The organism is Streptomyces sp. NBC_01089, assembly GCF_045162975.1.
In the GTDB taxonomy this organism is placed as follows: Bacteria; Actinomycetota; Actinomycetes; order Streptomycetales; family Streptomycetaceae; genus Streptomyces.
Genome location: NZ_CP108660.1, coordinates 4,771,150 through 4,826,531, shown reverse-complemented (window position 1 = coordinate 4,826,531; position 55,382 = coordinate 4,771,150). Strand labels below are relative to the sequence as shown.

General features: G+C 71.0%; 56 protein-coding genes and 3 pseudogenes (2 of these 59 only partly in view). 31 read left to right on the top strand and 28 right to left on the bottom strand.

The window, feature by feature from the left end:
- The 5 genes from OG510_RS21715 to OG510_RS21695 all read right to left on the bottom strand — a co-directional run.
- On the bottom strand, positions 1 to 301 hold the beginning of the coding sequence (locus OG510_RS21715) for a Glu/Leu/Phe/Val dehydrogenase dimerization domain-containing protein (RefSeq protein ID WP_406138895.1). 950 nt of this gene lie to the left of the window's left edge; only the first 301 of its 1,251 coding nucleotides appear in the window; it begins with the start codon at positions 299 to 301; its stop codon lies beyond the left edge, outside the window.
- Positions 302 to 405: 104 nt separating this feature from the next.
- A complete protein-coding gene (locus OG510_RS21710) occupies positions 406 to 654 on the bottom strand; it encodes a hypothetical protein (RefSeq protein ID WP_406138894.1) in 249 nt (82 codons plus the stop codon).
- Entirely contained in the window at positions 638 to 889 is a 252-nt protein-coding gene (locus tag OG510_RS21705; protein ID WP_406138892.1) for a DUF6400 family protein, read from the bottom strand. Before OG510_RS21705 ends, OG510_RS21710 begins: the two co-directional genes overlap by 17 nt.
- Positions 890 to 1,246: 357 nt before the next feature.
- Positions 1,247 to 2,200, bottom strand: coding sequence for an EamA family transporter (locus OG510_RS21700; protein WP_406138890.1), 954 nt, complete (start codon positions 2,198 to 2,200; stop codon positions 1,247 to 1,249).
- A gap of 37 nt (positions 2,201 to 2,237) precedes the next feature.
- Positions 2,238 to 5,267, bottom strand: a complete 3,030-nt coding sequence (locus OG510_RS21695) for an FAD-binding and (Fe-S)-binding domain-containing protein (protein ID WP_406138889.1) — start codon at positions 5,265 to 5,267, stop codon at positions 2,238 to 2,240.
- Between the two features lie 204 nt (positions 5,268 to 5,471).
- Between OG510_RS21695 and OG510_RS21690 the strand changes: the two genes are divergently transcribed.
- The 7 genes from OG510_RS21690 to serC all read left to right on the top strand — a co-directional run bounded on the left by OG510_RS21690 (position 5,472) and on the right by serC (position 12,196).
- Positions 5,472 to 7,082: a sensor histidine kinase gene (locus tag OG510_RS21690; RefSeq protein ID WP_406138888.1), complete on the top strand. Its 1,611-nt coding sequence runs from the start codon at positions 5,472 to 5,474 to the stop codon at positions 7,080 to 7,082.
- Entirely contained in the window at positions 7,079 to 7,480 is a 402-nt protein-coding gene (locus tag OG510_RS21685) for a roadblock/LC7 domain-containing protein (RefSeq protein ID WP_406138887.1), read from the top strand. Before OG510_RS21690 ends, OG510_RS21685 begins: the two co-directional genes overlap by 4 nt.
- Positions 7,477 to 7,851: a DUF742 domain-containing protein gene (locus tag OG510_RS21680; RefSeq protein ID WP_343235164.1), complete on the top strand. Its 375-nt coding sequence runs from the start codon at positions 7,477 to 7,479 to the stop codon at positions 7,849 to 7,851. The genes OG510_RS21685 and OG510_RS21680 overlap by 4 nt, the downstream gene beginning before the upstream one ends.
- Complete coding sequence (locus OG510_RS21675) at positions 7,832 to 8,443, top strand: ATP/GTP-binding protein (RefSeq protein WP_164265306.1); 612 nt, start codon at positions 7,832 to 7,834, stop codon at positions 8,441 to 8,443. The genes OG510_RS21680 and OG510_RS21675 overlap by 20 nt, the downstream gene beginning before the upstream one ends.
- Entirely contained in the window at positions 8,440 to 9,654 is a 1,215-nt protein-coding gene (locus tag OG510_RS21670; protein WP_406138885.1) for a cytochrome P450, read from the top strand. Before OG510_RS21675 ends, OG510_RS21670 begins: the two co-directional genes overlap by 4 nt.
- 46 nt (positions 9,655 to 9,700) lie before the next feature.
- A complete protein-coding gene (locus OG510_RS21665) occupies positions 9,701 to 10,942 on the top strand; it encodes a cytochrome P450 (RefSeq protein WP_406138883.1) in 1,242 nt (413 codons plus the stop codon).
- A gap of 135 nt (positions 10,943 to 11,077) precedes the next feature.
- On the top strand, positions 11,078 to 12,196 hold the full coding sequence (gene serC / locus OG510_RS21660) for a phosphoserine transaminase (RefSeq protein WP_164265309.1): 1,119 nt from the start codon (positions 11,078 to 11,080) through the stop codon (positions 12,194 to 12,196).
- 152 nt (positions 12,197 to 12,348) lie between these two features.
- On the opposite strand, the gene OG510_RS21655 is transcribed toward serC, so the two are convergent.
- Complete coding sequence (locus tag OG510_RS21655) at positions 12,349 to 12,759, bottom strand: type II toxin-antitoxin system VapC family toxin (protein ID WP_406138882.1); 411 nt, start codon at positions 12,757 to 12,759, stop codon at positions 12,349 to 12,351.
- Positions 12,756 to 13,022, bottom strand: a complete 267-nt coding sequence (locus tag OG510_RS21650; RefSeq protein ID WP_406138881.1) for a hypothetical protein — start codon at positions 13,020 to 13,022, stop codon at positions 12,756 to 12,758. The genes OG510_RS21655 and OG510_RS21650 overlap by 4 nt, the downstream gene beginning before the upstream one ends.
- 182 nt (positions 13,023 to 13,204) lie before the next feature.
- On the opposite strand from OG510_RS21650, the gene OG510_RS21645 reads away from it, so the two are divergent.
- A complete protein-coding gene (locus OG510_RS21645; protein WP_406138879.1) occupies positions 13,205 to 14,188 on the top strand; it encodes a pentapeptide repeat-containing protein in 984 nt (327 codons plus the stop codon).
- Positions 14,189 to 14,310: 122 nt separating this feature from the next.
- Positions 14,311 to 14,931 (top strand): Uma2 family endonuclease, encoded by a 621-nt coding sequence (locus OG510_RS21640; RefSeq protein ID WP_406138877.1) that lies wholly within the window; start codon positions 14,311 to 14,313, stop codon positions 14,929 to 14,931.
- Positions 14,932 to 14,985: 54 nt separating this feature from the next.
- On the opposite strand, the gene OG510_RS21635 is transcribed toward OG510_RS21640, so the two are convergent.
- Complete coding sequence (locus tag OG510_RS21635; protein WP_406138875.1) at positions 14,986 to 15,978, bottom strand: WD40 repeat domain-containing protein; 993 nt, start codon at positions 15,976 to 15,978, stop codon at positions 14,986 to 14,988.
- Positions 15,979 to 16,022: 44 nt separating this feature from the next.
- Here OG510_RS21635 and OG510_RS21630 point away from each other — a divergent pair, with 44 nt between their 5' ends.
- The 3 genes from OG510_RS21630 to OG510_RS21620 all read left to right on the top strand — a co-directional run bounded on the left by OG510_RS21630 (position 16,023) and on the right by OG510_RS21620 (position 18,514).
- Entirely contained in the window at positions 16,023 to 16,844 is an 822-nt protein-coding gene (locus tag OG510_RS21630) for a GDSL-type esterase/lipase family protein (protein WP_406138873.1), read from the top strand.
- Between the two features lie 123 nt (positions 16,845 to 16,967).
- Complete coding sequence (locus OG510_RS21625; RefSeq protein WP_406138872.1) at positions 16,968 to 18,029, top strand: ADP-ribosyltransferase; 1,062 nt, start codon at positions 16,968 to 16,970, stop codon at positions 18,027 to 18,029.
- An 86-nt stretch (positions 18,030 to 18,115) separates the two neighbouring features.
- Positions 18,116 to 18,514, top strand: coding sequence for a hypothetical protein (locus OG510_RS21620; protein WP_406138870.1), 399 nt, complete (start codon positions 18,116 to 18,118; stop codon positions 18,512 to 18,514).
- A 107-nt stretch (positions 18,515 to 18,621) separates the two neighbouring features.
- On the opposite strand, the gene OG510_RS21615 is transcribed toward OG510_RS21620, so the two are convergent.
- The 3 genes from OG510_RS21615 to OG510_RS21605 form a co-directional block, all read right to left on the bottom strand.
- On the bottom strand, positions 18,622 to 19,650 hold the full coding sequence (locus OG510_RS21615; protein WP_406138869.1) for a 2-dehydropantoate 2-reductase: 1,029 nt from the start codon (positions 19,648 to 19,650) through the stop codon (positions 18,622 to 18,624).
- 146 nt (positions 19,651 to 19,796) lie between these two features.
- Positions 19,797 to 20,309 carry a DinB family protein gene (locus OG510_RS21610; protein WP_406138868.1) on the bottom strand — a complete coding sequence of 171 codons (513 nt, stop codon included), beginning with the start codon at positions 20,307 to 20,309 and terminating at the stop codon, positions 19,797 to 19,799.
- 36 nt (positions 20,310 to 20,345) lie between these two features.
- On the bottom strand, positions 20,346 to 21,311 hold the full coding sequence (locus OG510_RS21605; RefSeq protein ID WP_406142475.1) for an aldo/keto reductase: 966 nt from the start codon (positions 21,309 to 21,311) through the stop codon (positions 20,346 to 20,348).
- A 792-nt stretch (positions 21,312 to 22,103) separates the two neighbouring features.
- On the opposite strand from OG510_RS21605, the gene OG510_RS21600 reads away from it, so the two are divergent.
- Entirely contained in the window at positions 22,104 to 22,778 is a 675-nt protein-coding gene (locus tag OG510_RS21600; RefSeq protein WP_406138866.1) for a hypothetical protein, read from the top strand.
- Between the two features lie 15 nt (positions 22,779 to 22,793).
- On the opposite strand, the gene OG510_RS21595 is transcribed toward OG510_RS21600, so the two are convergent.
- Positions 22,794 to 23,324, bottom strand: coding sequence for an NUDIX domain-containing protein (locus OG510_RS21595; RefSeq protein WP_406138865.1), 531 nt, complete (start codon positions 23,322 to 23,324; stop codon positions 22,794 to 22,796).
- Between the two features lie 89 nt (positions 23,325 to 23,413).
- On the opposite strand from OG510_RS21595, the pseudogene OG510_RS21590 reads away from it, so the two are divergent.
- Positions 23,414 to 23,557, top strand: a pseudogene (locus tag OG510_RS21590) (LLM class F420-dependent oxidoreductase); the annotation flags it as partial.
- 27 nt (positions 23,558 to 23,584) lie between these two features.
- Here OG510_RS21590 and OG510_RS21585 read toward each other — a convergent pair.
- Both OG510_RS21585 and OG510_RS21580 read right to left on the bottom strand, forming a co-directional pair.
- Positions 23,585 to 24,061 carry a nuclear transport factor 2 family protein gene (locus tag OG510_RS21585; protein WP_406138863.1) on the bottom strand — a complete coding sequence of 159 codons (477 nt, stop codon included), beginning with the start codon at positions 24,059 to 24,061 and terminating at the stop codon, positions 23,585 to 23,587.
- Between the two features lie 68 nt (positions 24,062 to 24,129).
- Positions 24,130 to 24,969: an alpha/beta fold hydrolase gene (locus OG510_RS21580; RefSeq protein WP_406138861.1), complete on the bottom strand. Its 840-nt coding sequence runs from the start codon at positions 24,967 to 24,969 to the stop codon at positions 24,130 to 24,132.
- Between the two features lie 291 nt (positions 24,970 to 25,260).
- Here OG510_RS21580 and OG510_RS21575 point away from each other — a divergent pair, with 291 nt between their 5' ends.
- Complete coding sequence (locus tag OG510_RS21575) at positions 25,261 to 25,542, top strand: hypothetical protein (protein ID WP_406138859.1); 282 nt, start codon at positions 25,261 to 25,263, stop codon at positions 25,540 to 25,542.
- A 183-nt stretch (positions 25,543 to 25,725) separates the two neighbouring features.
- Complete coding sequence (locus tag OG510_RS21570; protein ID WP_406138857.1) at positions 25,726 to 26,721, top strand: aldo/keto reductase; 996 nt, start codon at positions 25,726 to 25,728, stop codon at positions 26,719 to 26,721.
- Positions 26,722 to 26,853: 132 nt separating this feature from the next.
- On the opposite strand, the gene thpR is transcribed toward OG510_RS21570, so the two are convergent.
- On the bottom strand, positions 26,854 to 27,399 hold the full coding sequence (gene thpR, locus OG510_RS21565) for an RNA 2',3'-cyclic phosphodiesterase (RefSeq protein WP_406138855.1): 546 nt from the start codon (positions 27,397 to 27,399) through the stop codon (positions 26,854 to 26,856).
- Positions 27,400 to 27,564: 165 nt separating this feature from the next.
- On the opposite strand from thpR, the gene OG510_RS21560 reads away from it, so the two are divergent.
- Together OG510_RS21560 and OG510_RS21555 are read left to right on the top strand one after the other, a co-directional pair.
- Positions 27,565 to 28,134 (top strand): Uma2 family endonuclease, encoded by a 570-nt coding sequence (locus tag OG510_RS21560; protein WP_406138853.1) that lies wholly within the window; start codon positions 27,565 to 27,567, stop codon positions 28,132 to 28,134.
- 18 nt (positions 28,135 to 28,152) lie between these two features.
- Positions 28,153 to 28,706, top strand: a pseudogene (locus tag OG510_RS21555) (Uma2 family endonuclease).
- Positions 28,707 to 28,871: 165 nt separating this feature from the next.
- Here the strand turns inward: OG510_RS21555 and OG510_RS21550 are convergent.
- Both OG510_RS21550 and OG510_RS21545 read right to left on the bottom strand, forming a co-directional pair.
- Positions 28,872 to 30,200, bottom strand: coding sequence for an MFS transporter (locus OG510_RS21550; protein ID WP_406138851.1), 1,329 nt, complete (start codon positions 30,198 to 30,200; stop codon positions 28,872 to 28,874).
- Between the two features lie 54 nt (positions 30,201 to 30,254).
- Positions 30,255 to 30,692: a MarR family winged helix-turn-helix transcriptional regulator gene (locus tag OG510_RS21545; protein ID WP_164266716.1), complete on the bottom strand. Its 438-nt coding sequence runs from the start codon at positions 30,690 to 30,692 to the stop codon at positions 30,255 to 30,257.
- 134 nt (positions 30,693 to 30,826) lie between these two features.
- On the opposite strand from OG510_RS21545, the gene OG510_RS21540 reads away from it, so the two are divergent.
- Complete coding sequence (locus OG510_RS21540; RefSeq protein WP_164266715.1) at positions 30,827 to 31,009, top strand: ribbon-helix-helix protein, CopG family; 183 nt, start codon at positions 30,827 to 30,829, stop codon at positions 31,007 to 31,009.
- Between the two features lie 28 nt (positions 31,010 to 31,037).
- Here OG510_RS21540 and OG510_RS21535 read toward each other — a convergent pair whose 3' ends face one another.
- Complete coding sequence (locus OG510_RS21535) at positions 31,038 to 32,489, bottom strand: NCS2 family permease (RefSeq protein ID WP_164266714.1); 1,452 nt, start codon at positions 32,487 to 32,489, stop codon at positions 31,038 to 31,040.
- Between the two features lie 184 nt (positions 32,490 to 32,673).
- Between OG510_RS21535 and OG510_RS21530 the strand changes: the two genes are divergently transcribed.
- Entirely contained in the window at positions 32,674 to 32,994 is a 321-nt protein-coding gene (locus tag OG510_RS21530; RefSeq protein ID WP_406138848.1) for a DUF2530 domain-containing protein, read from the top strand.
- Positions 32,995 to 33,127: 133 nt separating this feature from the next.
- Positions 33,128 to 35,677, top strand: coding sequence for a cation-translocating P-type ATPase (locus OG510_RS21525; protein WP_406138846.1), 2,550 nt, complete (start codon positions 33,128 to 33,130; stop codon positions 35,675 to 35,677).
- 63 nt (positions 35,678 to 35,740) lie between these two features.
- On the opposite strand, the pseudogene OG510_RS21520 reads toward OG510_RS21525, so the two are convergent.
- From OG510_RS21520 to OG510_RS21510, 3 genes and pseudogenes are all read right to left on the bottom strand, one after another.
- A pseudogene (locus OG510_RS21520) lies at positions 35,741 to 36,604 on the bottom strand (DUF5707 domain-containing protein).
- Positions 36,605 to 36,716: 112 nt separating this feature from the next.
- Positions 36,717 to 39,956, bottom strand: coding sequence for a sacsin N-terminal ATP-binding-like domain-containing protein (locus OG510_RS21515; protein WP_406138844.1), 3,240 nt, complete (start codon positions 39,954 to 39,956; stop codon positions 36,717 to 36,719).
- 170 nt (positions 39,957 to 40,126) lie between these two features.
- Complete coding sequence (locus tag OG510_RS21510) at positions 40,127 to 41,035, bottom strand: NmrA family NAD(P)-binding protein (protein WP_406138842.1); 909 nt, start codon at positions 41,033 to 41,035, stop codon at positions 40,127 to 40,129.
- Between the two features lie 103 nt (positions 41,036 to 41,138).
- Here OG510_RS21510 and OG510_RS21505 point away from each other — a divergent pair, with 103 nt between their 5' ends.
- A complete protein-coding gene (locus tag OG510_RS21505) occupies positions 41,139 to 41,699 on the top strand; it encodes a TetR/AcrR family transcriptional regulator (RefSeq protein ID WP_406138840.1) in 561 nt (186 codons plus the stop codon).
- 136 nt (positions 41,700 to 41,835) lie between these two features.
- On the opposite strand, the gene OG510_RS21500 is transcribed toward OG510_RS21505, so the two are convergent.
- Positions 41,836 to 42,786: an aldo/keto reductase gene (locus OG510_RS21500; protein WP_406138838.1), complete on the bottom strand. Its 951-nt coding sequence runs from the start codon at positions 42,784 to 42,786 to the stop codon at positions 41,836 to 41,838.
- Positions 42,787 to 42,936: 150 nt separating this feature from the next.
- On the opposite strand from OG510_RS21500, the gene OG510_RS21495 reads away from it, so the two are divergent.
- Positions 42,937 to 45,084 carry a hypothetical protein gene (locus OG510_RS21495; RefSeq protein ID WP_406138836.1) on the top strand — a complete coding sequence of 716 codons (2,148 nt, stop codon included), beginning with the start codon at positions 42,937 to 42,939 and terminating at the stop codon, positions 45,082 to 45,084.
- A gap of 74 nt (positions 45,085 to 45,158) precedes the next feature.
- Here OG510_RS21495 and OG510_RS21490 read toward each other — a convergent pair whose 3' ends face one another.
- Complete coding sequence (locus tag OG510_RS21490) at positions 45,159 to 46,013, bottom strand: enoyl-CoA hydratase/isomerase family protein (RefSeq protein ID WP_406138834.1); 855 nt, start codon at positions 46,011 to 46,013, stop codon at positions 45,159 to 45,161.
- 95 nt (positions 46,014 to 46,108) lie between these two features.
- Here OG510_RS21490 and OG510_RS21485 point away from each other — a divergent pair, with 95 nt between their 5' ends.
- A complete protein-coding gene (locus OG510_RS21485) occupies positions 46,109 to 46,468 on the top strand; it encodes a winged helix-turn-helix transcriptional regulator (protein WP_406138832.1) in 360 nt (119 codons plus the stop codon).
- A gap of 21 nt (positions 46,469 to 46,489) precedes the next feature.
- Here the strand turns inward: OG510_RS21485 and OG510_RS21480 are convergent, their stop codons facing one another.
- The 3 genes from OG510_RS21480 to OG510_RS21470 form a co-directional block, all read right to left on the bottom strand.
- Positions 46,490 to 47,179, bottom strand: a complete 690-nt coding sequence (locus OG510_RS21480) for a class I SAM-dependent methyltransferase (RefSeq protein ID WP_406138830.1) — start codon at positions 47,177 to 47,179, stop codon at positions 46,490 to 46,492.
- Positions 47,180 to 47,259: 80 nt separating this feature from the next.
- The gene (locus tag OG510_RS21475) at positions 47,260 to 47,472 is read right to left on the bottom strand and encodes a DUF397 domain-containing protein (RefSeq protein WP_406138828.1); all 213 of its coding nucleotides are present in this window, start codon (positions 47,470 to 47,472) and stop codon (positions 47,260 to 47,262) included.
- The gene (locus tag OG510_RS21470) at positions 47,469 to 48,296 is read right to left on the bottom strand and encodes a helix-turn-helix domain-containing protein (RefSeq protein ID WP_406138826.1); all 828 of its coding nucleotides are present in this window, start codon (positions 48,294 to 48,296) and stop codon (positions 47,469 to 47,471) included. The genes OG510_RS21475 and OG510_RS21470 overlap by 4 nt, the downstream gene beginning before the upstream one ends.
- Before the next feature lie 106 nt (positions 48,297 to 48,402).
- Between OG510_RS21470 and OG510_RS21465 the strand changes: the two genes are divergently transcribed.
- The 3 genes from OG510_RS21465 to OG510_RS21455 are packed head-to-tail and all read left to right on the top strand — an operon-like array spanning position 48,403 to position 49,111.
- The gene (locus OG510_RS21465) at positions 48,403 to 48,666 is read left to right on the top strand and encodes a hypothetical protein (protein ID WP_406138824.1); all 264 of its coding nucleotides are present in this window, start codon (positions 48,403 to 48,405) and stop codon (positions 48,664 to 48,666) included.
- The gene (locus OG510_RS21460) at positions 48,660 to 48,815 is read left to right on the top strand and encodes a hypothetical protein (RefSeq protein ID WP_406138822.1); all 156 of its coding nucleotides are present in this window, start codon (positions 48,660 to 48,662) and stop codon (positions 48,813 to 48,815) included. Before OG510_RS21465 ends, OG510_RS21460 begins: the two co-directional genes overlap by 7 nt.
- Entirely contained in the window at positions 48,812 to 49,111 is a 300-nt protein-coding gene (locus tag OG510_RS21455; RefSeq protein WP_406138820.1) for a hypothetical protein, read from the top strand. Before OG510_RS21460 ends, OG510_RS21455 begins: the two co-directional genes overlap by 4 nt.
- A 189-nt stretch (positions 49,112 to 49,300) precedes the next feature.
- Here OG510_RS21455 and OG510_RS21450 read toward each other — a convergent pair whose 3' ends face one another.
- Entirely contained in the window at positions 49,301 to 50,212 is a 912-nt protein-coding gene (locus tag OG510_RS21450) for a DUF3027 domain-containing protein (protein ID WP_406138818.1), read from the bottom strand.
- 440 nt (positions 50,213 to 50,652) lie between these two features.
- On the opposite strand from OG510_RS21450, the gene OG510_RS21445 reads away from it, so the two are divergent.
- Genes OG510_RS21445 through OG510_RS21430 form a run of 4 tightly spaced genes read left to right on the top strand, consistent with a single transcriptional unit; the run spans position 50,653 to position 54,051 of the window.
- Positions 50,653 to 52,002: an MFS transporter gene (locus OG510_RS21445; protein ID WP_406138816.1), complete on the top strand. Its 1,350-nt coding sequence runs from the start codon at positions 50,653 to 50,655 to the stop codon at positions 52,000 to 52,002.
- Between the two features lie 27 nt (positions 52,003 to 52,029).
- On the top strand, positions 52,030 to 52,512 hold the full coding sequence (locus OG510_RS21440) for a DUF2771 domain-containing protein (protein WP_406138814.1): 483 nt from the start codon (positions 52,030 to 52,032) through the stop codon (positions 52,510 to 52,512).
- Between the two features lie 4 nt (positions 52,513 to 52,516).
- Entirely contained in the window at positions 52,517 to 53,176 is a 660-nt protein-coding gene (locus OG510_RS21435) for a futalosine hydrolase (RefSeq protein ID WP_406138812.1), read from the top strand.
- The gene (locus tag OG510_RS21430; RefSeq protein WP_406138810.1) at positions 53,173 to 54,051 is read left to right on the top strand and encodes a 1,4-dihydroxy-6-naphthoate synthase; all 879 of its coding nucleotides are present in this window, start codon (positions 53,173 to 53,175) and stop codon (positions 54,049 to 54,051) included. The genes OG510_RS21435 and OG510_RS21430 overlap by 4 nt, the downstream gene beginning before the upstream one ends.
- A 137-nt stretch (positions 54,052 to 54,188) precedes the next feature.
- On the opposite strand, the gene OG510_RS21425 is transcribed toward OG510_RS21430, so the two are convergent.
- Positions 54,189 to 55,382 carry the 3' portion of an MFS transporter gene (locus tag OG510_RS21425; protein WP_406142474.1) on the bottom strand. It continues 225 nt past the right edge of the window, so the window shows 1,194 of its 1,419 coding nt (coding positions 226-1,419); its start codon lies beyond the right edge, outside the window; its stop codon occupies positions 54,189 to 54,191.

The following is a 55,382-nucleotide window of genomic DNA, read 5'->3' as shown; positions in this document are numbered from 1 at the left end:
CGATACCGCCCTTGGCCCCGCCCAACGGGATGTAACGGGCTGTCGGGTCACCGTCGTTGTAGTGCAGGGCCTCTTTCATGGTCATGCCCCGGGCCAGCCCGGCGACCTCGTCCAGGGTGCAGCCCTCCCGCATACGCAGACCGCCGCTGGCCACACCGCGCACCAGCCGGTCGACCACCAAGTGCCCGTTGCGGCCGGTGACATGGTCGGTCCAGGTCAGCGAGATCAACGGGGCGGCGGGGACAGTCGTGGGGGCAGCGGCGGGGGCAGTGGGAGTGGCGGGTGGGACCAGCTCGGACATGGCGCCTCCAGAGACGACAGCAGAAGCGATTTACTGAACCGTCAGTCAGTATCTGGAGGAGGAAGCGCCGCTGTCAACGACAGCGCTGCTGAACCATCGGTCAGTCAATGCCGGCGGTCGCCGCCGCGGCGGCGGCCGGTGACTCCGGGCCGGGTGTTCCAGGACCACATGTGCGTGCACCGCGGGCACTGCAGATGGACGACCGGGCCCTCGTTGGAGATCAGATAGCGCCAGTGCTCGAAGCAGTTGCGGCGGGAGGCGCAGGTCGCGCAGTGCCGGGCGTCGTCGCAGACGGGGCAGGCCACCCAGGCGCGGCGGCCGGAGTCGGCCTGCGGATCAATGGGCAGCCGCACGGCCCGGCCCCTCCCCCGGCAGAACACCTGCCGCCACCAGCATGTCGTAGGTGCGCTGCTGCTCCGCGTCGAGGCCCGAGTAGAGGAGGGCGTACGCCTCGTCCTCACCCCGGAGGACGGCCGCCGGGTCCCAGCCGGACCCGAGCGCGGCCACGACCTCGGCCCGCCGACGGACCTCGTCGGAGGTCAGGTCGAAGGCGAAGGGGGTCAGGTCGGTGATGTTGTCCGGTTCCATGGCGGTACTTCCGATGTATCTGATGTATCCGATGCGCTGACAGATTCCCACCATCTGTACCAGGCACCCACGGCGGCAGGGAAGGGTGACCTAAGTCGCCCCGGGGCGCCCCCGCGGCGGCGCGCAACCAGGACCACCGGCGGGGCGCGACCGGATCCCCCGACGGGGGCGGCCCGTTGCCACCGCGGGGCCCCGCCGGGCCCGCCCGTGCGCGCCCCGGCACCCTCAGGGATCTGTGACGTACTTCATGGCCGGACGGGACGCGGGACAGCCCGCCGGACCAGCGAAAGCCCGGGGCGCGCGGGCCGCGCAGAAGGGCGCGGCATCCAGCCTCTTACGGACCGGCCGGCCCCCGCGTCACTTCCCGGTGACCTGCGTCCGTACCGCCCCCATGCTCGCCACGATCACCAGCGCGATGGCCAGCGCGTCCACCCCGGACAGCGCCTGGTGCAGGACGAGGAAGCCGGCCGTCGCGGCGATGGCAGGCTCCAGGCTCATCAGCACCGCGAAGGTCGAGGCGGGCAGCCGGCGCAGGGCGAGCAGCTCCAGGGTGTACGGCAGTACGGACGACATCAGCGCCACCGCGGCGCCCAGGCCCAGGGTGCTCGGGACGAGCAGCTTGGAACCCGCGTCCGCGATACCGAGCGGCAGCATCAGCAGGGCGCCCACCGTCATCGCCAGTGCCAGCCCGTCCGCACGCGGGAAACGGGCGCCGGTGCGGGCGCTGAAGATGATGTACGCGGCCCACATCCCGCCCGCCGCGAGCGCGAACGCCACACCGACCAGGTTCAGACCGCCGAAGCCGCCACCGCTCAGCAGCACCACTCCGCAGAGGGCGAGTCCGGCCCACAGCAGGTTCACCAGCCTGCGTGAGGCGATCACGGAGAGGGCGAGCGGCCCGAGCACCTCCAGGGTCACGGCCGCGCCCAGCGGGATGCGGTCGGCCGCCTGGTAGAAGAACCCGTTCATCCCGGCCATCGCGACCCCGAAGACCAGGACCGTGCCCCAGTCCGTCCGCGACAGCCCGCGCACCCGGGGACGGCACACGACGAGCAGCACGACCGCGGCGACGGCGAGCCGCAGCGAGACCACCCCGAGCGCCCCGGCCCTCGGCATCAGCCAGACGGCCACGGCCGCCCCGAACTGCACCGAGATCCCCCCGGACAGCACAAGCCCGAGCGGCCCGAGCCGCCCCCGCAGCCCGGCGGCCCCGGAACCACCGGGGGCGGCCGGGACATCAGTGGTCACGGCGGAGGGTTCGGTCAGCGCGGTGTCGAGGGCCTTGGCGTCGGCGGGGGCGATCGGATCCATGACGTCCACAGTAAGTGCCCTGAGCGGGATCTCCCTCTTACGGTTTCCGGCTGCTTCCGTCCCCTTCCCTGGAGCGGTCCAGCCCCTCCGCCAGTACCTCCGCCAGATGGCGGGCCGGGCGGCCGCCCAGGTCCGTCAGTTGTTCCAGCTGGGTGCGGCAGGAGAAGCCGTCCGCCAGGATCTCCGTCCCCGGGTGTGCCGCCCGCACCGCGGGCAGCAGCTGTTCGTCGGCGCAGGCGACCGACACCTCGTAGTGGCCGCGTTCGAAGCCGAAGTTGCCCGCGAGGCCGCAGCAGCCTCCGCTCAGTTCGCCCGTCAGGCCCGCCTTCGCGCGCAGCCGGCGTTCGGCCGCGTCGCCGAGGACCGCGTGCTGGTGGCAGTGGGTCTGGCCCGCCACCTCGCGGTCGAGCACCGGGGGACGCCACTGCGGGGCCTGTTCCTCCAGGGCCTGTGCGAAGGTCCGTACCGACCGTGCCAGCCGGTGCGCGCGCGGGTCGTCGCCGAGCAGCTCCGGCAGGTCGGTCCTGAGCGCGGCCGCGCAGCTCGGTTCCAGTACGACGACGGGCAGCTCCGCGTCGAGCAGCGGCTCCACCCGGTCGAGGGTGCGGCGCATCACCGTGCGGGCCAGGTCCAGCTGGCCGGTCGTCACATAGGTCAGCCCGCAGCACACCCCGTCCGGCGGCAGCGCGATGCCGAGCCCCGCCGACTCCAGGACCCGCACCGCCGCCCTGCCCACCTGCGGGGAGAGATGGTCGGTGAAGGTGTCGGGCCACAGGACGACCCGGGCGGGCGGCTGCACCCGGGTGCCGAACCAGCGCCGGAACGTCTGCGGCGCCAGCGCCGGAATCGTCCGCTCCGGAGCGATCCCGCCGAGGCGTTTGGCGAGCGACGCCAGCGGGCCCACCCCGGCAAGCGCGTTCACCGCGCGGGCGTACGGCGCGGCCGCGCGCAGCCAGCGCGGCAGCCGGCCCATCGCGTAGTGCGCGGCGGGCCTGCGGCGGCCCGCGTAGTGGTGGTGCAGGAACTCCGCCTTGTACGTGGCCATGTCGACGCCGACCGGGCAGTCGCTGCGGCAGCCCTTGCAGGAGAGGCAGAGGTCGAGGGCGTCGCGCACCTCATCCGAGCGCCAGCCGTCCGTGACGACCTCACCCGCGAGCATCTCGTGCAGCAGCCGGGCGCGCCCGCGCGTGGAGTGCTGCTCATCGCCGGTGGCGCGGAACGACGGGCACATGACACCGGCCCCGGACACCGTCTCCGTACGGCACTTGGCGACGCCCACACAGCGGCGTACGGCGGCCGAGAAGTCACCCTTGTCGTGCGGGTAGCCGAACTCCACGTCCACCGGCTCGCGGGGCAGCACCGCGAAGCGGAGGTTCTCGTCCAGCCGGTGCGGCCGGGCGAGCACCCCGGGGTTCAGGCCGCCCGCCGGGTCCCAGACGTCCTTGAACCGGCCGAAGAGGGCGACCAGTTCGTCCCCGTACATCTTCGGCAGCAGCTCGGCGCGGGCCTGCCCGTCGCCGTGTTCGCCGGACAGGGAGCCGCCGTGCGCGACGACCAGCGCGGCCATCTCGTCGGAGAAGGCACGGAAGCGGGCGACGCCGCCCGGGGTGAGCAGGTCGAAGTCGATCCGTACGTGGATGCAGCCGTCCCCGAAGTGGCCGTACGGCGTGCCGCGCAGCCCGTGCGCGGCGAGCAGCGCGCGGAACTCCCGCAGATACGCGCCGAGCCGTGCGGGCGGCACCGCGCAGTCCTCCCAGCCGGGCCATGCCTCCGCGCCGTCCATGGTGCGGGTCGCGGTGCCGCTCGCGTCCTCGCGGATGCGCCACAGGGTGCGCTGGGCCGCAGGGTCGTCGATGACGAGGGCGTCCAGCGCGTCGGCCGCCCGCACGATCGCCTCGGCCCCGGCGCGGGCCGACGCCCGGTCGGCGCCGCCCGTCTCGACGAAGAGCCAGGCGCCGCCACGCGGCAGCCCGGCGGGCTCGCGCACCAGGTCGGCCGCCATGCCCTCGACGGTCAGCGGGTGGTGCGGGAGCAGCCCGGCCGCCGCGTCGGCCGCGTCGCCCTCGTGGGCGTAGCCGAGGACGGCGAGCGCCCGCGCGCGGGGCGCGTCCACCAGCCGTACGGTCGCCTCGGTCAGCACGCCGAGCGTGCCCTCGCTGCCGCAGAAGGCGCGGGCCAGGTCGGTGCCGTTCTCGGGGAGCAGGGCGTCGATCGCGTAACCGGAGATGCGGCGCGGCAGACCGGCCGGGTAGCCGGTGCGCAGCAGCGCCAGATGGGTGTCGACCAGCTCGCGCAGGCCGGGCGGTGCGCCTTCCCAGCCCTGGCCGATGCGGTGGGTGCCGCCCTGATAGGCGGCGGTGGTCAGCCGGACGACGTTGTCGGCCGTGGTGCCCCAGGCGACCGAGTGCGAGCCGCAGGAGTTGTTGCCGATCATCCCGCCGAGCGTGCAGCGGCCGTGCGTGGACGGGTCGGGGCCGAAGGTCAGGCCGTGCGCGCCGGCCGCCGCCCGCAGGTCGTCGAGTACCACCCCGGGCTGGACCACTGCGGTCCCGGCCCCGGCGTCCAGCGAGACGATCGCGCGCATGTGCCGGGTGAAGTCGAGGACGACGCCGGTGCCGGTGGCCTGGCCCGCGATGGACGTACCGCCGCCGCGCGGCACCACGGGCACCCCGTGGGCGCGGCACGCGTCGAGCGCTGCCGCCACGTCGTCGGCGTCGCGCGGGGCGACGACACCGAGCGGGACGCGGCGGTAGTTGGATGCGTCCATGGTCATCAGCGAGCGGGCGGTGACCCCGAATTCGACGTCTCCGCGCACCGACCGGCGCAGCGCGTGCTCCAGGTCGCCGCCGGCCCTGTCGCCCTTCCCGCTGCCGGCCTCATCGCGGAGCCTGCGGCCGGCCTTGGGGTCGGCCTTGGGGTCGGTCTTTCGGTCGGCCTTACTGCCGGTCTTTCGGTCGGCCCTGTGCTCGGCCCTGCGCTCGGCCTTGCTGCCGGTCGGACGGCCCCTCAGGCCGTCGCTCCGACCGCCCTGCTGACCGTGTGTCTGCCCGTCCTGGTGCTCGCCCATGGTTCCAGCATGCCCCTGTGCACAATGTGTTCCAGAGTCAACAATTTCCACACCGGCAACTTCCCAAACCGATCACCAACCCTCCTATAGTTGACAGGTGTTACGCAGGAATACTCGTATGCCTTTAGTCCACGCATGACCGCCATGACCGCTTTACTCCACTCTCACCCCTTCTGACCTATCCGTCCATGAGGACTCCGCCAGATGACAGAGCGCCCCCCGCTCCGCCCGACCGCGCTGGCTCTGCTGATCTCCGTGATCGCTTCGGGCCTGCTGTGCGTATGGGCGGTGGCCGCAGCCCCCGCCTCCATACGCACCCCACTCGCCTGGTGCTCGGCCGGGGCAGCCCTGCTGTTCAGTGCCGCTGTCGCCACCGCCGTCCACGCGGTGACCCACGCCACCAGAACGTCGCGGACCCTCCGTGCCCGGATCGATCAACTGAGCGGGGAGAACTCCCAGTTCGGTGCGCGGGCCGCCCGTCTCACCGCCGAGTACGAGACCAGGACCGCCCAGCTCACCGCCGCCCACGAGGCGAAGACCGCCGAGCTGACCGCGCAGCGTGAGGCCACCGCCGCCGGGCTCACCGCCGAGTACAACGCGAAGTCGGCCGAGCTGGCCGCCCGGATCAGCCGCGCCGAGTCCGAGCGCTCCGCCGCCCTGTCGGCGGCCGCCAACGCCGCCGGCCGGATGCAGGCCCTGGCCACCGGCATGCTCGCCGACCTGCGCGAGATGGAGCACCGGCACACCGACGAGGACGTACTCGGCGACCTGCTGCACCTCGACCACCGCACCGCCCAGGCGGGCCGGCTGGCCGACTCCATCGCCGTCCTGGCAGGCGCCCGCTCCGGCCGCCGCTGGGCGAAGCCGATCGTCATGGAGTCGATCCTGCGCGGCGCGATGGGCCGGATCGCCGGATACCAGCGGGTACGCCTCCACTCGACCAGCGAGATCGCCATCGCCGGACACGCGGCCGAGGGCATCATGCACGCGCTCGCCGAACTCCTGGACAACGCGGCGAACTTCTCGCCGCCCACCGCCGAAGTCCATGTGTACGTCGAAGAGGTCCCGGCCGGGGTGATCGTCACCATCGAGGACAGCGGTCTGGTGATGGGCGACGTCCAGCTGCGCCGCGCCGAACGGGCCGTCACATCGGAGACCACCCAGCAGACCGACCTCGCCGGTCTGTCCGGGACCAGGCTCGGCCTCGCGGTCGTCGGGCGGCTGGCCCGCAAGCACGGGCTGACCGTGTCCTTCCGCCCGTCGGCGCGCGGCGGCACCGGTGTCCTGGTGCTCCTGCCGCACGAGCTGATCACCCGCACCCCCCGGCCGACCGCCCCGGCACCGACGGCGGTACCGGCCGCGTCGGCCGCGCCCACGCAGCACACCCGGACGGCCGCGGCCCCGCTGCCCGCCGAGGCCCCGCAGCCCACCGGAGCCCCCCAGCCCGCACCGGCCCCGCTGCCCACCCGCTCCCCGGCGCCCACGCCCGCGCCCGCCGCGCAGACCAATTCCGCAGCGCAGCAGCCCACCTCCGCAGAACAGAACAGCGCCGCACAACAGACCACCCCCGCACAACAGAACAGCACCGACCCCGAGCCCGAACCGGCTCACTCCACCGCCGAGTTGGGTGAGAGCGGGCTGCCCAAGCGGCGGCGCGGCCAGACCATGGCGGCCGCGCATCCGGACGGCACCCGGATCCCCGGCTCGTCCAAGCCCGTCGACTCCACCTCCTCCACGACATCCGCCGCCAGGTTCAGCACGTTCCGCCAGGCCGTACGTGGCGATTCCCCGAACCCGGAAGGCAGCAGCTCATGAGCACGACCACCACCGACGAGAAGCTCAACTGGCTCCTGGAGAGCCTCCTGGAGCGCACCCCGGGCACCCGGCACGCCCTGGTTCTCTCCCGTGACGGCCTGAAGCTCTGCCGTACGTCGGCGCTCTCCGTCGACCAGGCCGACCAGCTGGCCGCCATCTCGGCCGGTATCCAGTCGCTCTCGCACGGTGCGTCCATCGAGTTCGGCGACGGCACCGGCGGCGTACGGACCGCGATGGCCGAGTTCTACGGCGGCGTGCTGTTCATCGTCGAGGCGGGCGACGGCGCCCACCTCTCCGTCGTCGCCGACGAGACCGCCGATGTCGGCCTCATCGGGCACAACATGAGCGAGCTGGTCGAGCAGCTGGGCGAACACCTCAGCGCCGAGCCGCGCGCGTGACCGCCCCCGTGCCCAGGCCGAGGCCCGGCCGTGACGACGACCCGGACCGCCTCTACACCGTCACCGGCGGGCGCAGCCGGTCCGACGCCACCGCCTTCGACCTGGTGACCCTGGTCGTCGGCGAGTGCGACCCGACGCCCGGTATGCAGTCCGAGCACGCCACGATCCTGCGGATGTGCGGCCGCCCCACGGCCGTCGTGGAGATCGCGGCCGCGCTGAAGCTGCCCGTGTCCATCACCCGGATCCTGCTCTGCGACCTGCTCGACACAGGCCGGATCAGCGCCCGCCACCCGCGCACCGCACGCGGCGCCGACAGCCTTCCCGACCCTCATATCCTGGAGCAGGTGCTCGTTGGACTCCGCAGCCTCTAACCAGAACGCCCTGGCCGGCACCGCCGACAACGGTCTCAAGATCGTCATCGTCGGCGGGTTCGGCGCAGGGAAGACCACCATGGTCCGGTCGGTCAGCGAGATACGTCCGCTGAACACCGAGGAGACGATGACGCAGGCGGGAGCGGCCGTCGACAACCTCGACGGGGTGCACGCCAAGACCGCCACCACCGTCGCCTTCGACTTCGGCCGCATCAGCATCGACGAGCGGACGATCCTCTACCTCTTCGGCGCGCCCGGCCAGGAGCGCTTCTGGTTCCTCTGGGACCGGCTGTTCTCCGGCACGCTCGGCGCGGTCGTCCTGGTCGACACCCGCAGACTCGCCGACTCCTGGTACGCCATCGACCGCCTGGAGCACCACGGCACCCCGTTCATCGTCGCCTGCAACGACTTCGGCGGCCCGGTCCACTCCCTGGAGCAGCTCAGGGAGGCGCTGGACCTCTCCCCCGAGATCCCGCTGATCGACTGCGACGCCCGGGACCGTACGTCGAGCAAGTACGTACTGATCACCCTCCTCCAGCACCTGCACGCCCTGTCCTCAGCGACGTCCGCACGGGAGCCAAGCACCACATGACCACCGACACCCCGCCCACCCCGCTGAGCGGTCCGCGTTTCCAGACGGAACCCACCCAGCTCTACCGGGAGATGCGGCGCGCGCACGGCCCGGTGGCGCCGGTGCTGCTCGACGGCGACATACCGGCCTGGCTGGTGCTCGACTACCGCGAACTGCACCAGGTCACCGCCGACCCGGTGCTCTTCAGCCGGGACTCCGACCTGTGGAACCAGTGGGACAACATCCCCGAGGACTGGCCGCTGCTGCCGATGATCGGCCACAAGCAGCCGTCGATCCTCTACACCGTGGGCGAACGGCACCGCGAGCGCGCCGCGATGATCGGCGACGCGCTGGAGTCGGTGGACCCCTTCGAACTGCGGCGCGTCTCCGAGCAGTACGCCGACGAGCTGATCAACTCCTTCTGCGGCAAGGGCGATACGGAGATCATCGGCCAGTACGCGATGCTGCTGCCGGTCCGGGTGCTCGCCCGGCTGTACGGGTTCCCGGACGACGAGGGCCCGGCCCTGGTCAAGGCGTTGAACGACATGATCGACGGCCGTGAACTCGCCCTGGCGGGACAGCAGCACCTCGCGCAGTCGATGGCCGGTCTGCTCGCCGCCCGGCAGGCGTCGCCCGCCGAGGACGTCGCTTCGCACATGCTGGGCAACAAGGCGGGCTTCACCGTCGAGGAGATCGCCCAGGACCTGATGGTCATGATGGCCGCGGGCCACCAGCCCACCGCCGACTGGATCGGCAACTCGCTGCGGCTGATGCTGACCGACGACCGGTTCGCCGCCTCGCTCTCGGGCGGCCGGCACAGCGTCGCCGAGGCGATGAACGAGGTCCTCTGGGAGGACACCCCCACCCAGAACGTCGCCGGCCGGTGGGCCGCGCGCGACACCCACCTGGGCGGGCGGCACATCCGGAGCGGCGACATGCTGCTGCTCGGCCTCGCCGCCGCCAACTCCGACCCGCAGGTACGCACCGACGGTTCGGCGCTGACCGGCGGCAACAACGCCTTCTTCTCCTTCGGCCACGGCGAGCACCGCTGCCCGTTCCCGGCCCAGGAGATCGCGGAGGTCATCGCGCGTACGGGGATCGAGGTCATCCTCGACCGCCTCCCCGACGTCGACCTCGCGGCCCCGGGGGAGAGCCTCACCCGGCGCCCCTCCCCCTGGCTGCGCGGCCTGTCCACCCTTCCCGTCACCTTCACTCCGGTCCCCGCGCTGTGACCCGAAGATCCTCGGAGCACGGCCGTTCCCGCCACAGGAGGCACAGATGAGCTGCCCGGTCGACCACGGAAGCCACGCCGAGAGCATCGCCCTGGACCCCTTCGTCCAGGATCTGGACGGCGAGAGCGCCGCCCTGCGCGCGGCGGGCCCGCTGGCCCGTGTGGTCCTGCCGGGCGGGGTGGCCTGCTACGCGGTGACCCGGCACGCGGAGGCCAGGCAACTGCTCACCGACTCCCGGCTGGTGAAGGACATCAACGTCTGGGGCGCCTGGCAGCGCGGTGAGATCCCGCTGGACTGGCCGCTGATCGGACTGGCCAACCCGGGCCGCTCGATGCTCACGGCCGACGGCGCCGAGCACCGCAGGCTCCGTACGCTCGTCGCACAGGCGCTGACCGTGCGCCGGGTGGAACGGCTGCGCGCCGGTATCGAGAAGCTCACCGGCGGGATGCTGGACCGGCTGGCGGAGGTGCCGGCCGGGGAGACGGTCGACCTGAAGGCGGAGTTCGCGTACCCGCTGCCGATGAACGTGGTCAGCGAGCTGATGGGCGTCGACCCCGTCGACCATCCCCGGCTGAAGACCCTCTTCGAGAAGTTCTTCTCGACGCAGACACCGCCGGACGAGGTCCCGCAGATGATGGCGGACCTCGGCGCGCTCTTCTCGAAGATCGTCGAGTCGAAGCGGGCCCAGCCGGGCGACGATCTGACGAGCGCGCTGATCGCGGCGTCCGAGGACGGCGACCACCTCACCACCGAGGAGATCACCAACACCCTCCAGCTGATGATCGCCGCAGGCCACGAGACGACGATCAGCCTGATCGTGAACGCGGTCGTCGCCCTCCAGACCCACCCCGAGCAGCGCCGGATGGTGCTCGCGGGCGAGGTCCCGTGGGAGAACGTCGTCGAGGAGACGCTGCGCTGGTCGACGCCGACCTCGCACGTCCTGATCCGCTTCGCGTCCGAGGACATCGAGGTGGGCGGCACGGTCCTGCCGAAGGGCGAGGGCCTGATCGTCTCGTTCGGCGCGATCGGCCGCGACGAGGAGACGCACGGCCCGACGGCCGGCGACTTCGACATCACCCGCACCCCGAACCGCCACATCTCCTTCGGCCACGGCCCGCACGTCTGCCCCGGCGCCGCGCTCTCCCGCCTGGAGGCGGGCGTCGCACTGCCCGCGCTCTTCGGCCGCTTCCCCGAACTGCATCTGGCGGTCCCCGCGACGGAACTGCGCAACAAGCCGGTGGTCACCCAGAACGACCTCTTCGACCTGCCGGTGAAACTCGGCGGCTGAACCGCACCTGCCGCCCCCGGGCGCGGGGGAGCCACGAGGGCGGGGCGGGGCACCGCCGTCACCCGCCCCGTGGCGTCCGTCTCAGCGGCCGGACCCTCTGTCCGCAAACGCCCGGAACCGGCTACGCTCCGGCTCGTGGCTGAGATCCGGATTCCCGCTGACATCAAGCCCGCCGACGGCCGTTTCGGCGCGGGCCCCTCCAAGGTGCGTACGGAGGCGCTGGACGCCCTCGCCGCGACCGGTACTTCCCTGATGGGCACCTCCCATCGCCAGGCCCCGGTGAAGAACCTGGTCGGCGCCGTGCGCGCAGGCGTACGCGACCTCTTCCAGCTCCCCGACGGGTACGAGGTGATCCTCGGCAACGGCGGATCCACCGCCTTCTGGGACATCGCGACCCACGGACTCATCGAGTCCAAGTCGCAGCACCTCAACTTCGGTGAGTTCTCGTCCAAGTTCGCGAAGGCGTCGAAGCTGGCCCCGTGGCTGGCCGAGCCGACCGTGATCGCCTCCGACCCGGGCACCCACCCGGACCCGAAGGCCGAAGCGGGCGTGGACGTGTACGCGCTGACGCACAACGAGACCTCGACGGGCGTCGCGGCCCCGATCAAGCGCGTCACCGGCGCCGACGAGGGCTCCCTCGTCCTGGTGGACGCCACATCGGGCGCGGGCGGCCTGCCGGTCGACATCGCCGAGACCGACGTCTACTACTTCGCCCCGCAGAAGTCGTTCGCCTCCGACGGCGGCCTGTGGATCGGTGTCTTCTCACCGGCCGCACTGGAGCGCGCGGCGCGCATCCACGCCTCGGACCGGCACATCCCCGAGTTCTTCAGCCTGCCGACGGCGATCGACAACTCGCTCAAGAACCAGACGTACAACACCCCGGCCCTCGCCACGCTGTTCCTCCTGAACGAGCAGCTGACCTGGATGAACACCCAGGGCGGCCTGGACTGGACGGTCGGCCGCACAGCGGCGTCCGCGCGCACCCTGTACGGCTGGGCCGAGCAGTCCAAGTACGCGACCCCGTTCGTCACCGACGCCGCCAAGCGCTCGCAGGTCATCGGCACCATCGACTTCGCGGACGAGATCGACACGACGGCCGTCGCGAAGGCGCTGCGCGCCAACGGCATCGTGGACACCGAGCCGTACCGCAAGCTGGGCCGCAACCAGCTGCGGGTGGCGATGTACCCGGCGATCGACCCGAAGGACGTCGAGGCACTGACGGCCTGCATCGACTACCTGATCGAGCAGCTGTAAGGCTCTCGCACCACGGCGTACACGAGAGGGCCCCGGCAGCCACTGAGCAGGCTGCCGGGGCCCTTCGCCGTACGGGGCACGGCCGTCGTCAGTGGTCAGCAGTGGTCAGCCGCCCTCGGGGTGCGCATCCGGCGAGACCGTGGCAGGGCCCACTACGGAAGCAGCGTGAGAGCGGGGATGTGCCCGGGCTTGATGACGCTGAAGTGTCGGCTGTCGAGCGTGGCTACGTGGTCGACGCCGAAGCGTTCGGCCACAGCGACCACCGAGGCATCGACCCCGCCGAGCGGAAAATCGGCGTACTGAAGGACCAGCTCGCCCATGCGGATCAGATCAGCAGGTGTGAGGTGGACCAGTTCGAACGTGCCCCTGGCGACCTCGGCCAGGAAGGCCGCCTCGGCCTTGGGCCAGCGCTCCAGCAGCCAGCACACCTCGGTGAGGACGGGGCTGGGCAGCAGTCGACGGCCGCTGAGCGAAAGGAGGAGCGACGCACACTCGGCGTGCCGCCGATCGTTGGCGTTCAGCGCTGCTGCCAGAGGTCCCGTGTCCAGGACCGTGGCCCTCACGCCTGGTCGCCGAAGCGCTCGCGCATCCGCTCGCGGATGTGGTCGTCATGCCGGTCGGCCATGTCTGTGGGCCCGTCGACACTGCCGATCAGGGCGGCCAGCCCTTCGGGGGCCGCCTCTGCCGGGTGCGTGATGGGCAGCGACTCGGCGACCTGCGCCAGCTCGGCGTCCTGAGTGACGAGCAGACGCAGGCGGCGCACCTGGGGCGGGGTGAGCCGGTCCACCAAGTGATGCATGTCCTCGTAGTCGTACGCAGCGGTCACCTGAGCAAGTGTAGGGCGACGTACGGCAAACCGTCACAGGTCGGCCGGATACGTATGCCCGCCTCCCCAAGACGCCGGTCCCGCGACCCGGCCCGATCTACGGATCCCGCCCCGGACCGCATAAAGTATGCCGGCCGGCCGGCGCCCGACCCCACCCATCCCTTCCTGGAGGCCCCCTCCCCATGTCCGAGGCGAAGGGCCCGCGCCCGCTTCCGCGTCTGCAGGGCGACTGCGCGAACTGCTTCGGGCTGTGCTGTGTCGCCCTCCCCTTCACCGCTTCCGCCGACTTCGCGGTCAGCAAGAGCGCGGGGCAGCCCTGCGGCAACCTCCGGCCGGACTTCCGGTGCGGCATTCACACCCGGCTGCGCGACAAGGGGTTCCAGGGCTGCACGGTGTACGACTGCTTCGGCGCCGGGCAGCAGGTCTCGCAGGTCACCTTCGGCGGACGGGACTGGCGGCCGGCACCGGAGACCGCGCAGCGGATGTTCGCCGTGTTTCCGGTTGTGCGCCAGCTGCACGAACTCCTCCAGTACCTGTCCGAGGCCCTGACCCTCACCCCGGCCGCGCCGGTCCACCCCGGTCTCCGCCGACTCCTCGGAGCGACCGAGGCACTCACCCGGCTCGGCCCGGACGAACTGGCCGCGCTGGACGTCGAGGCCCACCGCCAGAAGGTCAATGAGCTACTGCTCCGCGCCGGCGACCTGGTCCGCGCGACGGCGTACGACCAGCCCGGCGCACCGCGCCCCACACCGGACGGCCGGACCGCGAACGGCCGCACCGAGGACGGCCAGGCCGAGGACCGCCGCACACCGGACGGCCGCGCGAGGAACGGCCGACCGAAGCGGGACCGGCAGCAGCAGAACCGACAGCAGCGAGGACGGTCGAAGAAGGACCACCGGGGCGCGGACCTCATGGGCGCCCGCCTCCGCGGCGCGGATCTGCGCGGTGCCACCCTGCGCGGCGCCTGTCTGATAGCAGCCGACCTGACGGGCGCCGATCTCCGCCTGGCCGACCTGATAGGCGCCGACCTGCGCGACGCCGACCTCACCGGCGCGGACCTCACCGGCTGCTTCTTCCTCACCCAGCCCCAGCTGAACGCGGCGAAGGGCGACGCGACGACCACGCTCCCCCCGTCGCTGGTCAGGCCGGTTCACTGGGGCGCGTAGGAGGGAGTGACCGGCAACCCGTGCGCCCTTCCCACTCGTCCGGGCGGCCGTTTCACGAACCCGCTCTGCAGCCCCGACCGGCCTACCATGATGTTCTCGACACCAGCCACCAGGAGGCCCTCATGTCTGCCGCAGCAGTCGAGCACCCCTGTGACGGCGAGCCGCCGACCCTGCTCGAAGAGGCCGACACCCTCATGGAGCAGCTGCCCGGCTACCGCGTTGAGATCATCGGAGGCATCCTCACCGTGACCCCGCCCCCGGACGCCCCGCATGCACGCGCTCTGACCAAGATCATGCGCCCGTTCATCGCTGCCGACCTGGACGACGGGCAGACCGAAGTGCTCCAGGGCGTGGGGGTATGGCTGCCGACCGGCGCGGAAGACTTCGTCATCCCCGACCTCGCAGTGGTGGACGCTGACATCGACGCCCACGTCATCGCGCACAACTGCTACGACCCGGTCGCCTTCCGCCTGGTCCTGGAAGTCACATCGACCAACTACAACCAGGATCTGCGGGCCAAGGTGTCCGTGTACGCCGAAGCCGACATCCCTGTCTACGTGATCGTGAACCGCAAGCACCAGCGCGTCCACGTCCTCACCGAGCCGGTCGGCAGTGACTACGCGAGCCATCAGATCTTCGCCGCGGGGCAGCAGGCCCCGCTGCCCGCCTCGATCGGCGGTGACGTCACCCTCGATGTCGCGGCGGTCCTCCAGGCCGGTTCGAAGGTGCGCGCCCAGGACTGAGGACCGGCCCGGCCCGCCGCCCCACCCGTGGCGCCCGCCTCACTGCGGTGCATCTCACCTCCGCCGTCCGCCGAACAGCCGCTTCGCCCCCATGAACAGCAGGAACAGCACGGCGAAGACCCCGATCCCCCACGCCGTCGGAGAGCCGCCGGAGCCGTCGGCTCCCGTGTCCGATGAGCTTTCGCTCCCGGACGACGACGTACCGCCGCCGTCCGATCCCTTCGGCTTCTCCACGGGGAAGCGCAGCACCCGGCTCTGTGCACCCTCGGAGCCCATCATCAGCGCCGATCCGTCCGGTGTGTACGTCACCGACTCGGCCTGCCCCTGGAACGGCACGCCCAGCTGGTGCTCGGTGCCGAGTCCGCCGCCCGGCTTCCAGTCGTACGACTCCGCCCCCAGATAGCCCCGCAGTGTGAGCTGCTTGCCGTCCGGCGAGAACGCGCCGTCGGTCACCCACGGCACCTTGTCGATACGCCGGAAGACGTTGGTCTTCGACGCCGACAGCTTCTCGGGCCCCACGTACAGACCGCCCTTGGTCTGGTTCTTCGACGCGATGTAGACGCGGCCCGTCTTCGGGTGCACCATCAGCGCCTCCGCGTTGCGCGGCCCGTCGGCGTACTTGACGGTGAACTGCGTGGCCCTGACCGTCTCTTCCTTCTTCAGCTGCTTCGGCTCGGGGAAGCGGTAGATCCAGACGTGGTCCCAGCTCCCGTCCAGGTTGTCGCCGATGTCACCGACGTAGATGTCGCCGTCCGGCCCGATCGAGATCGCCTCGACATCGCGCGGCGCCCCGACCCCGCGCATCGTGACCCGGGCCACGGTCTGCCCGGTCTTCGAGTCCACGGCGTAGACGTACGGGCCGTCGCTGCTGTCGTTGTGGGTCCAGTAGATCCCGGGGTGGAGCCGGCTGGCCGCCAGCCCGCTGGACTCCGTGATCCGTGGATCCTTGATGGTGAAACCGCCGTCGTCCGCGGCCGCCGGCACAGCCGGGACAAGGGCGAACAGGACGGTGGCCGCAGCCCCGGCGACGTACTGAAGCGAACGCATGCCCCCAAGATTGCCACCCCCGTCCCATCGGCGATGATGACAGGATGCGTCTGAGGATGATGTTCGTCGGTGACTCGATGACCATAGGCCGCGCCGGCGACTACACCTGGCGCTACCGCATGTGGCAGCACCTGGGCGACAGCTGCGAGATCGTCGGCCCCCGCACCACGCTGTACGAGCCGGACGCGGAGCCGGGCACGGAGCCAAGTCCCGCGCCGGGTACGGCGTCGAGCGCCCAGCCGCACACCGCCGAGCCGCACGCCGCCCAGCCGCACATCGCCGAGCAGCACACCGCCCGGCCGGGCACGGCGTACGCGGACCCCGCCTTCCCCGCCGAGGCCCGCCGCCATCTGTCCGGCTGGGGCGAAGGCTGGCAGCACATGGCCCCGGTCATCCGCGAGACCGTCGCCGCGCACCGGCCCGACCTGCTGCTCGTCTCCCTCGGACTGATAGACCTCGGCTTCTACACGGACGCCGGACAGACCGCCCGCAACGCCCGCCGCTTCCTGGCCGAGGCGCGCGAGGCGAACCCGCACATCCGGGCGGTGATCCTCCCGGTCATCCCGAACATCCGCGCCGAGACGGACGCGCCGTTCGCCGAGGAGGTCGCCCACTTCAACGTGCTGCTGGCGAAGACCCTCGCCGACCTGGACGAACCGCGCTCACCGCTGCTGCTGGCCTCGCCGCCCCCGTCGTACGACATCCACACCGACACGTACGACGGGACGCACCCGAACCAGAGCGGCGAACGGAAACTGGCGCGCGCCTTTGCGGAAGCACTGCAGCAGGGCTGGGGCATCGGCGGTCCTTACGCGCCGGAGGGAAACCCACCAGCCGTACGGGGCACAGCCGTCGCGGCCCTGTGACTTGCCCTCGGGCTTGGCCCAACGGACCTGGACAGCGGTGATGACCGAGGGTTCTCATGGGAGCGCCGTATCCGGTCTCGGGCGCCTCCCTGGGACCCGCCGAACTTTCCCGAGGACCGCACAATGCGCGAACGCAAGGAGCGGACGTCCAGCACCGCTCACCCCCGCACATCCGCCGTCACCGCACAGCGAGCCAGGGTGACCGCATCGGCCGAACACCTGGCATCGGCCAAGCCCTTCGCCTCGTCGAAGCCGATGACGGCCGACGCCATGCGGACCCTCCAGCGCACCGCGGGCAACGCGGTGGCCTCCCGCCAACTGGCCGTGCAGCGGGCCCCCGGAGTGGGGGACGCCTGGGACGACTCCAAGGTGTTCAAGGACCCCAAGGACGCCATCAAGTACGGCAGAAAAGTCTGGGGCGGCGCCCTGGACCAGATGAGCGGTCGCGAAGAGGAAGCGCTCAGGGACTACACCAACGAGCCCAAGAAGGACTTCCAGCTCGGCTATCCCACGTACCGGGAGACCAACAAGTACCTCCGGGGGCAGTTCGTCGAGAACGCCGGCAAGCACGGTATCGACGACGTGAAGGCTCATGTCAGGAGGCTCGGCCGGGCCCTTGAGACGCAGCCGATTCCTCACAACGTCATCGCGACGCGCGGTTGCAACTTCCTCCCGGACGGTATGGCGAAGTCGCCCTGGCGGATGGAGGGGCGCAAGTACACCGAACTCGGGTTCCTCTCCACGTCGCTGGGCCCGAGGCCCGTAGCCCCCTACGACCAGGAACCGTTCATCTTCCGGTACCGGATCCCCGAGGGCACGCCCGCCATGTGGATGGAGTTCATCTCGCACTTCGGCGCCGGCGAGATGGAACTGCTCCTCAAGAACGACTCCAGGTACCGGGTCGACAAGGTCACGCCCTACCAGAACAAGTACGGCGAGGAACAGTGGTACATCGACGCCACCATCCTGGTCCGCCCGGAGAACGTCGCCGCGGCGAAGGCCAAGACGGCGGCGAAGGAAGCGGCCAAGAAGGGCGGCGGCGGGGGCGGCAAGTACGCCTCGCACGGCGGCTCGCAGTACCCGGCGGGCTCGTCGCACGGCAAGGGATCGCTGTACGCAAGTGACCAGGCCCAGAAGCACTCCAGCAAGCAGTCGAGCAAGTACGCGAAGTACGACGCGTACTGACCCATACTGGGCGCATCAGGACGTGGGCGCGTACGACAGTGACGCGTTGAAGACGCACGAACAGGGACGGACGGCAAGCAACCACCATGAGTGACGGGCAACGACGCAATCCGAGGTTCGAGGAGCCGCTCTCCTTCACCCCCGTGCCGGGCGGCCCGGAAGACTACGCGAACACGGCCGACGGCCCGGTGCGGTACGTGGAGGTCGTCGACGGCAAGGGTCTCCTCGGCTACCTCTGGTTCCAGGACGCGGCGGACGCCGCCGACTTCATCCCCTGCAAGAGCCGGGGTGTCGAGTCGCGGAGCGCGGCCGTGCAGTGGGGCCGGCGGTTGCGCGTCCACAAGGAGAGCGGCCTCACCCCGGCCCAGGCGATCGCCGGCCTGGCCGCCGAGGCACCCGCCGAGACCGCAGGCCGGGTCGCCCCGGGCGAGCCGGCCGAATCCGCGAGCGAGTCCGCGCTGCGGGAGCTGGCCGCAACCAAGTAACCGGGCCGGTGGCGTGGGCCGGGCGGCGGCGTGGGCCGACCGCCCGGCCCACGACCGTCTGCTACACGACCATCTGCTGCACGGACTCCGCTATCTGACCGTCTGCTTCACGGCTGACGCAGCGTGTGCAGCAGCTCCGGGCCGGGCCAGGCGCGACGGCCGCCCGGGCGTTCGGCCTCGTGCACCAGGGCCATGAGCCGGGCGTTGACCGGTGCCGTCAGACCGTGCCGTTCGGCCAGGGCGACGACCTCGCCCTGGAGGCCGCCGATCTCCGTCGCCCGGCCCTGCTCCAGGTCGTCCCACATCGAGGACCGCGCCTGCGCGTCCACCTGGAGGCTCGCCGCGGCGATACGGCGGAACAGGGCGTCGGGCAGCCGCAGAATCCATGGCATGAGCCGGGCCGGTACGGGACCGAGCCGGGCCGGCCGGACCCCCGCCGCGGCGAACGCCGCCAGCGCCTCCTCCTGGCACAGCGCGAGACATGACCGGTACGGGCGCGCGCCCAGCTCTTCCCGCAGTGGCAGGCCGGACAGCGCGTTCACCGCGTTGTTGAGGTTCATCAGCAGCTTGGCGTGCTGTACCTCAGTCATGTCGTCGCGCGGCTCGACCGGCAGCCCGGCGGCCGTCAGCGCCGCCACGAGCGGGGCCGACGCGGTGCCGCCGTCGAGCATCAGGGCGCCGCCCGTGCCCTGGTGGAAGGTGTCGGGCGCGGTCCGCGCGACGTTGTACGGCACCATCCCGGCGAGCACGGTGACGCCCGGGAGTTCGTTCCGCAGCAGACGGGTGTTGTGCAGCCCGTTCTGGAAGCTGACGACGACGGCGCCGGGGCGGAGCCGGCCGGCCAGTTCCCGTGCGGCCGACACCGTGGCGGCGGACTTGACGGTGACCAGGACGCAGTCGGCGTCGGCCACCGCGTCCGGCTCCGTCGTGAGCGCAAGCCGGTCCCGGGGAACGCGGACGGGTGGGCGGCCGCCGCCACTGAGCGTCAGCCCCTCGTGCAGCGCGTCCAGCACGGAGGGCCGGCCGATCAGTGTGACGTCCGCGTGCTGCGCGAGGTGGCCGCCGAGGTAGCAGCCGATGCTGCCCGCGCCGAACACCGCGATCCGCGGCCGCTGATCGCCTGTGGGGTGAGGCATGTCGGCATCGCTCCTGGTCCGCAGTGGTTACCCGAAAGTAGGCGGGATTGGCCCGGGGAGCAAGGGCTCCGGGAGCAACGGGCCTGGGCGCAAGAGGCCCGGGCCCGGCCTCCGCACCGCCCCCTCAAGCGCCCGCGCTGCCCGCCTCAGACACCCGTACTGCCGTCGATCCGCTCGCGGATGAAGTCGGCGTGCCCGCCGTGCCGGGCGTACTCGCCGATCATGTGCGTGTAGATCCACCGCAGGCTCACCTCGCCGCCCCTGAACGGAGCGGTGTCGTCCAGCGACCGCGAGGCGCAGTGGGCACGGGCCACGCCGATCTCGTCCTGCCAGGTCTTCCTGACCGTCTCGAACGAGCGGTCTTCGGTGACGACGAACCCTTCGTCGCGCCCCTGCTGGTCGGCCTGCTGGGTGTAGAGGGGTGGCGCGTCCTCCCCCGCCAGCACCCGGCGGAACCAGTTCCGCTCGACCTCGGCCAGGTGCTGGACGAGCCCCAGCAGCGTCAGCGGCGAAGGCGACACGGAGGCCGTGCGCAACTGCTCCTCCGTGAGGCCCTCGCACTTCGTGGCCAGCGTGGCCCGGTAGAAGTCGAGCCAGCTCTCCAGGGTCGTGCGCTCGTCCGCGGTCAGGGGCGGCATCGGTCGTTCAGTGCTCGTCATACCCCCAGCCTGCCAGCAGGGTCCGACAACGGGGCCTCAGGCGTAGAAGTTCCGCTGCCACCGGTGCTTCCCCAGTACGGCGAGCTGGTCCGCGGTCAGCGTCCGTCCGTCGCTGACGGCCGTGTTGCGCTCCACGTTGCGTACGGTCCGCATCCCGGGAATGACCGTGGAGACCGCCGGTGAACTCAGGACGAACCGCAGCGCGGTCTCCGCCATCTCGTCCGGCGCGATGCCGAGATCGGCGACGATCGCCGCCACGCGCCGCTCGACCTGGGCCGGGCGGTCACCGCGGAAGTAACGGTTGCGCCAGTCGTCCTCGGGAAACGTGGTGTCCGCGGTGATACGGCCGGTGAGGCCGCCCTCGTCCAACGCCACCCGCACGATGACGCCGACGCCGTGCTCCTCGCAGGCCGGCAGCAGCGCGGCGGCGGGCGCCTGGTCGAAGATGTTGTAGATGACCTGCACGCTGTCCACGGCCCCGCTGCGCACGAGCGCGAGGGCGTTGTCGGGATCGTGGTCGTTGACAGAGACACCGAACAGGCGGATCTTCCCCTCCTGCTTCAGCGCGGCGATGGTCTCCAGCCAGTCGCCCCGGCCGACCCAGTCGTCGCTCCACACATGGAACTGCAGGAGGTCGAAGTGGTCCAGGCCGCTGGTGCGCAGGCTGGTGTCCAGGGTCCGCCGGATGTGCTCACCCGAGAACGCCTCGGCCGGGTCGAGACCGAAGGGCGGCGGCCAGACCTGGTTCTGGGGCGGCACCTTGGTCGCGACGAGCACCTCGTCACCGGCGCGCTCACGGACGACACGGCCGACGATCCGCTCGCTCTCGCCGTACCCGCGCGCGGTGTCGATGAAGTTCACCCCGAGGTCGATCGCCCGGTGCAGGGCGCGGACGGACTCGTCCTCCGTGGCCCCCACCCAGCTGGACGCACCGATGCCCCAGGCGCCGTAACCGATCTCGGACACGGACAGTCCACTGCGTCCCCATGCGCGGTATCGCACCATCATCCCCAACGTCGTGGTCTTGAACGGATTGATCGAACCCAGGCAGCAGGCTGAAATCACTGAGACGGTAGGCGACTTGAACGGCGACCGCAGCCACTTTTCACAGCGGCCGACCAACGCCGCCGGTCAGCCGGTGGATGAGTCACACCCTCTTCCGTGGTTTGTCAGAGGCGTGTCACAGAGCATGGCCTCCCCTGGGACAGCGGTTGCTGGTGTGATCAAATGCAAACGCCCCGGGAAACCTCCGGAGCGCACCGGCGCTGTGTGCGGTCCGGCCGTACGGACGCACGGCCGCACGGCCGCACGGGGCGCGAGACGTATCGCGTACGTCGCACCTCCCGGTCCATGCCGCCGCGCCCCGGACCGCAAGGCGGAATCGTGCGGCGCCCCGCATCCAGCACCACGGCGGCCGTGCGCCTTCCGGCGTACGAGCCCTCAGGCGAAAGGGAGCGAACAATTCACAAGACCTTGAAGAAGGCCGCAGTCGTCGGCGCGAGCATCCTGGCGTTCTCCGGCGTCGCCGCAGGAGTGGCTCAGGCGACGCCCCGGCAGGGCGCGGACATCTACTAGCGGACATCCACCAGGGGAACGGCACCCTTCAGGACTGCACCGACCCGGGCAACGCTTTGCAGAAGCACGGGAAGATCGTGGGCTTCGCCTGCACGGAGGACCAGGGCGGCAAGACCTACGAACTCACCCCGTCCTACACCGACCGATCCCCTCCGTACCCCTGCGGCCCGCCCGCAGGAAGCCGACCAGGACACCCCACGCGTAAGGAAGTAGACAGTCATGGCACGACCAGAGTCCCGCAAGAAGGTCATGGGCTGGGCCGCTGCGGCCACCCTGCTGACGGCGGCGCCGCTCCTCGCGGCGTGCTCGGGCGATGCGCACGCACACTCCTCTTCCGCCTCGCACGACAGCAGCAGCCCCTCCCCCAGCGCATCGGACAACTCCGGCGCATCGGACAGCTCCGGCGCTCCGTCGGACGGCGGCTCCGGTGCACAGGCGGACGACCAGTCCACTGTGTCCTCCGCCGTCGGCGCCTGGGTGGACGCGGTCATCCAGCAGGACGCGAAGCGGGTCTGCCGGCTCTCCTCCGTGCCGGGCAAGGGCTCGGAGCCGCCGAAGGCCACGACCCCGCAGATGTGCGACGCGTCGACCACGCAGCAGATGGCTGTCGGCCTGAAGTCCATGAGCAAGGCGTTCACACCGAAGAACGCCTCCGGTCGCCCGAAGGTGAAGGTCGACGCGCCCACCCCGCAGGGCGACAAGGCGGTCGTCCCGGCGGCCAAGGTCATGATCGACGGACAGCCGCTGCGGAAGATCCTGCTGTCCCGCTCGCACAATGTGGACCCGAAGACCTTCACGTTCAAGGCGGAAGCGGACAAGATCAACGGGAAGTGGTACGTCGGGGACTCCGACACCGACAGCGGTACTCAAACGCTCAAGCCTCGGACGCCCTGACGAAGAAGCCACGGGTCACAACGGACCCTGATTCCCCAGCAGGCGCCTGACCTGAGAAGCCCCCAGGGACCCGTACCGGTCATACGCCTCGCGGGCGTCCGGGACGAAGCCCTCGCGGCCCACCAGGTCGGCGAGTTCGGACTCAGTCACCCAGTAGGGCCCGGCGACTTCGCGCGCGTCGGGCCGTACGGGTGTCGTGACGACGACCTCGTGCAGCCCGAGCCAGTACGGGCTGATCGCCCCGGAGCACAGAAACTTCAGCACGAAACGCGGAGCGGCCCGTACACCCAGCTCCTCCGCCAACTCCCTCGCCGCAGCCGCTTCGTACGACTCGCCGACCCCGACGGCCCCACCGAGCATCCAGTTGAACTGCCCCGGGAAGCGCGAAGCGTGCTCCGGGCGGCGGTGCACGAGGATCCGGCCCTCGCCGTCCCGGCACACGATCGTCGCGACACGGTGCGGCCATCCCCGCCGAATCGCCTCCGCCCGGTCGACAACGGCCACCACCCGGTCCTGTCCGTCGACCCGCTCCACCAGTTCGCCCATGGCGCCACGATGACAGAGGACTGCTCATTCACCCGCCCCGCGTGGGTGTGGATTCCGCGTCCTCCAGGACCGCACAGCTCAGGGCGCGGGACACGGAATCGATACGCCGACGCGTTCAGCAGCACCTCGATGCGGGCGCCGACCACGTGTGCCTGCAGGTGCTCACAGCTGATCCGGCCGCGCTGCCGGATCATGAGTGGCGAGAGCTGGCACCTGCCCTGATGCCCCGTTGATTCATCAGTCCGTGATCCACAGACTCCTCACGCCCCCGCCGTCCGGGTAACCCCCGGCAGATCAGGTGGCGTTCCCGTGGTCCAGGTCACGGCGATGTTCAGGTGCGCGATGCGCCAGCCGTCCGGCGTACGCCGCAGCTCGGCCCGGAAGACGCCGCCCACCGTGAAGACGGGCTGGGCGTCCGCGCCCCGTGCTTGCAGGGTCGAGTCGTGGTGCACATGCCTCATCAGGGCGTTCCATGACGCCGTGTTCCTTCCCGAAGCGGCGTCGGTCCTGACCAGGACGTCCGAAGACATGTGCTGCGTACGGGCGTAGCGCTCGATCGCCTCCTGTGTGTGCTGCTCGATCTCGCTGCCCCGGGACGTGCCGAGCGGGGTCACCGTCCGCACGTCGTCGGTGAAGTAGGCACGGGCCCAGCCCTCCGCGAACTCCCGGTCGTCCAAAGTGCGGAAGTAGGCGCTGATGAGTGTGGTGATTTCGACGTAATCCGCTTGGTTCGTCATGGTGCGATCTTTTCCCCTCAACCACGCTTGAGGTCAACACCATGCGCCGCGCCGCACCGCGCGCCGCGTCAGCTCGGCTGCTGCCGCTGGATGAAGGCCAGCAGCGCGGCCGTGAGTTCCGCGGGGGCGTCCTCCTGTACGAGGTGGCCCGCGCCCGGGATCGGTTCGAGGCGTGCGCCAGGGATGCGGGCGGCGAGTTCCCGGCCCTTCGTCGCGGGGATCCAGGTGTCTTCCTCGCCCCAGCACACCAGTGTCGGGACGCCGATCTCGCCGTACCGGCCCTGCACCTGGTCGGTGTAGCGCTCGTCGGCCTGGGCGATCTGCCGGTAGAAGGCGCCCTGGCCGGGGTCACCGAGCCACGGCTGCACCAGGCGGTCGAGGACGGCCGGGTGCAGTCCGGGGCTGCTGGCGGAACTCACGTACTCGCGCACCAGGGCCTGGTGGAGCGCGGGCGGCAGTTGCCCGAAGACCTCGGCGTGTGCGCCGACCAGCCGGAAGAACGGGGAGCCCCACGGCGCCAGCGCGACCGGGTCGACCAGGGCGAGCGCGCGGTAGCGGGCGCCGTGCAGCAGATGTGCCCGCAGCGACACAGCACCGCCGAAATCATGGGCCACCACGAGCGGTTCGTCCAGCCCCCAGTGGGCCAGCAGTTCGGTGAAGACCCGGCCCTGGGCGGCCAGCGAGACATCCTGACCGGCCGACATCTCCGACGCCCCGTAACCGAGCATGTCCCACACGAACACCTGGTGGCGGCGGGCGAGTGCACGGGCGACGGCGCGCCAGACGTACGAGGAGAAGGGCGTGCCGTGGAGGAGGACGACCGGATCGTGGTCCGGTGATCCCAGATGGTTCCATCGAATATCGCCCGAAGTGCTGCGGAATGTCTCGGGCAGTCGCCATTCACTCACTGTGTGGTCCCTCTCTCCTGCACCCCAGCACAACCGCCCACCACCCACCGGCAGGGGCACTTCAACTCACAGGTCGCAGGAGTACCTTGAGGCAGCTCCCGGCGCAACGACCCGCCCCCGCCGCCGGGTGTTCCTTCACACAACGGCCGGGCCCCGAGGGGCCCATGGGCACCTTTCCGGCGCCTTTCGGGCACCGCAGCGGCAGCGAGAGGCGGGCCCCCCTTCGCACCGAACCCATGTGCGGATAGTGTGAACAGAATGCGAGTTCACTGATCCAACTGTGAGGAAAGCATGGGGAAGGCCGAAGAGCGCAGCACCCTCTACCACGAGTTCCTCAGACTCGCGGGACAGGTCGAGCGGCTCCTGACCACCGACCCGGCACAGACAGCCATGAACCCGGACGAACTGGCGCGCTGGAAGAAGCTGAACCGCGAGCCGGAGGCGAAGACCGTCCTCCACCGCCGCGACTCTCTGCTGATGCCCGGCTGCATACCCCTGTCCGACACCCTCCGCGAGTGGAACGCCCACGCAAAGGAAGTACTCCGGACCGCGCCCCAGCAGCCCGCACGCTGAAGCGACCTTCCGACGACCGCCCTGGCGGACCGGCACCCGGCCGCCCGCCTGCGCACGCCCTGGCGGCCCCGGCGCACCCGGCCGCCCGTCTGCGACTGCCCTGGCCCCGGCACGCAGTCGCCCCACCCCGGATGGCCCGCGCGTCCTTGATTCGAGCACACTCCAAGCGGTTGGCTGAGGCCCATGAAGTACACGCAGCTTGGACGCACCGGACTCAAGGTCAGCCGACTGGTCCTCGGCACGATGAACTTCGGGCCCCAGACCACCGAGACCGACAGCCACACGATCATGGATTCCGCGCTGGACGCGGGCGTCAACTTCTTCGATACCGCGAATGTCTACGGCTGGGGCGAGAACAAGGGCCGGACCGAGGAGATCCTCGGCACCTGGTTCGCCAAGGGCGGTGAGCGGCGCGACAAGGTCGTGCTCGCCACCAAGATGTACGGGAACATGGGCTCCTCGCCCGAGGCGTGGCCCAACCACGACAAGCTCTCCGCGGTCAACATCCGCCGTTCCGTCGAGGCTTCGCTGAAGCGGCTCCAGACGGATCACATCGACCTCTACCAGTTCCACCACGTGGACCGGAACACTCCGTTCGAGGAGATCTGGCAGGCGATCGACGTCCTGATCCAGCAGGGCAAGGTCCTCTACGCCGGCTCGTCGAACTTCTCCGGCTACAAGATCGCGCAGGCGAACGAACTGGCCGCCCGCCGCGGCTCGGTCGGGCTCGTCAGCGAGCAGTGCATCTACAACCTGATGGAGCGCCGCGCGGAGATGGAGGTCATCCCGGCCGCGCAGGAGTACGGCCTGGGGGTCATCCCGTGGTCGCCGCTGCACGGCGGGCTGCTCGGCGGGGCGATCCGCAAGGAGCGGGACGGCAGCACAGGGCGCAGCTCGTCGGGCCGTTCGGCGGACGCGCTCGCCGACCAGGCCGTACGGGCGAAGATCCAGGCGTACGAGGACCTGCTCGACAAGCACGGTCTCGCACCGGGCGAGGCCGGTCTGGCCTGGCTGCTGACCCGGCCGGGTGTGACGGGCCCGATCGTCGGTCCGCGTACGTCCGACCAGCTGGATTCGGCGCTGCGCGCGATCGATCTCGAGCTGCCGGAGGCGGTGGTGTCCGGGGTCGAGGAGATCTTCCCCGGTCCTGGCCCGTCACCGGAGGCGTTCGCCTGGTAGGCGGCTCTCAGCGCCGCACGCGGGCGGCCGCCGTCACTGTCCGACGGCGGCCGCCACCGCGACGACGACGAACAGCAGCACGAGCACACCGGCCATGATCCGGTTCCTGGTTTTCGGGTCCACGCTCCGAGGTTACTTGCCGGGCCCCAGCGGCCAGGCGGCGACCACCTCGTACCGTGGCTGCCGCCCGCTCCGCACAAGCGCCAGTTCCCGCACGGCCCACGGGCTGCTCACGAAGCCGGCCAGGGCCTCCGCGTACGGGCCGAGTCCGGTGCGGCCGTCACCGCGGGCGAGGGTGAGATGCGGCACGTACGGGTGCTCACGCCCCACCGGTACGCCCGCCTCCGCCGCAGCCGCCTCCACCCCGGCGGCCAGCCGCCCCGCCGCCTCCACGCCCCCGCCGGCGCCCGCCCACAGCGCCCGGTCCCCGAACCGGCCGCCACCGGCGATACGCAGCGGGAAGGCCGCGTACTCGCCGGCGGTGAGCGCGAGCCGCGCCTCCAGGGCGGGGACGAGAGCGTCGTCCACCTCGCCCAGGAAGGCGAGCGTGAAGTGCCAGCCGGACCGCTCGGTCCACCGCAGCTGCCCGGCGCCGGGCAGCGCCCGCGCCCGGTCGACCAGCGCCCCGAGCTGAAGGACCGCCTCCTGCGGGGGCAGCAGCGCCACGAAAAGCCTCATGCGGACCAGTGTCCCGGGTCACGCGGTACGTCCGGGTCACCTGGACGTACCGCGTGACCGGTGGCGGATGGGCCAGTGGCCCGTTTCCGGCGCATCCCGGTCACCGTGCGTATCGTTGTACCGCGCGACTGCCCGCACCCTGCGGCAGTGGGGAGGAGCGCCACCATGACCGTCGTCGACGACAGGATCGAGATGGCCGACAGTCTGGACCTGCTCTTCGAGCAGGTGGAGTCCGTCCCCGAGGGCTACCACGTAGAGATTGTCGGGGGAACCATCCACATGTCGCCGCAACGGGACGCGCACTGGCAGATCATCCGCAGGATCGTGCGGGCGCTGGAGGACGCATACGGGATGGACGTCAAGGTCACCTCCGACGTCCGCATCGACTTCCCCGGCCATCTGAACGGCTTCGCCCCCGACGTGGCGAAGTTGCGGGCCGACGCGACGAAGGACGCGCGGGGGCGCTGGCGCTACCAGGACGTCGAGCTGATCGCCGAGGTGATCTCGGAGGGCACGGCCGCCAACGACTACGGTCCGAAGAAGGCCGCGTACGCCGCCGCCGAGGTCCCCGTGTATCTGATCGCGGACCCGTACTCGGGGGCCTGCCATGTCTTCACGTACCCGAAGGACGACGAGTACCACGGCACGGTCACGCTGGACTTCGGCTACCCCATCGACCTGACCGGAACCGCCGTCGGCCTCACCCTGGAGACCGCCGACTTCCCCCGCGACTGAGCCGACTGAAGGATCGCGATGGCCGACACCAGCGACGAGCGCACTCTGGACTCGATGTTCGAGTGGCTTGAGCCGACCCCCGAGGGATTCAAGGTCGAGATTGTCGGGGGGAACATTTTCATGTCACCGCAGCGCGACACGCACTGGGACATCATCGCGGATATCTACGATCAGCTGCGCACCGTCTACCCCCGTCAGCGGGTGAAGTCCGATGTGCGTATCGACTTTCCCGGGCTGCTGAACGGCTTCGCCTCGGACGTCGTGGCTCTCGTGGAGGGGGCCGTCAAGGACGAGAAGGGCACTGGCGCTACCAGGACATCGAGTTCGTCGCCGAGGTGATCTCCAAGAACACCGCCGCCAACGACTACGGGCCCAAGAAGGCCACCTACGCCACCGCCGGTGTTCCCGTGTACGTCATCGTCGACCCGTACACCGGCAGGTGGCAGCTGCACACCCTGCCGAAGGACGACGAGTACCACGGCACGGTCACGCTCGACTTCGGCTACCCCATCGACCTGACCGGAACCGCCGTCGGCCTCACCCTGGAGACCGCCGACTTCCCCCGCGACTGAGCCTGAGCGGCCCGAGCAACTGAGCGGCCGAGCGACTGAGCGGCTGGGACCGGCAGCACAACACCGGCGGGCCGGGGCTTTCTGCCCCGGCCCGCCGGTGAAACCGCCCGCGCAGCCCGTGCCGCCCGTGCCGCGCAGCCCGTACCGTGCCGCGCAGCCCGCGGCTCACGCCGCCGTGGCGAGCTGTTCGCGCGGGACGAAGCCCACGTGCCTGCGGCCGCGCCTGAGGTCGACCTCCAGGCGGAGGTTGGCCGCGCGGGCCAGCATCAGGCCGACGCCCATCGCCGCCAGTGCGCAGATCGCGCCACCCAGCGTGAAGCTCACGCGGACGCCGTACGAGTCGGTCAGCCAGCCGAAGAGCGGGCCGCCCAGCGGTGTACCGCCGGTGAAGACCATCATGAACAGGCTCATCACGCGGCCCCGCATCTCCGGTTCGGTGCCCATCTGGACCGAGGAGTTGGCGGTGACGTTGACCGTCAGGCCCAGGATGCCGATCACCGTGATCAGCGGGACGAACATCCAGATCGACGGGGACCAGGCGGTGATCACCTGGAGAGCGCCGAAGGCGATCGCGGCTCCGACCAGGATGCGCAGCCGGGACGTGCCGCGCCGGGCCGCCAGCAGGGCTCCGACCAGCGAGCCGATGGCCATCAGTGTGTTGAAGAGGCCGTACATCCCGACGCCGCCGTGGAACGTGTCGTCGGCGAACGCGCTGAGCCAGATGGGGAAGTTGAACCCGAAGGTGCCCACGAAGCCGACCAGGACGATCGGCCAGATCAGATCGGGGTGCTTGGAGACGTAGTTCAGGCCCTCGCGGAGCTGGCCCTTGCCGCGCGGGGTGCGCTGCGTGTGGTGCAGCTCGCTGCTGCGCATCAGCAGCAGTCCGGTGAGCGGGGCGAGGAAGGAGAGGCCGTTGGCGAGGAACGCCCAGCCGGGGCCGACGGCCGCGGTGAGTCCACTCGCGACGGCGGGGCCGATGAGCCGGGCGGACTGGAAGTTCGCCGAGTTGAGGCTGACGGCGTTGCGGACCTGGTCCGGGCCGACCATCTCGGAGACGAAGGACTGCCGGGTCGGGTTGTCGATGACGGTGACCAGGCCGGTGAAGAAGGCGGTCACATAGACGTGCCACACCTGGACGTTGCCCGTGAGGGTCATCGCGGCGAGGAAGAGGCCGCCGATGCTCATCGCGCCCTGAGTGCAGAAGAGCAGCTTCCGCTTCGAGAAGCGGTCGGCGATGACTCCGCCGTACAGACCGAAGAGCAGCATCGGCAGGAACTGCATGGCCGTCGTGATACCGACGGCAGCGGACGATCCCGTGATGCTCAGGACCAGCCAGTCCTGGGTGATACGCGCCATCCAGGTGCCCGTATTGGATACGACGGCCCCGCTGGCGAACAGCCGGTAGTTACGGACCTTCAACGAGCTGAACATCGAGGTCCGGGTAGCAGTTTCTTGCGGTGCGGGGGCGGAGTCTGCTCCGGGTCCCGTACTCAACAGTGGTCGCCTCCTGGGCGTAGACAAGGTCACCGGGGCGACCGCGTACAAGGGTCAGAGCTGGGCGAGTTTCTCCAGGACGGGGGCAGCAGCGCGCAGCTTCTCCCAGTCGTCCTCGTTCAGCCCTTCGGCCAGCTCGGCCAGCCAGACGTTGCGGCGGCGGCGGCTCTCCACGAGCATCGCCTGCGCCTCCTCCGTCTGCCTGACGACCTTCTGTCTGCGGTCGTCGGGGTGCGGTTCGAGCCTGACCAGGCCCTTCGCCTCCAGGAGCGCCACGATGCGGGTCATCGACGGCGGCTGCACATGCTCCTTGCGGGCCAGCTCACCCGGGGTGGCGGAGCCGCAGCGGTGCAGGGTGCCCAGGACCGACATCTCGGTCGGGCTCAGGGACTCGTCGACGCGCTGGTGCTTGAGCCTGCGGCTCAGGCGCATCACGGTGGAGCGCAGTGAGTCGACGGCAGCAGCCTTGTCGGCGGGTGAAAGGTCAGGCATGTTCGTTAGCGTAACTCATTACCTATGCTAAAGACCAACCGAGTATGCCATCCGGTGAGCGACATCACCCGTACGAGTGAGACGAGGCGCGAAAGTGACGCGCGGCGGCCGTCGGGCAGCCGACCCTGGCGGGTATGGCATCGACTGTGCTCAGCCTGCGCATAGACGGGGAACTGCTCCACCGTCTCCGGAACCACGCCGCCAAACGCGGAATGAGCGTCCAGGACTATGTGGTCCGGACGCTCATTCGCGACGACTTCGACGAGCGGTTCAAGTCCGCCGTCGACGAGACGGAGAAGTTCTACGGGCGTACGTAGCCGCCCTGGCGCGGGGCGGCCACGGGCATCAGGTGAGGCCGAGAGCCGGCATCGCGTAGTAGAAGACGAAGACCGCCGACACGATGTACATCGCGGCCGGCACCTCGCGCCAGCGCCCGATGGCGATCCGCAGGACGGTGAAGGAGATGAAGCCGATCCCGATGCCGTTGGTGATCGAGTAGGTGAACGGCATCATCACCATCGCCAGGAACGCCGGAATCGCGATGGTGAAGTCGGACCAGTCGATGTCCTTGACCGAGCCGGCCAGGATCAGGAAGCCGACCGCGAGAAGCGCCGGGGTGGCCGCCTGCGAGGGCACCATGGTCGCCACCGGCGTGAGGAACAGCGCCACCGTGAAGAGCAGCCCGGTCACGATGCTCGCGAGCCCGGTACGTGCGCCCTCGCCGACCCCCGCGGTGGACTCCACGAAGCAGGTGTTGGCGGACGACGAGGTCGCACCGCCCGCCGCGACCGCGACGCCGTCCACGAACAGCACCCGGTTGATACCGGGGAAGGTGCCGTCCGGCCGCGTCAGCTTCGCCTCGTCGCCGACACCGAGGATGGTGCCCATGGCGTCGAAGAACGACGAGAGCAGCACGGTGAAGACGAACAGGATGCCGGTCAGCACGCCGACCTTGTGGAAGCCGCCGAACAGGCTGACCTGACCGACCAGGCCGAAGTCCGGCGACGCCACCGGGTTGCCGGGCCACTTCGGGGTGGTCAGACCCCAGTCGGGGACCGTGGCGACAGCGTCGACGATCACCGCGGCGATCGTCATCGCGACGATGGAGATCAGGATCGCGCCGGAGACCTTGCGGACGAGCAGCGCCAGCGTCAGCAGCACACCGACCACGAAGATCAGCACCGGCCAGCCGTGCAGATGGCCGTCCGAGCCGAGCTGGAGCGGCACCGTGGTGTGCGCGGCGTCCGGGACACGGGAGACGAAGCCCGAGTCGACCAGGCCGATCAGCAGGATGAAGAAGCCGATACCGATCGCGATGCCCTTGCGCAGGCTGAGCGGCACGGCGTTCATCACGCGTTCCCGCAGCCCCGTGGCGACGAGCAGCATCACGACGATGCCCGCCAGGACGACCATGCCCATGGCGTCCGGCCAGGTCATCCGGGGCGCGAGCTGGAGGGCGACGACGGTGTTCACACCGAGTCCGGCCGCCAGCGCGATCGGCACATTGCCGATGACGCCCATGAGCAGCGTGGAGAAGGCGGCGGTCAGCACGGTGGCGGTGACCAGCTGGCCGCCGTTGAGCTGGTGGCCGTTCATGTCGTGTGCACTGCCGAGGATGATCGGGTTCAGCACGATGATGTAGGCCATCGCGAAGAAGGTCGCGAAGCCGCCGCGGATCTCCCGGGCGACGCTCGAACCGCGCTCGGTGATCTTGAAATAGCGGTCAAAGGCATTCTGCGGCCCGCCGGATGGCGATGGTGGAACAGCGTCGACCGGAGCGGTGGCCGAGGGTGACATGCGCGCGACCTCAAATGTCATGTGATGAGAAACGGCCATATTTGGACGTTTAAACGAAAGGAACGAGCCAATCGAAAGCCGTTTCAGTATGAATACATAAGTCGAAGATCGCTATCTCCGCGCGTAGAGCCTTGGGCCACCTGGCCCGGCAACGGCCGGCGTTCCCCCGCATAGACTGTCGGCCATGGCGAAGTGGACACCCGTACATGAGGCACCCGAACCCCTGGAGGGGCCCGTCGTCGCCACCATCACCGGCGGCACGATCATCTGGTTCGTCCTCTTCGTGGTGCAGCTGCCCTTCTACGGCTGGTTCGACGACCACGGACACCTGTGGTGGCTCTGGACCTGCGCGGCCGGCGGCGCACTCGGGCTCGTCGGGGTCTGGTACGTACGGGGACGCGACGCGGCACTCAAGCGCGCGGCCGCCCAGGCGAACGCGGAGCAGGCGAACGCCGAGCGGACGGACGCCGAGCAGACGGACTCTGGACCGGACAGCGGCACCTGAGGAGACCCCCAGGGTCCGCCTCCGGGTCCGTACGGCCTCAGGACGAGCACCGTCCTGTCCCCTCTCCTCCCGAGGGCTGATCTTCCGGTATCTCACCGGGTAAACGTGCGGTTCTGGCCTTAACGTCGGATCCATGACGCAAGGGCCGTATATCGACGCGGGGGCCGAACTCGACCCCGTCCACCCCGTCGAGCTGCCGCGCCCCGCCCGGGCGACCGGGCTGACCACCGCCGAAGTAGCCGAACGAGTCGCCAACGGCCAGGTCAACGACGTCCCCGTACGGTCCAGCCGGTCCACCGCCGACATCGTCCGGGCCAACGTCTTCACCCGGTTCAACGCGATCATCGGTGTGCTCTGGCTGATCATGCTGTTCGTCGCGCCGGTCCAGGACAGCCTCTTCGGCTACGTGATCATCGCCAACACCGGCATCGGCATCATCCAGGAGCACCGCGCCAAGAAGACCCTCGACGGACTGGCCGTGATCGGCGAGGCCAAGCCGACCGTACGGCGCGACGGGACCGCGGACGAGGTCTCCACCTCCGACCTGGTCCTCGGCGACCTCATCGAACTGGGCCCGGGCGACAAGGTCGTCGTGGACGGCGAGACCGTAGAGGCCGAGGGCCTGGAGATCGACGAGTCGCTGCTCACCGGTGAGGCCGACCCGGTGCACAAGAAGCCGGGCGACCCGATGATGTCGGGCAGTTTCGTCGTCGCGGGCGGTGGGGCCTTCACCGCCACCCGGGTCGGCCGGGAGGCGTACGCGGCGCAGCTCGCCGACGAGGCGTCCCGCTTCACGCTCGTCCACTCCGAGCTGCGCAGCGGTATCTCCACCATCCTCAAGTACGTGACCTGGATGATGGTGCCGACCGCCGCCGGGCTCATCATCAGCCAGCTGGTGCACGAGCGGCACGACCTCAAGGACTCCATCGCCAGGACCGTCGGCGGGATCACCCCGATGATCCCCGAGGGGCTCGTCCTGCTCACCTCGATCGCCTTCGCCATCGGCGTCATCCGGCTCGGCCGCAAGCAGTGCCTGGTGCAGGAACTCCCCGCCATCGAGGGGCTCGCCCGGGTCGACGTGGTGTGCCTGGACAAGACGGGGACGCTGACCGAGGGCGGTATGAACGTCACCGGGCACCGGCTGCTGGGCGGGGCGGACGAGACGTACGTACGGCAGGTGCTCGGGGCGTTTGGCGCGTCCGACCCACGGCCGAACGCCAGCCTCCAGGCGGTCGTCGACGCCTACCCGGACACCTCGGGCTGGCGCTGCACCCGCGCGCTGCCCTTCTCGTCGGCCCGCAAGTACAGCGGGGCCGCCTTCGGCGAGGGCGACGGCGAGTCGTCGGCCTGGCTGCTCGGGGCGCCCGATGTGCTGCTGCCGGAGGGGGACCCGGCGCTGCGGGAGGTCGGCCGGCTGAACGAGGAGGGGCTGCGGGTGCTGCTCCTGGCACGCGCGGCGGGCAGCATCGACGACGCGGAGGGCGGCCCCGGGGACGCCGACGAAGACGACGGCGGCCCGGACAGGGATACGGGTACGGGTACGGGTACGGGTACGGGTACGGACAGGAGTACCGCTCCAGGCAGCGCAGGCAGCGCAGGTACGGTTCACGACCCCGTGACGGCCGGGGCGCGCCCCACCGCGCTGGTGGTGCTCGAACAGCGGTTGCGGCCCGAGGCGGCGGACACCCTGGCGTACTTCGCCGACCAGAACGTCGCCGCCAAGGTGATCTCCGGTGACAACGCGGTGTCGGTCGGAGCGGTGGCCGCGAAGCTGGGGCTGGACGGCGCCACCGACACCGTCGACGCCCGGCAGCTGCCCGCGGACCGGGAGGCGATGGCCGAATCCCTGGACTCCCACTCGGTCTTCGGCCGGGTCTCGCCGCAGCAGAAGCGCGACATGGTCGCGGCGCTCCAGTCGCGCGGTCACACGGTCGCGATGACCGGGGACGGCGTCAACGACGTACTGGCCCTCAAGGACGCCGACATCGGCGTGAGCATGGGATCGGGCTCGGAGGCGACGCGGGCGGTCGCCCAGATCGTGCTGCTCAACAACAGCTTCGCGACGCTGCCCTCGGTCGTCGCCGAGGGCCGCCGCGTCATCGGGAACGTCACCCGGGTCGCGACACTCTTCCTGGTCAAGACGGTCTACTCGGTGCTGCTCGCGATCCTGGTGTCCTGCTTCCAGATCGAGTACCCGTTCCTGCCACGGCACTTGACCATGCTCTCCACGCTGACGATCGGCATTCCGGCGTTCTTCCTCGCCCTGGCCCCGAACAAGGAGCGCGCGAAACCGCACTTCGTACGGCGGGTGCTGCGGTACTCGATCCCGTGCGGCACCATCGCCGCGGTCGCCACCTTCGTGGCGTACATGATCGCCCGGCACTACTACGTGGGGGCCGGGTCCCTGGACGCCGAGACGAGCGTCGCGACCCTGACCCTGTTCCTGGTCTCGATGTGGGTCCTGGCGATCATCGCCCGCCCGTACACGTGGTGGCGCATCTGCCTGGTGCTGGCGATGGCCGGGGCGTTCCTGCTGGTGATGGTGGTCCCGGCGCTCCAGCACTTCTTCGCGCTGAAGCTGGTGGGGGCGCCCATGCCGTGGCTGGGCGTGGCGATCGCGGCGGTCGCGTCGGTGGGCATCGAGCTGGTCTGGCGGTGGGTGGACCGCCGCTACCCGGGCTGAACCGGCGGGCACGCACGCCCGCAGCGCTGGATGCTGCCGCTGCGGGCGGGCCGGCGGGCGGTGCTACTTCACGTCGACGAAGTCACCGGTGGCGATGGCCGCCGGAGTCGTGGTCGTTCCGGCGAAGTTGTAGCGCCAGTAGCCGTCCTCGACCGCCTTGACGGTCGTCTTCAGGTTTCCGGTGCTGTTCGTCTTCACCGTCTTGAGGGTGGTGTAGGTGTTGCTGTTCTTCTTGCGGAACTGCAGCCTGACCGGCTGGCCGACGTAGCCCTGGTACTTGTACGTCTCCCAGTTGGCACGGGCCAGCTTGCCGGTGACCGTGATGGTCTTGCCCTTCTTCACCGGCTCGGGGGCCGCGTTGACCGTCTGGGTCGAAGCGCGCTGCACGTGCTGGGACTTGAACGCCGCGCTGTCGACCGAGCCGCCGTCCTTGGCGAGAGCGGCGGCGTAGACCTTCCACGTGCCGGCGAGGCTGTTCTTCTACAGGTCGTTCTGCGAGCGCGGGTCCACCTTGAAGGAGACCTTGCAGGTGGACGTGGTGGCGTTCACCTTGGTGCACTTGGAGACCTGGGTGGTGTTCTCGTCCACCTGCGGGCCCAGGTAGCCGTCGACGTCGGTGTCGATGTTGCTGCCGTGCCAGAGGAAGACGACAGCGTCCTGGATACCGGAGCTGTCGGTGGCCGTGACGCTCGCCGTGATGGTCTTCGCGACCGTGGTGCCGAGGACGATGTCCTTGCCGCCGTTCACGGTCACGCTGGTGATACGGGTGTCAACTGCGGCCCGGGAGAGGGCCTTCGCGCCGAAGGGCGCGGTCCTGAACACGGAGCGGGCAGCGCCCACGGCACCCACGCCATGAGCCCCGTCCGCCTGGGCGGCGGCCGGAACGACGAGAGCGGAGAGAGCCAGGGCGCCGGTGACGGCGGCCACGGTGGCACGTATACGGCCGGGACGGGTGCGCGGGGGACGAAGTCGGCCACATGGCCGCGCAAGGCGGCCCCGAGAGTGCAGACCGCCGGAAGGACCAGAACTCATCGGCCGCTCAGTCGAACCAGCGGTCCCGCTCCAGTTCCTCCGTGCGCGACGGGTCCTCGATCAGTGCCGCCACCTCGAAGCGGCGCGGCCACTGCCCCGCCGCCCAGGCGAGCCCCGCCGCCACCCCCTCCAGGGTGGCCGCGTGCAGCACCCCGTCACGGGTGCGGTGCCAGTCCAGTTCGACGCCGTTCGCGAGCAGCTCCTCGTGCTCGATGTACGTACGCGGAGTGCTCGGCCCGAGCAGCGCGCGGACCGCGTCCGGGACCTGGTGCTCGTCCCCCGCCGTCGTCACCTCGGCCTCCACGCTCTCGCTCAGCCGCCCGACCTGGAGCAGTTCGGCCAGCTCGGCCGCCCGGTCGGGGGCCACCGGGAGCAGCGCGGCCCCGGATGTGAGCGGGAGCAGGTCGGGGGCGTCGGCAACCAGCGCGTCGGCCGCGTCCACCACCCGTACCTCACCGTCCACCACAGCCCGCAACTCGTCAGGGAGCGTCACCTGTTCCGGGTCGAGCCGGGCCAGCTCGCCGTACAGCGCGTGCAGTTGGCGTGCCGACACCGCGCGGTCCGGGTCGGCCAGCCGGGTCAGCAGCTCGGCCGCGCCGCCCGGCTCGTCCAGCAGGGCGGCCACGGACGTCCGTACGCCCAGGGCGCGCAGCACCTGCTCGTCCTCGAAGCCGGTCGCGTCCGCCTCGTCGTAGAGACCGGCCAGCAGCGGGTCACCGCCCGCGGCCCGCAGCCCGGCCGGGCGCCGGCCGCCGAGCACCGGGTGGCCGCGCAGCCACCAGGCGGTGTACGAGCGTACGGATTCGGTCGTACCGTCCGGCAGCAGCACCCGCACCGGCTGGGTCAGGGCGTCCCGCAGCGGCGGGCGGGAGAGCAGTGCGAGGGCCTGCGGCCACTTGTCGTCGTCGACCAGTTCCAGATCCCGTACGGCGACGATCTCCGTCGCGACCGGTGGCACCGGGCCCTGCTCCAGCTGGTCCAGCACGTCCTCGCACCAGACATCCACCGCGTCGAGCAGCCCGGCGTCGTCCGGCTCGGCGAAATCGCCCTCGCGCGGTTCGAGTTCATCGGGGTCGAGGACGACGTCCGTGGTGCGGACCAGGGCGAAGGTGGCGAGCACCCCGCAGGCGGTCAGCGGCTGTTCGCCCCAGCGCTCGGCCAGTTCGGTGTCGCAGAGGGCCAGTTCGCCCTCGTGCATGATCTCGGCGAACGGGCTGCCGGGCAGCACCAGTTCACCGGCAGGCACGGTCTCGCCGTCCTCGTCGGGGAGGGCCAGCGCGGCGAGCCAGGGCTCGTCGCCGGGCTCAAGCTCCGCCTCCCGTACGAGCGCCAGCACCACATCGGCGAGGTCGTCGGCGCCCAGCGCCCCCTGGTCCTCGTCGTCGTACCAGATCTCCCCGGCGTCCATCGAGGCGGCGACCGCCGCCCGCACCTGCGGGGTCGTCAGGACCGCCCGCGGGGTGGCGGGCAGGGCGCCCAGCTTCTCCAGGAGGGGGTGCGCGGCGTCCGGGTGGGCGACCTTCAGGCCGAGGCGGGCCAGGTCGGCGGGGGTGTCGGCCAGCGGCAGCAGGACCTGCCGGGGGCCGACGGCGGTACGTCCCGACGCGAGCGGCACGGGCAGCCCCGAGAGCCGGTCCGGGTCGACCCCGGCCAGCGTCTCGTACAGCCGGCGCCACCAGGACGGTGCGCGTTCGGCGCCGCCGATCCGGTCGATGGCGTCGCCGAGCGGCAGCCGGCCGACGCCCAGGGTGCGCAGCTCGGCGCGGCGTTCGAGCCCGGCGGGCAGCAGCGTCGGCAGCACTTCGGCCAGCACCCGTACGGTGTCGTCGCCCGCACCCTCGACGACTTCGGCCTCGAAGGGGCGCAGGGCCTGGCGGCGCGTGCCGCTCTCCTCTTCGGATTCGCCGGTCACGTCCTCCAGGGGCGCGGCGGGCGCGAGGAACGCCACCCGGTGCAGCCGCTCCAGGATCGCGGCCCGCAGTGCGCCGTCGAGTTCGCCCTTGCCGAGCGGGCCGGGCACCAGGTCGATGGTGGCGACCGATACGGGCTCCCAGCCGCCGAGCAGCTCGGCGTACGCATCCGCCGCGCGCTGCACGAGGAAGTCCGTGAGCGGGCCCGGCGCGGGGTGGCGGCGGGCGGTGTCCAGCGGCAGCGAGGCGATGAGCAGCGCGGGCACACCGAGCGGTTCGTCGGTCGGGGTGGGCGCGTGGACGACGGGGGCGGTGCCGGGGCGCACGGGGGCGCCGTCGCCGTCGACCGGGACGGCCCAGGTGACCGACCAGTGCGGGCGCAGCCGCTCCTCGACGGGCCGGTCGGCGAGCAGGGCGCGCTCCAGCGGACCGTGGTGCGCGACGGTGCGCCAGCGGTGGATTCCGCCGCCCGAAGCGCTGTCGTCGATGTGGACGTACGCCCCGTGTTCCGAACGGGTCAGGGTGCGGACGCCGTCCGGGGTCTCGATCACGATCTCGGCGAGGCCGGGCAGGGTCAGCAGCAGCGCGTCGTCGACCGAGGCGACGAGCCGCCGGGCCAGGTCATCGGCGCCCGCGTCGCGCAGCGGGAGGATGACGACGGTGTCGTACCCGTCGGGGGCGGTGCCTTCGGCGGGCAGCGGGAGACGCAGCAGCGGTACGTGTCCCTCGCGGCGGCGCAGTTCGTCGGCGAGGCCGCCGGGTGCCGTGTCCGGCTGTCCGGCCGTGGTGCGGACCGCCGTACCGGATGACGTATCGGATGACGTATCGGACGCCGTACCGGATGCCTGGGTGCGGGCCGCTTCGGCCGCCAGCTCGCGGGCCTCGGCGAGTGACCACCGGACGCCGCCGTGCCGGCCGACGACCGCCGGCTCGTCGCTCACCGCGAGGACGGCGGCGAAGCCGACGCCGAAACGGCCGACGGCCGCGTGGGTGTCGGCCTCGGTGCGCTTGGCCGAGGCGCGGAGCGTACTCAGCGACTCGACGCCGGTGGCGTCCAGCGGGGCGCCGGTGTTGGCGGCGACGAGCACGGCGGGGGCGTCACCCTCGCCCGGCCGCAGGGTGAGCCGGAACCGGCCCGGCACGCCGGCGCGGGCGGCCGCGTCGGCGGCGTTCTGGGCGAGTTCGACGACGAGGCGGTCGCGGTAGCCGCCCAGCGCGAGATCCTCCTCGGCGTTGGCGTCCTCGCGGAACCGGGCGGGGGTGGTGGCCCAGGCATCGAGCACACCACGCCTCAGGCGTGCCGTCCCGAAGGGGTCGGCTGCGTCTGTCGCTTCCACGATCACGGCTTGTGCTCCTCTGTGGGGCGGGGTACGGGGACCGTCCCGGTCCCGGCTGAAGGTACCGCGTGCCGGGGGCGGCGAGGGGCGCGGGTGGGAGCACCCGGGGCGGGCTTGGCTTGTTCCCCTCCCCGGCCGGCCGTCTTTCCGTAACCCGGACCCCGCCGGCGTCAGGTCGCGGCCCGCAGATGCTCTCCGGCCCATTCGACGAAGGGGGTGAGGGGGATGCCGAGGGCCCGTGCGTATTCCGGACGGGCGGGCTGAGCGTGTTCGTTGATGTGCGCCTGCGCGAAGCCCATGCCGGGCATTCCGGCGGCACTCGCCTCCTCCTCGGTCATGTCGGGTGCCGTCAGCCCGGCCCCCAGACTGCGGGAGAGGATGTCGGCGATCTCCGCCATCGTCAGGACCTCACTCGCCAGCTCCAGCTCGACTCCGTCGAACCGCTGCGGTGCGGCGATGGCCGCGGCTGCGGCCCTGCCGATGTCGTCGACCGCCACGAGGGAGAGCCGGGTCGCGGGCTTCAGGAGGCTCACCAGGCCGCCGTCCACACCACGGGGGAACATGATCTTCTCGGCGGGGAGAAAGTTCTCCATGAAGTAGCCCGGTTTGATGAGCGTCCAGTGTGTGAAGCCGGCCGTGCGCACCCGGTCCTGGATGCCGGCCTTCGCGGTGTAGTACGGCTCCATCCAGGCCCAACGGCCCCTCACCCAGTCGACATGCCGGCCGGCGCCGGAGACGGAGCTGTGCACGAACTGCGGTACCCCGGCAGCCCGCGCGCCCTCGATCAGGTGGACGGCCTGGGCCACCTCGCCCTCGAAGCCGCGTCCGTCCATGTCGGGCATCTGGACGGAGAAGACGGCGCGGGTTCCCTCGGCGGCGCGGGCCACGGAGCCGCGGTCGTCGAGGTCGCCGGTGACCAGCTCGGCACCCAGCGCCGCGACGGCCCCGGCCCGCCCGGTGCCCGGATCACGGACCAGCGCCCGGACGGGGATGCCCGCCGCGAGCAGGGCGCGGGCGGTGGCGCCGCCCTGCCTGCCCGTGGCACCAACAACGAGTACTGGCTGGGATTCTGACGTCATGATGCCCCTCGGCCGGTCGCGGACAGCTAAGTGGCGAGGCCCGCCACTTACCTTTCGGTACGATACGGAGGGCCCCGCCACTTAGCAAGCCGGAGATGACTCGATGACCGTCCAGCGCGCAGACGCCCGGCGCAACTACGCCCGCATCCTCGCCGTGGCCGAGGACGAGGTCGCCGCACACGGCGCCGACGCCTCCCTGGAACAGATCGCCCGCACCGCCGGAGTCGGATCAGCCACCGTGCGACGCCACTTCCCCAGCAGGCACGCGCTCCTCGACGCGGTGTTCAGCGAACGGATCGAGGCCCTGCGCACCCACGCCACCGAACTGGCCGACGCACCCGACGCCCGCGCCGCGCTGCTGGACTGGCTGGCAGCGCTCACCGCGTACGCCACCTCCGCACGGGGCATGGCCGACGCACTGACCCCGGCCGGAACCGACGGTCCGGAGCATGTGAACGCCTGCTCGGCCAAGCTCACCGCCGCGGCGGGCCCCCTGCTCCACCGCGCCGCACAGGCGGGCGCGGTGGAGCAGGACGTGACCATCGGCGACTTGATCGCACTGGTCACGGGCATCGCCCTGGCCACGGAACATCACCCGGACCCGGGCGCCGAGGCGGACCGCCTGCTCGCCCTGACCGTGCGGGGAATCAGCCCGCGGACATGACCGGGGGCGGGGGCGGCGAGCGCGGCTGCCGTCGAGGCGAGTGCGGCCGCCGTCGAGGCGAGGGCGGCTGCCGTCGAGGCGAGTGCGGCCGCCGTCAAGGCGAATGCAGCTGCCATCGAGGCGAGGGCGGCTGCCGTCAAGCGGACGCCGCGTCCAGGGACCGCAGTTCGGCATCGGAGAGGCGCAGGTCCGCCAGGGCGGCGAGGGCCGGCACCTGCTCCACCACCCGCGCGGAGGCGATCGGCGCGACCACGGTCGGCTGCTGGGCCACCCAGGCGAGGGCGACGGTGGCCAGCTGTACGCCGTGTGCCGGCGCGATCTCTTCCATGGCGGCGAGAACCCTGGTGCCGCGCTCACTGTCCGCGTAACCACCGGCCAGGCCGGGCATGTCGCGCACGTTGTCCACCGGGCGGCCCGGCCGGTACTTGCCGGTCAGGAACCCGGAGGCGAGAGCGAAGTAGGGGACGCAGGCCAGCCCATCCCGCTGGACGATGTCCCGGCGTTCGCCCTCGTAGGTGTCACGGGAGACGAGGTTGTACTGGGGCTGGAGCACCTGGAAGCCCGCCAGGCCCTCCTGGTGGGCGAACCGCAGCATGGCGTCAAGGCGTTCCGGGCTGATGTTGGACGCCCCGAGGGCCCGCACCTTACCGGCGCGCACCAGGCCGTCGAACGTCGTGACAACGTCCTCGACCGACACGGATTCGTCGTCGAAGTGGGCGTAGTACAGGTCGATGCGGTCGGTCCCCAGTCGCCGGAGCGAATCGTCCACGGCCGCCTCGATAGTGGCGGGCGCGAGACCCTTGCGCTCCGGGTGGTCACCGACCTTCGTGGCGATGACGATGTCGTCCCGGTTGCCGCGCGCGGAGAGCCACTCAGCGATGATGGTCTCCGACTGTCCGGGCTGATTGCCGGGAAATTGGTAGATGTACGAGTCCGCGGTATCGATGAAGTTCCCGCCCGCGGCGGCGTAGGCATCGAGCACGGCGAACGATTGCTCCTGGTCGGCGGTCCAGCCGAATACGTTGCCGCCCAGACAGAGCGGCGCGACGGAAATCCCGGTCCGGCCAAGCTTCTTGTGATCGAACATGTCCTCATTCAACACCCGGTAGGCGAGCGGGAGAGGGTGCCTTCCCACGAGGACCCGCACACACACCGGACACAACCACCTGACGCACACGCCTGCCGGCCACGTGGAACAGTGGATGCCCGTCATCTTTCATCCACTGTGCGGGGGAGCATGAAGGAGAACAGGGAAAAGGAGAACGACGGACTCCGGCTGTCGCTGACGACCGGCATCCTGGGCACTTGCACGGCGGCGCTGGCGCTCGCGCTCGGTCTGGCGGCCATCGCCGAGGCCATGTCCGGGAATTCGATCGTCTGGTGGCAGATCGCCGTCGTGCCGGTCGCGTTCTTCATGGCGGTCAGGGCGGAGTCGGTGTCCCGGCAGACCCTCCAGTACACCAGGCGCGTCCTGACCTCGCGTCCCTTGAAGGGCGCCGCACTGCACGAACACCTGGAGGACCACACCTATGTGCTGTATCTCCGGGCCTTCGGCCGTGACCGGGACCTGGGCACCACCCAGCCGGTGCGCGGCGTGTGGGCCTGGACGCTGGCGCTGGTCGCCCTGGCGTCGGTGGACTCCCAGCGCACCTGGGAGGAGCGCATCATCCTGCCTTTCCTGCGCCTGGGCCGCGTGATCAGCGTCGGCGAGCCCGGCGAGACCCTGCCCCGGCTCGGCGCGGCCCGCTTCTACCTCCCCCACGACAACTGGCGGGCCACGGTCTCCGAAGCGATCCGCCGGTCCCGGCTCGTCGTCATGGTGGCGTCGATCAGCCCGGACGAGTCTGCCGATGGCACCCTGTGGGAGTACACGGAAGCGGTACGCCTGCTGCCGGCCGAACAGCTCGTACTCATCATCCTCGACGACCCGGACAGCTATGACCGCTTCCGGCGACTCACGGCCGCGTACGCGGACCGGCGCGCCCCCGAACTCGACCCACAGGGCGCCCGATTACCTCCGCTCCCGACGCTGCCCGACCACCGCGAGATCACCCGGACCACCACCCGGACCACCACCCGGGCCGCCCGGCGCTCCAGGCGTGCCCCTCTCATCGGCGCGATCGTGTTCGGGGCGGGCCGAGAGCCCGAGTTCGCCCCGCTGACCGGGTCCGCACACGCGGTGGCCCGCCTCTCGCCGCGTCTGGCCGTGCGACGGGCGGTCCGCGACTTCATCGCCCGACTCGAACTGCGGCTCCCGGGGCGGGCCGTGAGGCCCTGGGGAGTTCCCCGGCAGCTGCGCTGGATGTTCCTGGTCCTCTCGCTCTGGCTCCCGTACACGGACTTCATACGCAAGGGCAGGCACGGGAGCCCCGGCACCAAGGCCATCTTCATCGCCCTGCCCCTGCTGCTCTTCTACGGCTACGTCAAAGCACGTCTCGAATCCGGTGAACAGGAACTCGACCAGGGGGTACGGATACTGCCGCCGGATGTCGCCCCGGCCGCACCCCCGGACAAGCGGGAGAGCCGTTCCGCCCCGCAGACCGAGTCGACGCGGTCCTACGTACACCGGCAGTGGTCCCTATGGTTCTACGGAATGACGGCTCTGGCGGCCTTCACGCCCCTGGGCGCAGCGCACCTCGGCACCCGTATGTGGCTGTGGGCCTGCCCCGTGCTCGTGGCCCTGGGCGTGTACTGGTTCCGCATGACCCTGCGCCGCACCACCGCCTACCGGCGCCGCCCCCGCACCCCCGAGGACATCTACACCGAGGAGAGCGTGCTGCTCCTGCATCCGGAGACCGGCCTCCCCGGCTGGGACGAGCGAGCGCACCGGGCCGTCGAGAAGTGGTTCCCGGGGTACGGGGAATTCGTCGCCGTCGGCCCGGCGGACGACCCCGCGCCCGGCAGCCGGTGGGCGCGCCTCGACCTGCCAGGGGAGGACACCCGCCCCATGGTGTCCGCCGCCTTGGTCCATGCGTGGCTGGTGGTCGCGGTGGCCGTTCCTGAGGCGGAGAACGTATGGCGGTTCTGCGAGGCCGTACGCCTGCGCAACCCACCGCACGTGCTGCTCCTCGTGACCGGCGATGCGGAGCAGTACCGCCGGTTCGCGGCGGAGGCCACCGCCGAGTTCCGGCGCGGAGCCGAACGCTTTCCGCGACGCGGCCCCCAGGTCCGCAGATTTCCCCGGCTCGTGGACCTCCCGCGTACGGCGCCCGCCGCCGACGAGGCCCAGCTGTCCGCCGTGATCCGTTTCACCAAGGGCTGGGGCACACAGCTGCACACCTTCGACCCGCCGCTCCTGTTCACCGAGGCACGGTCCTTCCGGTCACGGCAACGCGTCTGGAACGAACTCCACCCTCACATGGACAAGTTGCGCGTGCGGGTGTGACGGGGCGGGGCGCTCCTGGCGCCGACGCCCCTGGACTCCGCCGGTGACGCCCGCGTGCATTCCGGCAGAAGCTCTCAGGTGATGTCGTCGACAAGGGCCTCCAGGTGACGCTCCCCGTCCCGGGTGTGCGCACCGGCCGCCAGTGCGGCCTTGGCGAGACGGGCTGCGGCGGGTTCACCGAAGAGCCCGTTGAGGAGCTCGTTGGCCTTCCGCAGGCCCTGCGTGGTCGACTCGGCCGCGGAGTCCGCGGAGTCGACCGCTTCGGTCGCGGCGCGGGCGACGCCGGGAGGCAGAGCGGCGATACGGGCGGCGAGGGTGTCGACGACGTGGTCCAGCTCGGCGTCCGGCACGGCCCGGTTCACCCATCCGATCCGCTCCGCGGTCGCGGCATCGACCAACTGCCCGCCGAGGATGATCTCCAGGGCGCGTGCGCGGCCCACCAGGCCGGGCAGATACGCGGTGCCTCCCGCGCCCGGGATGATTCCCAGCCGGCACTCCATCTGCGCCATCCCGGCGCGCTCCAGCGATGCGAACCGCATGTCCATCGCGGACAGCAGTTCCGCACCGCCGCCGCGCGCCAGTCCGCGCAGCTTGGCGATGGTGATCTGCGGCAGCGACCGGATGCGTTCATGGAGCCGCATCATCGGGTTGAGGGACTGGTCCTCCCCGGGCGCAACGGGGAGGGCGACGAAGGCCGCGGGGTCGTCGGCGGCCGTCATGTCACCGTGCGCGACGAAGAAGTCCGGATCCGCGCTGTCGAAAACGATCACCCGGATGTCCTGGTCGCCCGATATGGCGTCCGCGAACCGGTCCAAGTCCGCCATCAGGGCCGCGTCGAGCAGATTGATGGGCGGGTTGTCGATCACGACGTACGCCACACCGCTGCTGAGAGAGATCTTGAGGGTCCGGGTCGAGTACGCGTCAGTCATGATTCCCGCTTCACCGTCAGGCCAATAAGTATCTGATGTATACCTAGTAGCCTGGATACACTTCAACGAAATCAGGTATCGCGAGGGAGACCGACGTGCCCGAAGTGGAGCTCAACGGCGACGGCCGGGAACTGCTCGACCAACTCTTCGACAAGTGGTCCCTGCTGGTACTGGCCGCACTGTGCGACCGCCCCCGGCGCTTCAACGAACTCCGGCACCACCTGCCCGCCGTCACCCCGAAGTCGCTGACCGCATGCCTGCGCCGGCTGGAGCGCAACGGCATGGCCGAGCGAGTGGTCGTGTCCACGGATCCGGTGGCGATCGAATACCGCATCACCCCGCTGGGCCGCACCCTTCGGCCCCCTGTGCACGCCATGCTGGAATGGGCCGTCGATCACCTCGACGCGGTCGACGCCGCGCGCGGTCACTACGACGAGCGGCGTGCGGACAGGTAACAGCCGCCGTAGCGCGGTGGTTCACTTCCGGGATGCCGTCACGAGCAGCGTGTCAGCGGTGCGCTGCCTACCGCCGGGCGCAGGCAGCACATCGACGGTGATATCGGACAGCCCGGCCACGTCGAGCAGCTTCGCCCACAGGTGTTCTTGGAGCACCCAGCGGCGCATCGTGGTCGGGCTTCCGTCCGGTGTCTTCGCCAGGATGTCTGCGTGCACGACATCGGTCTCGGCGGGCTCGCCGTTCAAGTAGTGGGCGAGGGTGGAGAAGACCAGCCGGCCACCGGGCCGCAGCGCGGCGCCCGCGGCCGGCAGGAGGTCGCGCGGGTCGGTGAAGTCGACGGCACCGAAGACGCTGTACAGCACGTCGTAGGAGCCGTGCATGGCGCGCAGGTGCTCCAGGACGTCGGCGTGCACCAGGTGCAGGCGCGGCGCGAGGTCGGAGTAGAGGCCGGTGGCCATGGCGTGCTGGGCAGCGGAGGCGTCGACCGCGACGACCCGGGCGGGCTGGTGACGGGCCACCAGGTGGGCAGCGTGCCGGGCGGATCCGGCGCCGAGGTCACCGACAAACAGGCCGGTCAGGTCACCGAGGACTTCCGCGCCCGGCCCGCCGTCCTGGCTCCACGACCAGGAGAAGGTCTCGGGGACAGCGTGATCGGTGGCGGCGCGTGTGCGGCCGTAATGGTGCCAGAGGTCAGTGGAGGTCGTCGTCACCCGCCTCGTCCTGGCCGGTGCGCGCCTGGAACGGACCGGTTCGGCGGAATCTCACCCGTACATGCGCGGGGCCGGGGTGGTCAGACGGTGCCGACCTCTCCGCCCTTGATGCCTGCCACGAAGGAGACGAACGAGCTGGTGTGGAAGTCCAGGACCGGGCCGCTCGGGTTCTTGGAGTCCCGGACGGGGACGACGCCGCACGAGGCGATGAGGTTGGCCGCGACCTCGATGCAGGCGCCGCCGTTGTTGCTGTACGAGGACTTGAACCAGCGGGGGGAGAGTTCGGTGGTCACGGGGTGCCCTTTCGTAACTGGCTGATCATGGCCACAGACGACGCCTGGGAGCGCGCTTCGGCTTGCAATTGATGGTAGGCCGCGAGCAGCGGCAGCACGAACGTACTTTCCCTTTCGAGATGCCCCCGGTGCGCGGACTCGGCGTACGAAAGGAGTTGGCGGTCCGGAAGCGTCAGTATGTAGAGGGGCAGGTCGAACGGGCGGTGCTCTCCCATGTCGTACGGGGCAACCTGAAGCACGGTGTTCGGCAACTCGGCGAACTTGACCAGACTCGCCAACTGCGCGTCCATGACGGCGGAGCCACCGATGGGCCGACGGATGCAGCTTTCGTCCAGCACCACCAGGATCAGTGGCGGAGGCGTCCGAATGAGCGCGGATTGCCGCTCGGCAACGAGCATGACGCGCTCGTTCGCCTGGTCGGGCGTAATCATTCCCCGTCTTACGGCGCTCTCCGCGAGGACTGCCGCGTACTCGGGCGTCTGAAGCAAGCCGGGGATCACGCCCACTTCGTACAACCGAATTTCCGCTGCCCGGCTCTCATGCCGGACGTACTCCGGAAATCCCTCCAGCAGTGCCGTTTGCCGAACGGCCTGGCTCTGGCGTTGGAGCCGGTCCCCCGTACCGAGCGCCCGGTCAGCACTTGCCGCAAAGCGGCGAGTTGGAGGGCGTCGACCAGTTTCGACGGCTGAAATATGCGTCCCCGAACACCCCGTCCGCTCCCCCAGTTCGTCCTGTGTCCAGCCACGTTCATCCCGCAATCTGCGCAGAAGCTGACCGAACGCCGCCTTCGGGGACTTCTCGGGGTCCAACTCTTTTCTGTTCAAGGCCCATCACTCAACTCTCTGCACAAGTAACGCAAGTTGAAGACACCACGACTCTAGGTCACGCTGAGCCCGCTTGGTAGCGGAACGACTACGGAGAGGAGTGGCTATGGCTGCACAGAACAACACCCCGGACAGGCAGGCACCTTCGCGCGTCCCGGATCTCGGCACGCTCATGGTCGATACGGGGCACGGCAACCGAACCGGAGAATTCCGCGGGCTCGCCGGCCCGTACTGGTCGCTGCGGCCGGTCAGCGGTGGCTCCGAGTGGGAAGCGGTGCCCGAGCGAGTCCGGCCCCCGACCCCTGCAGAGCGGCTCACCGCCGAGAACGCACGGATCAACGCCCGGAGCCGCAGGGGGCTCGAATGGTGACCCCTGCAGAGGAGCCGTGCCGGAAGTGCGAGGAGTTCGACCTCGACGAAGCGGTCGCCAGGGCCGAGCACGACGCGAGCAGGGAGACCGACTGCCGGGTCCTACGCAGGCGGCACTGGCAGGCCGACCACGGAGGGCAGCAGCCGTGACGTACGTACTGGTCCGACTGGCTCTCGTCGCGGGGGTACTCCAGGTCCTCCTGCGGCGACGCCTCCCCCGCGTCCTGCGCGCACTCGCCCCACAACGAACCGGGGCGCCCGCCCTGTTCGCGGAGCTTCAGCGCATCGAGACGGACCTCGCGTACCGCGCGCGGTTCTTCGCGGGGTTGAACGCCGCGCTCACCGAGCGGAACGCGGAGCGCGTCGCCGAGTTGGAAGCGCTCCGCACGGCAGCCCAGCACCTCCGGAGCCTGATCCGTTCCGGCAACAGCGGGCGTGCCGTCTGACCGATCGGTCCGGGATCTGGTCATGGAACGGTCCCGCTGGTGACGGTGCCCTGATCGGGCCACCTCACGAGCACCGGCACCGGCACCGGCACCGGCACGGGAGCATCCGGGTGCTTCGTCAGTGCGGGATCAGCGCAGGAGGCGGAGGCGTCGAGGCGGGCCCCCCGCTCCGCAGCCCACCCCCACCCCTCAGGAATGCCCCAGGTCGTCCGCCCCCGGAGTTGTCTCCGTCGAGACCGAGCCGCCCTCCGGGTCCGGGCGCAGGGCGAACGGGTCCGCCGCCGTCGAGTCCAGTACCAGGGGCGCCGGGCGCAGTGGCTTCGGCATGACCGCTGCCTCCGAGTGGCCGCCGCAGCCGTACGACAGGGACACCACATGGCCGTCCGCCGGGCCGAATTCGTTCCCGCAGACCCCGAAAGCCTGCCGCAGTGAACCGGAGAGCGGGACCAGGAAGGCACACGTCACACAGGAAGCCGGGGCCGCCTGGGCCATTGGGGTCTTCGCGCCGTACTCCTCGTCCCAGCGGTCCGCCGCCTGGTGCAGGCCGTACCGGGACAGCACCCGGGCCCGCCGCATCCCCAGCTCGTCGGCGACCGCGGCGACCGTGCCGCGGGCCGGGACCGCCGTGCGGTCGGTGACCTCGGCGTCCTCCGCCTCGACCCGCTCCGCCAGCTCGTCCGAGAGTACGGAGTTGGGCGGCGGCGCGTCCTCGCCGGAGAAACCGGGCTCCAGGCGCAGATCCTCCGCCTCGGTGGGCAGCAGGTCACCGGGCCCCATGTCGCCGGGGCGCAGCCGCTCGCTCCAGGGCACCCACTCGGGGGCCAGCAGCGAGTCGGAGCCGGGCAGCAGAACCGTCTCGTCGAGCGTGACGAGCTTGGCCCGGGATGCCCGGGCGACCGTCACCGCCCAGCGCCAGCCCCGGTAGCCCGGCTCCTTGCACTCGAAGTAGTGGGTGACCACCCGGTCACCCTCGGCCACCACAGAGACGTGCTCGCCGACCACCCCGGGGAAGGCGGCTTCCTCCGCCGCCTCACGGGCGAGGCCGACCGCCTCGGCGCACAGGCGGTCAGGGGTACGGCTTCTCGTCGTCGCAGCACTCACAGGTCTCGCTTCTCTCCTACGCCGTCTCACGGGTGCGCCGGACGAACTTCGCGTACGAGCAACGGGCGGAGCGGACCGGAGGACCGCGTCAACGTCCGCGCCCGACATGCCCGGGCGCGCGCCTTCTCGTACCCATTCTGCGGGATAACGGAGAGGCGCACAGCCAAGGACAACCGCCGGTGGCGCGCTGGAGGCTGCCGGCCGCACCCGGGCGGAGGAGCCCGCGGCGTCTGGCGCCGTGCATCGCAAGGCGGAGATCGCCCCGGTAACCGAAGTCACGGGGCGCTTCCGACAACGCGGCGAGGCGCGGTGACAGGCGTCGCGGGCCCGCCCGGGAGTGGTCGGCAGCCTCCGTGCACGCTACCCCTTCTCCGGCTCTCGTCCCACCTGCGCGTCCGAATCCCGGTTCGGGTCGTACGGGGTTGGGGCACTATGACGGGGTGACCACCGCAAGGTCGTCCGACGGATTCAGCCCGGCGCGCAGGGTGGGGCGGGCCGTCGGCCATGCCCTCCAACGGCCGTTTACTGCTACCGCAAAAGGGATCAGACGGGCGACGAACGCCCATGGCGCGGGCGAGTCGGGCCTCGGCAAACTGATCGAACTGCACGCCGTGAACAGCGCGGGTGACGTGATGATCACGGTTGCGCTGGCTTCGACCGTGTTCTTCTCCGTACCGACCGGTCAGGCCCGCGGCCGTGTCGCGCTCTACCTTCTGGTCACGATGGCGCCGTTCGCGCTGCTGGCCCCGGTGATCGGCCCGCTCCTCGACCGGCTGCCGCACGGCCGCCGGGCCGCGATGGCCGCCGCGATGATCGCCAGAGTGGTCCTGGCGCTCGTCATGTCGGGCGCCGTGGCCACCGGCGGCCTTGAGCTCTATCCGGCGGCGCTGGGCGTCCTGGTGGCGTCGAAGGCGTACGGGGTGGTGCGCAGCGCGGTCGTCCCGCGGCTGCTGCCGCCACGGTTCTCGCTGGTCAGAGCCAACTCACGGGTCACGCTCGGCGGGCTGCTCGCGACCGGTGTGGGGGCGATGGTCGGCGCCGGACTGCACCGGATCGGCCCCGCCTGGCCGCTCTACGGTGCGTCGGCCGTCTTCCTGTGCGGGGCGTTCCTGGCCTTCGCGCTGCCCCGCAAGGTGGACTCCGCCAAGGGTGAGGGCAAGGCCCGGCTGGTGGAGCAGGCCGACGAGCGCAAGCCGTCGCTGCGCACCGTGGGCCCCTCCGTGCTGAACGGCCTGGTGGCGAACTCGGCGCTGCGCTCGCTCTCCGGCTTCCTGATCTTCTTCCTGGCCTTCCTGCTGCGCGAGCATCCGATGGCCGGGCAGAGCGCCGCCGTGTCACTGGCCGTCGTGGGTGTCGCGGCCGGCGGGGGCAACGCGCTGGGCACGGCGGTCGGGGCGCTGCTGCGCTCCCGCGGGCCCGAGATCATGATCGCCGTCCTGCTCGGGGTGGCGCTGGGCACCGCGGTCCTCACGGCGGTCTTCTTCGTCTCGGTCATGGTGACAGTGCTGGCCGCTGTCGCCGGCTTCGCACAGGCGCTGGCCAAGCTGTCGCTGGACGCGATGATCCAGCGGGACGTCCCCGAGACCGTACGGACCTCGGCGTTCGCGCGCTCGGAGACGGTGCTCCAGCTGGCCTGGGTGGTCGGTGGCGCCATCGCGATGGCCCTGCCGCTGAACGGCATGCTGGGCGCGTCGGTGGGTGCCGCGCTGGTCGCGGTGGGTGCGATCACGACCGTACGGGGGCTCCTGACGGCCGCCAGGCGCGGCTCGCCGCACCCCCGCGTGGCGTGACCTGCGCCGGGCGATAGCCTTCGCCCCATGACCGTTGCGCTTCTTACTGGTAAGGGCCGCCGCACCGCCGCCGCTCTCGGTGCCGTGTCCGCCGGACTCCTCGTCCTGTCCGCCTGCGACAAGCCGACGCCGCTGGCGACCGTGACGGTCGGCACGAACTCGGTGCACTCCGAGGCCGCCTGCTACAACGACGGCAAGGCCCTGGACATGGCCGCGTCCAAGGCGTGCGCCTCGAAGAAGAAGGGCACCAAGTCCATCAAGGTCGACCCGGACAAGACCGTCCGGATCGGGGTGGACCCGAAGATCGCCGACAAGGGCTGGGTGCTGCTGCTCAACGGCCAGCAGCTGACCGCCGTCAGCAAGAAGACCTACACGACGGTCCCGGGCAACGTCTTCTTCAACTCCCAGTACGGCGCCAAGGGGAACTCGTCGACCGTCGCCATCGCCGAGGGCGACGGCACCACCAAGGTCTTCGGGCTCTGGTCGTTCGTCTTCAAGAAGGACGCCTGACGCCTTGCGTGTACTCATCGTGACCGCGGTCCCCGCTGAGCGGGACGCGGTCACGCGCGCGTTCGGGTCCGGTACCGAGGACCCGGACGCGGGGACCGGACGTTACGACGTGATCGCGGCCGGGGTCGGCCCCGCCGCCGCGGCCGCCGGTACGGCCACGGCGCTCGCGCGCGGCTCGTACGGTCTGGTGGTCTCGGCGGGCATCGGCGGCGGCTTCCACGCCGCGCCGGGCTCGCTGCTCGTGGCCGACGCGATCGTCGCGGCTGACCTGGGCGCCGAGACGCCCGAGGGCTTCGTGCCCGTCACGGGTCTCGGCTTCGGCTCGGTGGAGCACCGGCCGCCCGCCACGCTCGTACGGGCGGTGGCCGATGCCACCGGTGCGACGCCCGGCACCGTACTCACCGCTTCCACCGTCACCGGCACCGCGGAGCGGGCCGCCCGGCTGCTGGCCGCACACCCCGCGGCCGTGGCCGAGGCGATGGAGGGCTTCGGGGTGGCCGAGGCGGCCGCGCAGGCGGGTGTGCCGGTGCTGGAGATCCGGGCGGTCTCCAACGCCGTGGGCCCGCGCGACCGTGACGCCTGGCGCATCGGCGACGCGCTGTCCGCGCTCACCACGGCTTTCGGGAAGCTCGCGCCCGTACTGGAAGGTTGGAACCGCACATGACCGAGGCAACCGAGGCACCGCTCCTCACCGACGCGCTGAACATCGCGTTCTCGCCCTGCCCCAACGACACGTTCGTCTTCGACGCCTGGGCCCACGGCCGGGTGCCGGGGGCGCCCCGGATCGATGTGACGTTCGCGGACATCGACATCACCAACGGGATGGCCGAGCGCGGCGAGTTCGACATCCTGAAGGTGTCGTACGCGGTGCTGCCCTGGGTGCTCGACGAGTACGCGCTGCTGCCGTGCGGCGGGGCGCTCGGCCGCGGCTGCGGCCCGCTCGTCCTCACGCGGGGGCCCGGCGTGGACCTCACCGGGAAGACGGTCGCCGTGCCGAGCGAGCGCTCGACGGCGTATCTGCTGTTCCGGCTGTGGGCGGCCGAGGTCGTGCCCGGCGGGGTCGGCGAGATCGTCGTGATGCCGTTCAACGAGATCATGCCGGCGGTGCGCGACGGCAAGGTCGACGCGGGCCTGGTCATCCACGAGGCGCGCTTCACCTACCAGGAGTACGGGCTGCACTCGCTGGCCGACATGGGGCAGCACTGGGAGTCCACGACGGGCCTGCCGATCCCGCTGGGCGCGATCATCGCCAAGCGGTCACTGGGCGATGAGCGGCTGCGGGAGCTGGCCAGGACGGTCCGCGCCTCGGTACGCCAGGCGTGGGACGACCCCGAGGTGTCCAGGCCCTATGTGCTGGGCCACGCGCAGGAGATGGACCCGGCGGTCGCCGACCAGCACATCGGTCTTTACGTGAACGAGTTCACGGCCGACCTCGGCGAGGACGGCTACGCGGCGGTCCGCGGGCTGCTCACCCGGGCGGCGGCCGAAGGGCTCGTACCGGCGCTGCCGCCCGAGGGGCTGGCTTTCGCCGCGGAGTGAGCCGGGCACCGAAGGGGCGGCCCCCTGCGGCCGCCCCTCTGCTCGCCCCCCTTGCTTGCCCCTGCTTGCCCCCTGCCGGCCCCTCACTTGCCTCTCGCTTGCCCCTTGCTCCCCCTTTGCTCCCCCCTGCCTGCCCCTCACCTGCCCGAGAGGCTCGCATCCTCCGCGGCCTGGACCGCTTCCGTCCCTGCCGCTGACTCCGCCGCCGTCCCCGCCGCTGCCTGAGCGGCCGGCTCCGGCTTCGGCCCGCCGCGGCCGGGGATCGCCAGGACCACCAGTGCGGCCACCAGCGCCACAGCGCCGCCGATCACGAACGCCGTACGGAAGCCGCCCTCCGACGGGATCGTGACGCCGCCTGACGACACGGTCATCTGGGCCAGCACCACGCCCATGACCGCGCTGGAGACCGACGTACCGACCGACCGGGCCAGGGAGTTGAAGCCGTTGGCCGCCGCGGTCTGGGAGAGCGGCACCGCGCCCATGATCAGGGCGGGCATCGCCCCGTAGGCGAAGGCGACGCCCACGCTGATCACGCAGCCGAAGACCACCAGGCCCCAGACCGAGCCCATCAGGACGGTCGCCAGGCCGTAACCGATCGCGATGATCACGGAGCCGGCGAGGAGCGACACCTTGGGGCCGCGGATCGCCGAGAGCTTCGCGCCGAGCGGCGAGACCGCCATCATCACCAGCCCGGACGGGGCCATCCACAGGCCGGCCACGACCATCGACTGGCCCAGGCCGTAGCCGGTGGCCTCGGGGAGCTGGAGCAGCTGCGGCGCGACGAGCGACTGCGCGTACATCGCGAAGCCGACCACGACGGACGCCAGATTGGTCAGCAGCACCTGGCGCTGCCCGGTGGTGCGCAGATCGACCAGCGGGTCCCTGGTACGGAGTTCGAAGACGCCCCAGACCAGCAGGATGACGACCGCGGCCGCCAGCAGCCCCAGGGTGTTCGCGCTGCCCCAGCCCCAGTCGCCGCCCTTGGAGACGGCCAGCAGGAGGGCGACGAGACCGGCGGCGAGGCCCACGGCCCCGGCGTAGTCGAAGCGGCCTTCGGCGCGGACCGGCGCCGCGGGTACGAAGAGCAGGACCAGGGCGCCGAGTACGGCGCTCAGTCCCGCCGAGCCCCAGAACAGCATGTGCCAGTCGGTGCTCTGCGCCACCGCGGCCGCGACGGGCAGGCCGAGCGCGCCGCCGATGCCGAGCGATGAGCTCATCAGCGCGATGGACGAGCCGACGCGCTCCGGCGGCAGCACGTCGCGCATCACGCTGATGCCGAGCGGGATGATGCCCATGCTGGTGCCCTGGAGCGCGCGGCCGATGACCATGGG

Coding starts and splice junctions, on each gene's coding strand:
- OG510_RS21645 (WP_406138879.1), top strand. CDS start 13,205: ATGTCCGAGGCGAAGGGCCCGCGCCCGCTTCCGCGTCTGCAGGGCGAC.
- OG510_RS21665 (WP_406138883.1), top strand. CDS start 9,701: ATGAGCTGCCCGGTCGACCACGGAAGCCACGCCGAGAGCATCGCCCTG.
- OG510_RS21465 (WP_406138824.1), top strand. CDS start 48,403: ATGGCTGCACAGAACAACACCCCGGACAGGCAGGCACCTTCGCGCGTC.
- OG510_RS21440 (WP_406138814.1), top strand. CDS start 52,030: ATGACCGTTGCGCTTCTTACTGGTAAGGGCCGCCGCACCGCCGCCGCT.
- OG510_RS21625 (WP_406138872.1), top strand. CDS start 16,968: ATGCGCGAACGCAAGGAGCGGACGTCCAGCACCGCTCACCCCCGCACA.
- OG510_RS21630 (WP_406138873.1), top strand. CDS start 16,023: ATGCGTCTGAGGATGATGTTCGTCGGTGACTCGATGACCATAGGCCGC.
- OG510_RS21525 (WP_406138846.1), top strand. CDS start 33,128: ATGACGCAAGGGCCGTATATCGACGCGGGGGCCGAACTCGACCCCGTC.
- OG510_RS21640 (WP_406138877.1), top strand. CDS start 14,311: ATGTCTGCCGCAGCAGTCGAGCACCCCTGTGACGGCGAGCCGCCGACC.
- OG510_RS21490 (WP_406138834.1), bottom strand. CDS start 46,013: ATGACTGACGCGTACTCGACCCGGACCCTCAAGATCTCTCTCAGCAGC.
- OG510_RS21615 (WP_406138869.1), bottom strand. CDS start 19,650: ATGCCTCACCCCACAGGCGATCAGCGGCCGCGGATCGCGGTGTTCGGC.
- OG510_RS21570 (WP_406138857.1), top strand. CDS start 25,726: ATGAAGTACACGCAGCTTGGACGCACCGGACTCAAGGTCAGCCGACTG.
- OG510_RS21610 (WP_406138868.1), bottom strand. CDS start 20,309: ATGACGAGCACTGAACGACCGATGCCGCCCCTGACCGCGGACGAGCGC.
- OG510_RS21670 (WP_406138885.1), top strand. CDS start 8,440: ATGACCACCGACACCCCGCCCACCCCGCTGAGCGGTCCGCGTTTCCAG.
- OG510_RS21505 (WP_406138840.1), top strand. CDS start 41,139: ATGACCGTCCAGCGCGCAGACGCCCGGCGCAACTACGCCCGCATCCTC.
- OG510_RS21560 (WP_406138853.1), top strand. CDS start 27,565: ATGACCGTCGTCGACGACAGGATCGAGATGGCCGACAGTCTGGACCTG.
- OG510_RS21695 (WP_406138889.1), bottom strand. CDS start 5,267: ATGGGCGAGCACCAGGACGGGCAGACACACGGTCAGCAGGGCGGTCGG.
- OG510_RS21575 (WP_406138859.1), top strand. CDS start 25,261: ATGGGGAAGGCCGAAGAGCGCAGCACCCTCTACCACGAGTTCCTCAGA.
- OG510_RS21685 (WP_406138887.1), top strand. CDS start 7,079: ATGAGCACGACCACCACCGACGAGAAGCTCAACTGGCTCCTGGAGAGC.
- OG510_RS21620 (WP_406138870.1), top strand. CDS start 18,116: ATGAGTGACGGGCAACGACGCAATCCGAGGTTCGAGGAGCCGCTCTCC.
- OG510_RS21595 (WP_406138865.1), bottom strand. CDS start 23,324: ATGGGCGAACTGGTGGAGCGGGTCGACGGACAGGACCGGGTGGTGGCC.
- OG510_RS21430 (WP_406138810.1), top strand. CDS start 53,173: ATGACCGAGGCAACCGAGGCACCGCTCCTCACCGACGCGCTGAACATC.
- OG510_RS21535 (WP_164266714.1), bottom strand. CDS start 32,489: ATGTCACCCTCGGCCACCGCTCCGGTCGACGCTGTTCCACCATCGCCA.
- OG510_RS21530 (WP_406138848.1), top strand. CDS start 32,674: ATGGCGAAGTGGACACCCGTACATGAGGCACCCGAACCCCTGGAGGGG.
- OG510_RS21460 (WP_406138822.1), top strand. CDS start 48,660: ATGGTGACCCCTGCAGAGGAGCCGTGCCGGAAGTGCGAGGAGTTCGAC.
- OG510_RS21635 (WP_406138875.1), bottom strand. CDS start 15,978: ATGCGTTCGCTTCAGTACGTCGCCGGGGCTGCGGCCACCGTCCTGTTC.
- OG510_RS21600 (WP_406138866.1), top strand. CDS start 22,104: ATGGCACGACCAGAGTCCCGCAAGAAGGTCATGGGCTGGGCCGCTGCG.
- OG510_RS21545 (WP_164266716.1), bottom strand. CDS start 30,692: ATGCCTGACCTTTCACCCGCCGACAAGGCTGCTGCCGTCGACTCACTG.
- thpR (WP_406138855.1), bottom strand. CDS start 27,399: ATGAGGCTTTTCGTGGCGCTGCTGCCCCCGCAGGAGGCGGTCCTTCAG.
- OG510_RS21700 (WP_406138890.1), bottom strand. CDS start 2,200: ATGGATCCGATCGCCCCCGCCGACGCCAAGGCCCTCGACACCGCGCTG.
- OG510_RS21705 (WP_406138892.1), bottom strand. CDS start 889: ATGGAACCGGACAACATCACCGACCTGACCCCCTTCGCCTTCGACCTG.
- OG510_RS21495 (WP_406138836.1), top strand. CDS start 42,937: ATGAAGGAGAACAGGGAAAAGGAGAACGACGGACTCCGGCTGTCGCTG.
- OG510_RS21690 (WP_406138888.1), top strand. CDS start 5,472: ATGACAGAGCGCCCCCCGCTCCGCCCGACCGCGCTGGCTCTGCTGATC.
- OG510_RS21540 (WP_164266715.1), top strand. CDS start 30,827: ATGGCATCGACTGTGCTCAGCCTGCGCATAGACGGGGAACTGCTCCAC.
- OG510_RS21585 (WP_406138863.1), bottom strand. CDS start 24,061: ATGACGAACCAAGCGGATTACGTCGAAATCACCACACTCATCAGCGCC.
- OG510_RS21510 (WP_406138842.1), bottom strand. CDS start 41,035: ATGACGTCAGAATCCCAGCCAGTACTCGTTGTTGGTGCCACGGGCAGG.
- OG510_RS21500 (WP_406138838.1), bottom strand. CDS start 42,786: ATGTTCGATCACAAGAAGCTTGGCCGGACCGGGATTTCCGTCGCGCCG.